Origin of the sequence: Leptospira weilii serovar Ranarum str. ICFT (assembly GCF_000332415.1) — a bacterium.
Lineage (GTDB): Bacteria > Spirochaetota > Leptospiria > Leptospirales > Leptospiraceae > Leptospira > Leptospira weilii_A.
The window spans coordinates 132,501-190,171 of sequence record NZ_AOHC02000012.1; the positions used below are offsets into that span (position 1 = coordinate 132,501).

The window sequence follows — 57,671 nt, forward strand, 5'->3', positions numbered from 1 at the left end:
ACGATCGCGGGAGTTCCCGACAAACCGGGATTAGCCGCGGGACTTTTCGGAGAACTCAGTTCCAAACACATTCTCGTGGACATGATCGTTCAATCTTCTCCGCATAACGGAATCAATACGATCTCCTTTACGATTCCCAAAAAAGACGTCCTCGAAGCGAAACCGATTCTGCAGAGTTTCTCAAAGTCGCATAACGCGCAAGAACCCGAAATCAACGAAAGTATCGCGATCGTTTCCGCGGTCGGAGTCGGGATGAAATCTCATACGGGAGTTGCGGCGGGCATGTTTAAGGTTCTTGCGGACAACGGAATCAACATCGAAATGATCTCCACTTCCGAGATCAAAATTTCCTGCGTGATTCCGGAAGATCAGGCAAAGGTCGCGGTCAACAAAATTCACGACGTTTTCGGCCTTTCGGCTTAAGTCGTTTTTGTTTTTTAAAACTCCGAATTGATTTCGGTTCGGAGTTTTGACTCCTTCCGTTCGTCGTCCCGTCTGCCGGGAAAATTCGGGGACTTTCTCTATCAGAAAATCATACTTTTTGCAAGTAAAAAATCTTACTTTTGTCGGAACGTTCTAGGGATCCGTGGATAGTTATTTTAAAGAATTGGAAAATCAGCCTTTCTTAAAGTGCAATCGCTCTTTTAGGAAAATGTAACTGAACCCTGATTTCTATTCACTGATTCCCGACATCGGATCTCTAAAACGTGGGAACTCCTGCGCTTTTGGGAAACTCGGGCGTCTCGCTTCTATGGGCGCTCGAGGAAACTAAAGCGTCTCGCTTCTATGGGCGCTCGAGGAAACTCAACGTCTCGCTTCTATGGGCGCTCGAGGAAACTCAACGTCTCGCTTCTATGGGCGCTCGACGGGGTATTGGTGCTCGCTCGCCTTTTATCGATAGAAAACGATGATTTTTTTATAAATTGGCAATATTTTTCTCGAGCTTTTCGTCCCACACTCTATTGATCATTTTTTAATTCCTGAATAGCCCATTTACGGGAGGGCGCAATGAGCATTCGATTTCGTATTTCTCTCTACCTTTCAATCGTGTTGTTTATTGGTTTTAGCATTCTTGCCGGCATCAATACCTACACGGCGTATCAAAAACTGGAACAAGAGGTAGTTAACAATTCCGAAGTAACCGCGGAACGTTGGACCTTGGAAGTAAAGGATTACTTAGACACGGGAATGGGCATCATCCGAGGTTTTCGATTCCCGCTTTTATTCGATTCGCCTCCCCGAGGTAAAGTCATCCTAGCCCTGCAGGAAATATTAAAAGTAAATACGAATTATTTCGGCGCCCGAGTCGCCTACGAACCGAACGCTTTCGACGGACAAGACGTTCAGTTTGAAAACACGAACGGACATGATTCTACGGGAAGATTCATTCCTTATCTTCACCGCGGAAAAACGAAAGAAGAAATCGTATTGGAAGCCGCCAAGTATTATGACAACAAAGGTCCGGAAGGGGACTGGTATCAAATCCCTAAAAAAACAAACTCTCACTATGTGACCGATCCGTATTATTACGAAGTGGAAGGAAAGATCAAGATTCTTATGATCTCTCTGATCGTTCCGTTCCGTGTAGACGATCAGTTTTACGGAGTTGCCGGTCTCGACTATGAAATGGAAGAATTACAAAAACTGATCGGAACTAAAAAACCGTTCCAAGATCAGGGTTATTTAGCCCTACTTTCTCCGAGAGGAATTTATGCGGTGAACGGTTTCGACGGCAATCTGGTGGGGAAACAGATTCCCGACGCGAAGGAATTGGAATTCTATCTCAAAAAAAGCCAGGAAGAAGAAGGAAAGAAATTCACTACCGATTCGAACGGATATACCCACTACTACTTTCCGTTCCACATCGGCAAAGACAAACGTTATTGGGCGATGCAGGTTAGTATTCCCAATTCGATTTATCGAGCCGCCATCGTTTCCATTCTTTTTCAGAGTTTCGTTTCCACTCTACTCATCCTTGTCTCCGTTCTTTTTTGTTTAAACTTTATATTCCAAAAATTGATTACGGCCGGACTTCTCAAAGCGGTCGGATTTTCCGAAGAAATCGCAGGTGGAAATTTAATCGCACAAAGTTCTCACGATAAAAAGGACGAGATCGGAACCCTTCTCGGTTCCATGAATCAAATGCGTGAAAATCTTCTCAAAGTTTTGAGAGAGATCGGCGGGTCCGCAACGACTCTCAGAGACACGTCCGAAAAAATGGCGGACTCTTCCAGAGGTTTTTCCGACGTCGCACAAACCCAAGCTTCTGCGGCGGAAGAATCCTCCGCGGCCGTTGAAGAACTCGCCGCCTCCGCTCAAAACGTCGGCAAGTCCATGGAACAAGCGGTTTCCAGTATGAAAGAAATCGACGGGAACGTAGTACGACTCAAGGAACAAATCGTGAATATCAACCGGGAGATGCAGGACTTAGTGGAACTCGCGGCGTTATCCAAAGAACAGGGGGTTACCGGAGAAAACGCGATGATCGCGTCTACAAGCGCGATGGCCGCAATCGGCGACAGCGCTTCTCGAATCACGGAAATCCTATCCATCATCACCGAAATTTCCGAAAGGACAAACTTACTCGCGCTCAACGCAGCCATCGAAGCCGCAAGAGCCGGAGAAGCGGGAAAAGGATTTGCGGTTGTAGCCGAAGAAATCGGAAAACTCGCTTCCCAAACATCCACGAGTGTACAAGAGATCGGGTCGCTTGTGAACTCCACAAACACCGCCGTATTAAACGGAAATACAAAAGTCGCGGAAGCGTTTAACGTCCTTAAAAAACTCAGGGAACAAGTGGAGGAATTCGATCGTTACGCAAAGAACGTTCTTACCTCCGTAAAAACTCAGGAAGAAAATACGAAAGAAATTTCCCAGAGCGCCAACGAACTCATGACCTTCAGTTTACAAATCGAGGAAGCCGTTCTCGAACAAAAACGAGCCACGGACGAAATCACAAAAACGATCGTGAGTATCTCCGACGGAACTCAGGAAATCGCCTCGGGTGCGGACGATCTGACTTCATTCTCCGGAAATATACACGGACAAGCACAGAACCTGGGTCAGTTGATAGGAAAATTTAAAACGAATTGAATCAAGATTTATGTTTATGAAGCCGAAAAGATATATACTTCCAACCCTAATCCAAGCGACGACTCTTTGTAAAACAAAGAAGGACGGATTCTTATAAATTATATCGTGATTTATAATTCTTATCCGGCTCGAATTTTAAGGATGAATATTTGAATTGATGAATTTATTTTTTTCGATAGAATAACTTTTTCTTTAGAGTTTATCCCAAAACTTAGAACCTTCGCGGCGATTCCGATAAAATCGGACGGCTTTGGAATAGGTTCTTATTTTGGAAGCAAAAAGGTTGGAAAAGAATGAGCATTCGATTTCGTATTTCTCTTTATTTATCCGTAGTTCTGTTTATCGGATTCAGCATCCTCGCCGCGATCAATTCGATTATCTCCTACGAAAATCTGAAATCGGAAGTGGAAAACAATTCGGCGATCACTTCCGAACGTTGGTCCTTGGAAGTGAAAGATCTTCTGGATTCCGCCATGTTTTATGCGAGAGGATTTCGTTCTCCCCTAATCTTTACTTCCCCGCCGAGAGACTCGATCATCGTTTCCATCAAAGAAGTCATTGAAAGAAACCCGGGCTTTTTCGCTCTTTGGCTCGTCTACGAGCCGAATCTCTACGACGGCAAAGACGCACAATATCGAAACGCATTCGCGCACGATTCCACCGGGAGATTTGTTCCTTACGTGTTTCAATCCGGCGAAAAAGGAAAAGCGCTGATCAAACCGAGCACGGGTTACGAGAACCGGGACGGAACCGGCGACTTCTATCAAGTTCCTAGAAAAAATAATATTTATTACGTTTCGGAACCGTATCGATACAAATCCGAAAACGTAAATACGATGATGATTTCCATCGTTGCTCCGATCAGTAAGGACGGTTTTTTTAGAGGAGCCTGCGGGATCGATTTAAAAGTAGAGGAACTGCAAAAGAAATTCGGAGAAGTAAAACCGTTTCGCAATCAAGGATATATGACCCTGCTTTCTCCAAGCGGACTTTATACGGTTAACGGAAAAGATCCATCCTTGATCGGAAATAAAATTCCCGATCCGGAAGAACTGGATCTTTTTTTAAAGAAAAGCCAGGAAGGAAAAAACTTCACATATAACTCGGAAAAACACATTCACTATTATTTTCCGTTCCATGTCGGTAAGGACAAACGTTATTGGGTGATGCAGGTAAGTATTCCCGATTCGATCTACAAAGACGAAATGCTGAATACGATTTCCACAAGGGCTTTCACTGCGATTCTCATCCTACTTTCCGTTTTGATTTGTTTAAACGTTATATTCCAAAAATTGATTACAACCGGACTTCTCAAGGCCATCGGATTTTCGGAGGAAATCGCGAAAGGAAATTTAGTCGCACAAAGTTCTCACGATAAAAAGGACGAAATCGGAACCCTTCTCGGTTCCATGAATCAGATGCGAACGGACCTTCTCAAAGTTTTACGAGAGATCAGCGGATCCGCGACCACCCTCAAAGACACGTCTCAGAAAATGGCAGACTCTTCCCGGCATTTTTCGGACGTCGCACAAACCCAAGCCTCTGCGGCGGAAGAATCCTCCGCGGCCGTTGAAGAACTCGCCGCCTCCGCTCAAAACGTCGGCAAGTCCATGGAACAAGCGGTTTCCAGTATGAAGGAAATCGACGGAAACGTAGTGCGACTCAAAGAACAAATCGTGAATATCAACCGGGAGATGCAGGACTTAGTACGTTTGGCCGCCGAGTCCAAAGAACAGGGAGTCACAGGAGAAAGCGCTATGGTTGCTTCCATCAGCGCCATGGCCGCAATCGGCGACAGCGCTTCTCGAATCACACAAATCCTATCCATCATCACCGAAATTTCCGAAAAGACAAACTTACTCGCGCTCAACGCCGCCATCGAAGCTGCAAGAGCCGGGGACGCGGGAAAAGGATTTGCGGTCGTAGCCGAAGAAATCGGAAAGTTGGCGTCACAGACTTCCTCCAGCGTACAAGAAATCGGGTCGCTTGTTAATTCCACAAACACCGCCGTATTCAACGGAAATTCAAAAGTCGCGGAAGCATCCAACATCCTCAAAAAACTCAGGGAACAAGTGGCGGAATTCGATCGTTACGCAAAAAATGTTCTTAGCTCCGTAAAAACTCAGGAGGAAAATACGAAAGAAATTTCTCAGAGCGCCAACGAACTCATGACCTTCAGTTTGCAAATCGAGGAAGCCGTTCTCGAACAAAAACGAGCCACGGACGAAATCACAAAAACGATCCTGAGTATTTCCGAAGGAACCCTGGAAATCGCCTCGGGTGCGGAAGACCTGACTTCATTTTCCGGAAATATGCACGGACAAGCGCAGAACCTGGGTCAGTTGATAGGAAAGTTTAAGACCAACTAAAAGTCCGTTCTAAAACTTTCGCAACTTTCGACCCGCGGGTTTTAGTGATTTGGAAAAACGGTTGAACCGAGGGCTCTTGCCTAGGATCTTACAGTTCAAGGCAGGAGCCGCTTATGAACTCGAACGCAAAAAACTTCCTCTTTGCCGGGATGTTTGTATTTCTGTTTTTACACAAACCGATTCAAACTGCGGAATCTCTCAACCGTGTCATCGCGACCGTCGGAACAATTTCCATCTCGGAACTCGATCTCGACGACGCGGGAGAAAAATACAACAAACTCCAAAAACACCTAAAACACGAAGACTTTCGTAAATCGCTCCGAACGAGAATCATAGACTTTCTCATTGATCGCGCCATCGTGGACGTTGTCGCCGAAGAAGAATCGATCCAGGTCAACGAACAAAGGGTCGATTCCGAAATCGAAAAAAGAATGGAAGTGATGGGAATCACAAACCGTAAACAATTCGAGAAGGCGATGGAAGGTTCTTCCGGAATGCCTTTCGAACTCTGGATTACGGAACTTCCGTATCAAATCAAAAAGGGACAACTTCTTCAGTTAAAAATCGCGGTCCCTCCTCCGAACGAACAGGAAATCAGAAGTTGGTACAATCAGAACAAGGACAAGGTCGGATTTGAAATTCGATATAGAATCATTTCGATCGCACCCGAAAACGATTCCGTTCAGGAAGAAAACAGACTCTACAAGGAAGTCGCCGAAATCAGAAAATCCGTTCTTTCCGATCCTTCCTCTTTCGCATTGATCGCCGGTTCGCCCAGAAACGATCCGACTCTCCGATCCAGAAGAGGAATGGTGGAATGGATTTCCTCTTTTGATCTTTATAAATACAGTAAAATCACGGCTACAATCGCCGCGCCTCTTCCCAACGGAGGACTTTCCGAAGTGTTTCGAGACGAAAGAAAAAGATATTCAATTTTAAAGATAGAAGGTAAAAGACCGACTCCGATGGAAAACCTCCGCGGGGGAATCCAAAACATTCTTTATCGAGACAAGGAAGAAGACACTTTTTACAGATGGCTGAAAGAATCCAGGGCCGAAATCCCGATTCAAATTTTCGACGATACCTATAGGAAAGAAAATAAAATCCCTCTTAAGGAAGAGACGTTTCACCTGGATTGATTTTTAAGTATTACCCGATCCGCGTTTTAGACCGATAGGAACTTCAAACCATGAAATTTCCGATTTCCCATTCCGCAGTTTTTTTGAGTCCGGAAACGAAATCTCTTCTGGAATCCGCAGACGAAAGCGAAAATTTACTGCGGCTTTCCCTCCGAAAACTTTCCAAAGTCCTTCCCGAGTCCTTCGTTTTTTTCAACTGCTGGCCTTTTCCGAACGAAACAAATACATACGATTTTTTGAATATTCAAATTTTGGAAGAGGCTTCCGAGATTTCCTTTATAAAAAAAGTTTCGTCCCGGCTTCCAAAATCCAGAACCGGAGATGCGGACTGGGACGACGCTTCTTTCTTTTATTTCACCGGTCTTTTTCCCTGTTTGGACGAGAACTTAAGTCTGGAAATTTATCAAAGGCACGATCGTTATCTTTCGCAATATTCCTACAGCGAAAATTTGCCTTCGGGAATCGTTCCCGCGATTTTATCCAGGGAGTTTACGAACGGGATTCCCGATACGGTTCAAACGAGCGCTCAAGAATATCTGAATAAGAATATCAATCACTACGACGTTGAAATTTTTTATCACGCACCCGATCTAAGACAGTACCGACTCGACTTCTCCTTAAAAAATAAAAGATCCTTAAACTTAGTCGAAGGATTTTTAAAATCCAAAGAAGAATGGAACTACTCCGAAATCCTGCCGTGGATTCTGGAACATCCGGAAGTTTTTAGAACCGGACCTTCCTATCTGGAACTGGAAGTTTATCGAGGATGCGAACTGAGTTGTAGTTTTTGTCCGAGACAATTTACGCCGAACGATCAAGACGGGACTTTCTTAAGTCCGGAATTTCTGGAGAATCTGCTGAAACAACAGGAAGAATCCTTTTCCAACGAATACAGCGTTTGTTTCGGAGGATTGGGAGAACCTCTTCTGCATCCTAAGTTTACGGAGCTGATCTCCGCGACCCTCGGAACCTCTTCTTTGATGCGGGAATTGATCGTCGAAACGGCCCTTTATTCCGATCTGAATTCTATTTTAGAGTTTTTGAATACAATAGATTTCGCATCCAAAGAAAGAATCACCTGGATCGTAAATCTCACGACTTTCAATCCGGAAAAATACAAGACCCTCTACGGAAAAAAAATACTGGACCGGGTTCTTTCGAACCTCGAACAACTCGGAAAAATTTTTCCAAAAAATAGAATTTATCTCCAGTTTTTAAAAATCCAGGAAGCCGAAGACGAAGTGGAAACCTGGGTGGACGAAACCGAAAAACAAGGTTACGGAGTCGTCCTCCAGAAATACAATCGTTATGCGGGGCTTATGCCTGAAAAAAGAGTCACGGATCTCACTCCGATTCGGAGGGAATTTTGCTGGCATCTCGATCGGGATCTTTATGTGAATTCGGACGGAACCGTATCGGTTTGCAAACAGATCCCTAACAAGGAATCCGGCAATCTTCATAAGGAAACCCTAATACAAATTTGGCGAAAAGGTTTACCTTCGTTTAGCGATTCGTTAAACGGAAAACACGAAACCACGGGCGCTCCCTGTTTGAGTTGTGATGAGTGGTATACGTTCAACGCGTAACATTTACGCGTTCGTTCAGGCCCGAACCGATTCCACAAGACTTCCCGGAAAGGTTTTAAAAGAATTTCCTTCCGGTTCCGGAAAAACGCTCATCGATAGGATCCAAGAAAGGATTTTAACCGTTCTCCCCGAAGAACAAATCGTGTATTTAATCCCCGAAGGGGACAAAACACTCGGTTCATTTTTGGAAAGGAGGAACTATCGTTTTTTTAAGGGGGATCTTCTCGACGTAAGACGCAGATATATAAGCGCTGCGGAATTTTTCGGCGCGGATACGATCCTGCGCCTCACGGGCGACAATCCGTTTTACGACATTCTTCACTTGGATCAACTTTTACAGACGTTTCAATTTTCGGAATCGGATCTTTCCTACGTGACGGGACTTCCTTTGGGAATGGGCGGAGAAATTTTTACGAGGAAGGCTTTGGAATGGACGCCTAACGTTTTAGAGGAAAGACATAAAGAACACGTAAGTCTTGCCATCAAAGAGAATCCGAATCGATTTCGAATTGTCAAACTTTCCTCCTTACTTACGGAAAAAGAAAAGGAGATTTTACCTAAACTCAGACTTACGATCGACGAACTCCGAGATTTCGAAACTACTTCTAAAATCTTTAATATTCTAAACGATCGAAATCGTTTTTTCGGAGCGAAAGAGTGTGTGAAACTTTTTGAAAGAGATCCTGACGTCTTTGCGGGAAATCAAAACGTGGAACAAATCCGTTTTCAGACTTTGTCCGCAAAAGATACGAAAAAAGCCCGAGTCGGAGTTTTAGTAGGAGATCCGAAAGAATTCGGAAGCGGTCATTTCGAACGTTCCAGAATTCTTTTCACATTATTGTCGGCGGCTTCCTATGAAACGATCTGGCTCGAGGAATTTCCTGCCGACGGCGAGTCGGACCTGATCGTAGTAGACTCCAGGGACATTTTAATTCCGGAATATTCAAAAACCAGAATTTTACTTTTGGATCATTTCGGTCCCGACAGAAAAAGATACGAACACTACGACCTCCTTCCTCATCCGGAAAATTCGGATCGTTTTTCCTTGGATCAAATCCTAATTCCTCCCGGACTTTTGAACATCGATCGAAAGTCCGACGATTCGCATTTACTTTGTTATGCGGGGAACGTCGATTCTCGTTCTTCAAAAGAATTGGATTTGTTCCTTGAGTCCTTGTATTTTCGGGAAAAATTTTCCAGAGTCGTTCGTGTAGGAGGCGCTCCTCCCATTTCGGAGCGGATCGAGTTTGTTTCCCGGGTTTCCAAATTTGAATTTCAAAATCTTTTGACACATTCTTCCGGTTTTGTCGGTTACTTCGGTCAGTCCTTATTCGAGGCGATTTTCCTGAATAAAAAAGTCTGTAGTTATTCGATCGGTCCGGTTCATTCTTCCCTTTCCTTACTCTGCGAAAATAAATACGGAATTCCTTTTGCCGGAGAATTGAATTCCAAAACCTTCAACCGCGAAGCGGATCTGAAATTCAGCGCCCGGTCCGTCGGTGGAGAGGGTTATTTTCGATTGCTTCGGGAAATCGAACGGACGCTTCGAGGGGTTAGTCGCTAGGAATTAGGGGGTTAGGATCTGTGTTGCGTCCTAGAACAAGGTAAAATTTTTCTTTTAAGTCCAAATTAAAATCCTAACTTCTAAAATTCTGTCGTTGCCATTGGAAAATACGGATCAAATTTTCTTTATGAACACCAAAAAATCTTGAAATTACTTCAATCCCCCCGAAAAAATTCTGATTGACCGATTGAATCCAAAATAACAAGAATAAACCGACCAATGGTCGGTTTTGGCAATGAAAAAACAAAATCTCAACAAACAAAAAGGAAGGGAACGAAGAGAGGACATCCTAAACTGCGCCAGCCATTTTTTCTTTACCAAGGGTTACGACACAACGTCCATCCACGACATCATAGACAAACTCGGAATCGCTAAAGGAACTTTTTATCACCACTTCAATTCCAAAGAAGAACTTTTAATGGAATTGATCAAATCCATGTCTGACGAAATGACCCGCGAAATGTTCGCGGCGGTGGAAGTAAAAAATCCGAAAAATACATTAGATAAACTTAAAATAGTTCAAGAGCTTCATTTCGACAGGGTAAAAAAAAATCCAGAGACGGTGTTCTTCTTTTTAAAGGCAATCTATCTCCCGGAAAATTACGCTCTCAAAGCGAAACTCGAAAGAGAAATTTCCAAAAGGGATATAACCTTTTTGAGAGAACTCATCCAGGATGGAAAAAACGACGGATCATTTTCGACCAAGTTGCCCTCCGAATTTTTAGCGGAATCGATCGCCGCGATGTGCAACGTTCAAAACGAAAAATTTGCGCTTTATATTCTTGGTATGAACGATATGGATCCGAATTTGATTTATGAGAACAAAAAGAATTCCTATCATCTGTTTTCATCCATACTCGAAATCAAGGATCCGTTCGAATTTTCATTTTCGAAGGAAGAGATAAGGTCTTCCGTCGAAAACCTTCGAAAATTTTCCTTAGAATTTGAAAAACAAAATCCAACCAAAAACGGCCTGAAGCGGAATTCTCTTGAGCCTTCAAACGGAGGAAAGGCGAAATAGAATTCTTTCGAAATTTTATTTTTAACCGAATCGTATATGTATCTCTTTTCCTTTATCCCGGTTCCCACGTTCATTATGTCTTCGGAAATTCATCGCTTTTTCTATTCTCAACCGGAAATTAGAAGGGAAAGAATGCTCGCTCTTCGTTCCTGGATCGTGGAATCCTTTCCCGAAATTCTGGAATCGATGCAATCACAAATACCCTCGTATCATTTAAACGAAAACTGGATAGCAATCGGTTTTCAAAAAAACAATCTTTCGATTTATCTCTGCCAATCCGGATCTCTGAAGACAATCAGAAATAAATTTCCATCCCTCGTAGACGACAAGGCCCGCATGAACTTTGCGGATAAGGAACCTTTCCCCTGGAGGGAAGTTGAAAGTTCCATTCGATTGATTTTGAAATCTAAAACGAAGTCGGACGGCAAAAAGAAATCGTCCAAAAGAAATGTAAGATCCTCTTAAAACAGTTCGAACGAAATTTTCATTCGATTTGAAAAATGATCCTCCAAGGTGTTTTGAGTCCGATTCGATCTTCGGAACGGTGGGAAGTTGAGGAAATCCTAACAAGGATCGTATTCTAAAAGAAACCTTGACCCCGTAAAAAAGCAGGAAAACCTGTTTTTTTACGGCCATGAAAAAACAGATAGGCGATCGCTACGAACCCAAAGAAGTCGAGAATAAATGGATTTCACTCTGGGAAGAGAAGAAGTCCTTCGTCCCGAGTTCCAATTCCAAAGAATCTTTCTCCATCGTCATTCCTCCTCCGAACGTTACGGGATCTCTTCATATCGGCCACGCGCTCAATCATACCATTCAAGACATTCTCATCCGGATCGAACGTAAAAAAGGAAAGTCCACTCTTTGGCTGCCCGGTATGGATCACGCCGGTATCGCAACTCAAATGGTTGTGGAAAGAGAACTCGCGAAAGAAGGAAAAAAAAGAACCGATTTCACAAGAGAGGAATTCGTAAACAAGATCTGGGAATGGAAGGAACATTCGGGCGGAATGATCACTCGCCAACAAAAACTTTTGGGAGAATCCGTGGATTGGTCCAGAGAAAGATTCACTTTCGACGAAGGTCTTTCCAAAGCCGTATTCAAAGTTTTTAAATCTCTTTACGACGAAGGTTTGATCTATCGCGGTGAAAGAATCATCAACTGGTGTCCGGCTTCCCAAACGGCAATCTCCGATCTCGAAGTGGAATTTCGCGAGACAAAGGGAAAACTCTATCATATCAAATATCCGATCCACGGCAAGAAGGATCGATTTTTAGTCGTAGCTACGACAAGACCGGAGACGATGTTCGGAGACGTTGCCGTCTGTGCAAATCCAGACGACACGCGTTATTCGTCTTTGAAGGACGTAATCTTAGAATTACCTCTTACGAACAGACAAATTCCTTTATTGTTCGATTCTTTCGTGGATAAGGAGTTCGGTTCGGGCCTGGTTAAGATCACTCCCGCACACGATGCAAACGACTTCGAAGCGGGACAAAGGCTGGGACTCAAACCGCTTCTCGTGATGAACCCGGACGGAACGATGAACGAAAACGCGGGAGCTTACAAAGGTTTGGATCGTTTTGTCGCCCGCAAGCAAGTAGTCGCGGACTTAGAGGCAAAAGGATGGATCGAAAAGATCGAAGATCACGTTCACGCGGTCGGTCACAACTCGAGAGGCGGGGCCGTGATCGAACCGTATCTTTCGACTCAATGGTTTGTTAAAATCAAACCTCTTGCGGATCTCGCCGTTCAAGCGGTTCAAACCGGTCAGGTTGAATTTGTTCCCAAAATGTGGGAAAAAACTTTTTTCGAATGGATGAACAACATTCGAGATTGGTGTATTTCCAGACAACTCTGGTGGGGTCATAGAATTCCCGCGTATCATTGTAAAACCTGCAAACACGTAGAAGTTTCCGAAACCCCCGTAACTACTTGTCCATCCTGCGGTTCCAAAGAAGTGGAACCCGATCCGGACGTTTTAGACACTTGGTTCTCGTCCCAACTCTGGCCGTTCTCCACGATGGGTTGGCCGGATCAAACGGAAGATTTAAAAAAATACTATCCGACATCGGTGTTAGTTACGGGCTTTGACATCATCTTCTTCTGGGTTTCCCGAATGATTATGATGGGAATGAAGTTCATGCAAGCTCCACCATTTCATAAAGTACTCATACACGGTTTGGTACGGGACAAGGACGGAAAAAAATTCTCCAAGTCGGTCGGAAACGTAATCGATCCGCTCGTAATGATGGAAAAATACGGAACCGATTCTTTCCGATTCTTTCTTGCCGCGACTCTTCCGGAAGGAAAGGATATTCTTTTCGACGAATCCCGATTAGACGGATATCGCTCATTTTGCAATAAGATCTGGAACTCTTCCCGATTCATTCTCATGAACCTGGAAGAATCTTTCGTTCCGACCGGAATCACTCCCGACATTGAAAAAGATCTCGAACCGATGGACCAGTGGATTCTTTCCAGATTCAATCATTGTCTGGAAGAATACAACAAGGCTCATTCTAAATTCCATTTTTATGAAATGGCAGCGGCGATCTACGAATTTATCTGGGGTGATTTCTGCGACTGGTATATAGAACTCGTCAAACCGAGGGCCTATGGAAAAGTTTCCCCTCGTTCGGCGGAAGTCGCAAAGCAGGTCCTTTCGGACGTGCTCGTTCGTGCATTAGGACTTTTGCATCCTTTTATGCCGTTCCTAACCGAAGAAGTTCATTCCGTATTTTCGGATCACTTCATCGCTACAACTCCCTATCCGGAAGCGTATCCGATTTCTTCGGACGCACTCGGAGTTCAAAAACTCAATCTGCTCCAAGAGATCGTAACAAAAATCCGCGTTATGCGCTCCGAAAACGGAGTCGCTCCGGATAAGAAGTGTAAGGCGATCGTTCAATCTTCGGACGACCTCGCTCGTTCCGCGATCGCAGAAAACGAAGTTTCGCTTTTACAACTCGCTCGTTTGGAGTTCATCCGCGTCGACGAGGTTTATGAAATTCAAAAAACGGATTCGGTCTCTCATTTTACAAAAGGAGAAATCATTCTTCCTTTGGAAGGTCTGATCGACGTTGAAAAAGAAAAAGCCCGTTTGGAAAAGGAACTTCAAAAATCGGAGATCGAAAAAGATAAACTCGAAACAAAACTGGCAAACCCGGGTTTTCTTTCCAAAGCCGCTCCCGACGTTGTGGAAAAGGAAAGGGAAAAACTCAAAACCTTGATCGACAAGGTGGAAGTTCTAAAAAAAGGAATTCAAAATCTTGCAAGTTAAGTTGAAGGTCCTTCTCATCGGCTCGGGCGGGAGAGAAAGCGCGATCGCATTCCACCTTCGTAAATCCCCGTTGTTAAGCGAATTGAAAGTGTTTCCGGGTAACGGAGGTTTCCCGGATCACGAAATTCTTCCCTCCGATTCGTTTAACGTTTTATCCAAAGAATCGGTTCAGTCCTTTTTAAAACAAAATCCTTTCGACTTTATCGTAGTCGGTCCCGAAGATCCTCTCGTCGCCGGTTTTGCGGATTGGACTGCGGAGCTAAAAATCCCCACGTTCGGACCCGATTCCTACTGCGCCCAAGTGGAAGGTTCCAAGGATTTCGCAAAATCCCTGATGGTGGAAGCGAACGTTCCCACGGCGGAGTATAAAACGTTTACGGAATATTCATCTTCTTTAAAGTATTTGGAATTACAATCGATCCCGATCGTCATCAAAGCCGACGGACTGGCGGCGGGAAAAGGTGTGACCGTCGCAACCACAAAAGAGACGGCGAGGAACGCGTTAAAGGAAATCTTTGAGGATAAAAAGTTCGGAAAAAGCGGCAATCAAGTCGTGATCGAAGAGTTTATGGAAGGTCAAGAAGCTTCCATCTTTGCGGTTTCGGACGGAGACTCTTATTTTCTTTTACCTGCGGCTCAGGATCACAAAAGAGCGTTTGACGGAGACAAGGGACCGAACACCGGAGGAATGGGAGCGTATTGCCCGGCTCCGGTCGTCACCGAAACTATATTAAAAAAAGTGAAAGAACAAGTCTTTGATCGGATGTTCGAAACGTTCCGCAAAAAAGGACATCCCTACCGAGGACTTTTATACGCCGGTTTGATGATTTCTCCGGAGGGGGAACCCAGAGTCGTGGAGTTCAACTGTAGATTCGGAGATCCGGAAACACAATGTGTGCTCGCGATGTTCGACGGAGATCTATTAGAATTTCTTTATATAGCTTCCACGGGCAAAATCAAGAACGTTCAAGTTTCCGTTAAAAAAGGCTCCGCGGCGGTCGTAGTCCTTGCGGCGCAGGGTTATCCGGATTCTTATGAAAAAAATATTCCTTTGAACCTTCCGGAAACATCCGGTCAAAACGTTTATCTTTTTCACGCGGGAACTCTAAAAAAAGATGGAAAAGTTTTTTCATCCGGAGGAAGAATTCTCGGTGTAGTAGCTCAAGGCGCCGATCTAAAGAGTTCGGTCAACCAAGCTTATTCCTTCCTGGAAAAAATCCAGGTTCCCAAAACGTTTTATAGAAAAGACATCGGACACAGAGCCCTTTAAACCTATGCCATTTTTGATTTCTGGAAATCTGGATTTCGTGGAGAGACGTAGCCTCAAGAAAATGGAAAAATTTCTCGGGATTATTCTTTCCCCGGTTCAATTTCCGGTCGAACAATACAATTTGTTAAGACACGCTTTACATCGCAATTTGGATCCGGATGCGCTGATCCGAAAGATGAATCGTCAAGAACTTCTTTCCTTCATCTACATTCTGACTCAATTCGGAGACGTAGTAAGCGCGGAAACTCCCTCGGAATATCTGGAAGTGGAAAAAATTCCGCTGGTTTTGGAATGGCAGAAGGGTCAGTATATGATTCCTTACGAAGTTTTGGATCATCTTTCCACTTCTAGAATATTCAAAAATCAGAATTATCTCTTCGCTCTAATTCCCTCTCTTCCCGCAAAGGAAAAAAAAGCGTGGATCGAATGGATCGGCTCCGGTTACGGAAAAACGTTTCCGAGAGAAATCAATCACGAACTCTACTTTCAGTGCAGACATCTTCAAAAACCTTTCCAAGGAAAATCCCTTCTTCGAGAAGAAACGATTCAACTGAGCCAACTCTGGCCCGCCGGAAAAAACGAAATCGTAGATTGGTTCCATAAGGGAATCACTTCGTTTTACTCCGCAATGAAAGAACTTTCCAGAACGGAAAAAGATCCGTTTTTGTTGCACATTCTCGACCTGATCCGTTCGGGTAAATTGATCCTAAAAAAGAATCCGGAAGAATTCAGAAAAAAGGAAGAATACATCTTAGTTGCCACGGTGGAAGGTAATACTCCGCAACTCAGAGATACCGTTTTTTCTTGGGAACAGGAAAGAGAGAATAAAGAAGATTTTCTTTTTCAATAAGTCCGTTCGTCTCAAACGTTCTAAAACCATCAAATCAATCGAAAGCAAAGAATATGGAAGTAAAATCAGCAAAAGAACTTAAAAGAGTCTCCAAAGAATTGCAGGAAAATTTTCTGAATCGTTGGAAACTGTTGAACTTGGAACAGGACAAGGATCGCCTCAAAGCGCTCAGCGAAAAGGCCGAAGACCCCGACCTCTGGAACAATCCGGAAGAAGCGAGAATCGTAAGCCAAAAGAAGAACGAGTTGGAAAAAAAACTCACTCCTTGGTTTACGATCCAACAAGACATATTAGATTTTCCTGATTTAGTAGACCTTACTCTCGACGAAAAGGGAGAAAACGGAGTCGGAGAATTGTCGACCGAATACAAAAGACTCCAAGAGAAATTCGAGGAACTGGAATTATTGGGGGCTTTGAAAAATCCGGAGGACATCAAACCCGCGTTCATCAACATCCATCCCGGAGCGGGCGGAACCGAAAGCCAGGACTGGGCCGAAATGTTGCTCCGAATGTATATGAGATTTTTTGAAAAAAAAGGATATCAGTATTCTCTTATAGACATTCAAGCGGGAGACGGGGCCGGAATTAAGAACGCAACCTTACACGTGATAGGCGACTTTGCCTTCGGTTTTTTAAAAGGAGAAAACGGGGTTCATAGGCTCGTTAGAATTTCTCCTTTTGACGCCAACAAAAGAAGACACACTTCTTTCGTTTCCGTTCACGTAAGTCCCGAGATTGACGACGATATCGACATCAAAATAGAGGAGAAGGATATTCGGGTGGATGTGTATCGTTCTTCCGGTGCGGGCGGTCAGCACGTCAATACCACCGACTCCGCCGTTCGGATCACTCACATGCCTTCCGGAATCGTGGTAGCTTGTCAAAATGAAAGGTCTCAGATCAAAAACAGAGACACTGCATTCAAAATGTTGAAAGCAAGACTTTACGAAATGGAACAAGAAAAAGCAAAGGAAGAATTGGAAAAAAAATCCGGCGAGAAAAAAGATATTTCTTGGGGTTCTCAAATTCGAAGTTACGTTTTTCATCCTTACAATCTCGTGAAAGATCACAGGACGGATCACGAAACCGGTAACGTCGCCGCGGTGATGGACGGAGAAATCGAACCTTTCATTCTTGCGTATCTGAAGACACTTTAGGAAAGGTTATCGGAGTATTAATCGAGTGATACAAAATAAAAAGAACGAGAACACGCCCGCTCCTTCAGGTAAAATCAAATACGGTTGTTTATGGGGAATACTGATTCCATTTATTACGTTTTTTGCAAGTATCGGCGCGACGATTCTACTTTTAAAGGACGACTATGGAAACGCGCATTCGATGGGAGATTGGGCCCTTCTCGCGGGGAAACACATTCTTCTTTTTGCGGGAATTATCATCAGCGTCGTAATCGCGTTATTCATCGGCCTATGGTTTTCAATCAAGGATTCAAAGCCGGTCGAAACTCTGCGAATCTTTTGGCCGGTCCTAATCATCCTTCTTTATTGGATCGCACCCAACCTTCTGCCCGGGCCTATCGACGATTCCATCGTTACGTTAAGTGTCGGGATTTATCAGATCTATCGATATTTCAAGGAAAGAAACTCTTCGGAAAACACGGTTCCGGGGACTCCGGAAATTTCAACCCGAAATCCGGAATAGGATTGATCGAACGCGATCCATTCGGAAGGAGCCGTTGAAAATTTTGAAAGGATGTCAAAAGAAAATTAAAAAGACGTTATATTATGAGTTTTGAAAGGATCTTGCTTTTAATCGGTTTTGGCGGCGCGATCGGGAGTATATTCCGTTACTTGTTGCAATACTGGTTTGGAACGTTTCTCGGACTTACTTTGCCCTGGGGAACGTTAAGCGCAAATTTACTCGGTTCCTTTATCATCGGAATTGTATATGCACTTTTCGATCGGTTTCCGATTTTAGACCCGCAATGGAAGTTTCTGCTCGCCTCCGGACTTTGCGGAGGATTTACAACCTTTTCCACTTTTTCATACGAAACGTTTCAAATGTTCAAAACGGGAAACTACATTCTATTTTTTGGATATATCGGGCTGAGCGTTTTCGGTGGGATCGGATTTGCGTTCGTCGGCGTTTGGGCGGTAAAAAATTTTTGAGTAACACGGCGGAGTAAAAGCTCCAAAGGAATTATCCGTCTGCTGCCAGCCCCTCGGTTCCGGTTTCTCCGAGAGTTTTTTCTTTCCGAAATCTTTCAAGCCTCTCTCAGAAAAAGACATCATACTATCTAAACGCTAATCCCCCGGATATGAATTACTAAAGTATGCGTTATCCGCCATCGATCACACCTACGGTTTTTATTCTCAAGAAATTCAGATATTTTCCAATCGTTCGAATCGATACTTAAATAACGTGAGTTCGACGGTTGAAATCTTGGGCGAATAAGAAACTCAATGCGTTCGCTCCCGACGGGTCGCTCCGCAGCTCGCGAATTCCATAGCTAAAATGGGCTCGCGACCGCGCTTGAACTCAATGTTGCTCCTGCGGTCGCAACATAATGTTTCAATTCCTTCGGAATTAAAACTCAATATTTCTCCCTATGGGTCGAAATATATAATCGCTTTCGCATTGGTTATACCGAACTCACGTTAAACACCGAATTCAAAAACAAACGCTCCTGCTATCATTACTTAAGTATTCAATATTTATTATATTCTATAAATAATATTTTGTTTCTTTAGAATTTAAATATTTTTATTTACAAAGTCGCCTCTTTTATCAACTTCAAGTTAACTTCAAAAGAAGCAGAATGTTGGATACGAAAATGGAAACTTCAAAAAAAAATAAATACAGTAAGGCAAGTTCATGAAGGGCATCCTTTCCATTTTAATTTTTCTTTCCCTGTTTTTTCAAAGTTGTACGGCTTGGCCCCTTTTAACCGGGACGTTAGGTTTGGTCGTCGGCAAAAAAGGCGACGGTGTTTCACTCCTTCCTTTTTTCTTACAAAGTTCCGATCCGGTAATCACTCGAATCGAACTCAGTTCCGAAGATACTTCCATCGCTAGAGGTATGAGCGCAGCTCTCCAAGTTACAGCAATCTATGATAACGGAACAAACAACGATATTACAAATTCCGCTTCCGTCGTTTCCGACATTCAATCCGTCGCCGCGATTCAAGAAAATAGAGTAAGAGGAATCGCTCCGGGTTCCTCCTTACTTCAAGTCGAATACAATGGTTTTCATACTCAGCTTAAAATCGAAGTGACACCGGCGATTTTAAATTCGATCCAAGTCGATAGTTTAGATTCCGGATCCTTGCCGAAAGGTTTGAATCGTCAGTTTTCCGCAATCGGTATTTTCTCGGACGGCTCTCATCAGGATCTTTCCAACGACCCGTTGACGATCTGGTCGACCAGCGATGCGTCTTTGGCGCGGGTAAATAACTCCGGCGCGGTTTCCGGAATTAATTTAGGAATTGCTCATATTCAAGCGTCCTTCGGTTCCAAACAAGGCTCTTCTCCTTTAACGGTATCACCCGCAACTCTTTCTTCGATTCAGGTCACACCCGCCGATCTCAATCTTCCTTTAGGAAAAAAGCGACAATTGACGGCAACCGGAATCTATTCCGATAACTCGAATCGGGATATTTCCTCTTCGGTCGTCTGGGACGTTTCGGATCCTACGATCGTTTCGGTCCAACCTCAAGGTTTATTAGAAACTATTAATATAGGTACCGCAGCCGTTTCGGCTTCCTTCGGCTCTAAGGTCGGTTCGACGAAGTTAACCGTAACACCTGCTTCCTTGGTTTCCATTTCCGTCTCTCCCGTAAATTCCTCCGCAGCCAAAGGATTGAGTCAGTCTTTTACCGCGACCGGTATTTTTTCCGATAATTCGAACTCCGATATCACGAACCAAGTTACGTGGACTTCCTCGGACACAAACATTCTCGGCATTTCCAATGCGAACGGAAGTCGCGGTTTAGCTTCCGCTCTCAACCACGGCGCGGTTACGGTCACCGCCTCCGTCGGCGGTATCGAAGGTTTTACGGACTTTGCGGTTACACAGGCGACTCTGGTTTCGATCTCGGTCACACCGGTTCTTCCTTCGAAAGCGAAAGGACTGACCGAACAATTTACGGCAACGGGAACTTTTACGGATCATTCCAAACGGGATATCACCGCCTCGGTTACATGGACTTCCTCTTCCGGAGCGGCAAGCGTGTCTAACGTGCACGGTAACGAAGGTTTGGGGCAAACTCTTTCGATCGGAAATACCACCGTTACGGCGACTATGGGAAAGGTTTCCGGAAACACGACGTTTACCGTAACTCCCGCAGTTCTCACCGCAATTCAAATCGGCCCGATCCATCCTTCTCTTACAAAGGGTTTGAGGAAAAAATTCTCCGCTACGGGAATTTACTCGGACAACTCCAATTCCGACATCACTTCTTCCGTGACCTGGTTTTCATCCGATTCTTCGGTTTCCGTAATCTCCAACGCAGCGGAAAACAAAGGAACCGCTTCCGGAAACACGATCGGAAACACGGATATTAAAGCGACATTGGGAAACATCAGCAGTCCGATATCCACGTTATCCGTAACCGCAGCGGAGTTGGTTTCCATCGGAATCACTCCCGCTTCCTCCTCGAAAGCGAAAGGACTTAAGGAGAATTTTAAGGCTACCGGTGTTTTTACGGACAACTCAACCCAGGATCTTACGGAGCAAGTCACTTGGAATTCCTCCGATACGGCAGTCGCGGAAATTGTCAACGCGGTCGGAAACAAAGGGCTTACAAACTCTCTCGTTGCGGGGTCGAGCTATATCTCCGCCGTCCTCGGTTCGGTTACAAGCCCGAACGTCTCTTTTACCGTAACTCCGGCACAACTTGTTTCGATCGCAGTGACTCCAAACGGCGCCTCCGTCGCGAAAGGTCTTACAAAACGATTTCACGCAACGGGAACCTACACCGATAATTCCGTCCAAGACGTTACGGATTTGGTTTCTTGGTCTTCTTCCAATCCCGGAAAAGCGTCGGTTAGCAGCGCGGCCAACTCGGAAGGTTTGACGACCGCAATCTCCGCCGGAAACACGAACATTACGGCCACGTTAGGTGTCATCTCCGGTTCTTCCGCTTTGGATGTGACTTCGGCGATTCTTACCTCTATCGAAGTGACTCCGAGCCTTCCTTCCATAGCCAAAGGTCTTACAAAACGATTTTCGGCGACCGGAATTTATTCGGACAATTCCACCCAGGATTTGACTTCGGCTGTGACCTGGGTTTCTTCCGATTCCTCGAAGGTTGCGATCGAAAACAGCGTCGGCAAAAAGGGTTCGGCCGTAGCCTCTACTTTAGGAAGTTCGAATATTACGGCAATCTACAATTCCATCCGGAGCGCTCCGACTCCGATGACGGTTACCGCCGCCGAATTGGAAAGTATCTCCATCAGTCCTGACTTCGCCTGGAAAGCGAAAGGTCTTACTCAACAATTTATCGCCGAGGGAATTTTTACGGACAATTCCAGACAAGATATTACCGATCTTGCGACCTGGTATTCCTCGGATTCCAAAATCGCTCCTATCAGCAACGCCGACGGCAAAAAGGGTTTAGTAAACGCACTTTCCGAAGGAGGCTCCGCTATTTCCGCAGTTTATAATTCACTCAACAGCAATTCCATCAACTTTAACGTAAACCCGGCCACGTTAGTCTCCATTGAAATCAAACCCGACGGCGGCAACATTATCAAAGGACTTACCCGACAATACGCCGCATTGGGCGTTTATTCGGACGCTTCCACTCAAGACATCACCGATTTTGTTTCTTGGGGAAGTTCCGATCCGTTATCCGTTTTTGTTGACAACGGAACATCCAAGGGATTGGCGAAAGCTTGGGAAATCGGAACCTACACGATCTCGGCCAGTTTAGCATCCATTACCGGAAGCGCCGACTTAAACGTCGGCGCGGCGCCCCTGTCTTCGATCGCCGTATCCCCCACCGATTCGACCGTCAACACGACCTCGACAAAACAATTCTTCGCAGTGGGAACGTATATGGACGGAACCAAGGCGGATCTTACTTCTTCGGTGACTTGGTCCAGTTCCAATTCGTCTCAGGCAACGGTGAGTAACGCATCGGGAACACAAGGATTGGTTACGGGAATTTTAGCCGGAACTTCAAAGGTCGTCGCCACTTACGGCTCCGTATCCGGAAATACAAACCTTACGGTAAACAAAATCGACACGATCCCTCCGACCGTAACGTCCGTCACATCCTTATCACCCACAACGATCCGAGTCGTATATTCAAAATTTGTAAACAGTAAGGAAGCGTCGACTTTATCCAATTACAAAGTAGTGGACGGTTCCGTTTTTAGCGGGAACTGTTCGGATAACACGGACTTCAACGGCAATTCTCAAACCGGAGATTTTTCACTGAGTAGTATCAGCGGAAGCAAAAATATATTTACGATCAAACTTTCGCATTCGCAAATCTTCGGCAAATCGTACACTCTCGTAGCGAACAAAACGGGGATCCACGACCGTTCCCTTGCGCCGAATCTCTTAAGTTGTCCGAATAACGCCGATTTTACGGGAAAGGAACAACTCAAACTTACGGGAGCGGTTTGTAATTCCGTAAACAGAGTGATCGTTTCTTTTTCAAAACCATTGTATGACGGAAAGGATATCTCCAAGTCCGTGGAATGTTCGAACCCGTCGCAGTGTGCATCAAGATATAAATTCGCCGGAGTTTCCTCTTTGGGAAAGATCACGAGTGCGAAAGTTTTAGACGGAACCGTCTGCGGAGGAGAGCCCGCGGATTCTTCCAAAGTGTGTCTAACGCACACTCTTTTTCAGTCGGGCGGTCAATACACCGTGATCGCAGCGAACCATCTGGACGGGGACGGTTTTGACAACGGCACTTGGGGAGCGATCCGCGACTCATCCGATCGGGAAAATTTACAATCCTCTCCGAAAGATAGAACGAACTTTATAGGATGCGGAGATTCTCCCGTAAACTTTACGGACGGTCCCGTTGCGACAAATCCTTTCGGAGACGATTCCACCTTCGGTTCGCTTACGGATTATAACAATCAAATCTACCTCGGTCCGAACACAAACGGAAACCAGGCGATTCGTTTCCATTACAACGGCGCGTCGCCGGAATCGATCTATTTCACTTTTACCAAAGACAGAACGGATATAGGCAAAATTATGAATGTATCCTTTGCGGATAATCCCAAAAATCCTCAAGTTGCTTTAAACTCCGCTTCGTCGAGAGACGGAGGAATCGCCGTTCCCAATTACGTTACGATCGGTCATACCGGATGTGTTCCCGGCAGCGCGGACATAACGACGGGATGCGGTCCCGATAACGAAAACGGAAGAGGAGTATTTGCAACCGGAACGTTAGGCGAAACACCTCATATGTTCATAGCGGGTTCCAAATCCTCCGGAGGTTTCGACTATCTCTACTATTCTTCGGACACGGACATAGGTCTCGATTTTAAATACATCGATATGGGAACGATCACCGGAGGGGCGACGGCGGGAACGTCCTCCATCGCCGTTTTCGATAATCGAGTTTATATAGGTTTTGCCAAGAAAAACGATCATTCCAACGCGCCCGATTTCGGTAAGATCACGTTCAATTCCTCCGACTCCGCCCGATGTAAAATCGGAAACAACTGCGACGCATACGACGGTTATCGTGGAAGCCGTTTTAGAATCGATAGAATGCCTTATTTCGGCGGAGGAAGTCTGGACTTAACTCCTAGTCATGCGAATATAAAACCTCGCCCTCGAATGAGGCTGGACATAGCTCCCGTCGGCAAGACTCAAGTTGAGAAAAAAGTTACGGTTAATCGATTGAATAAACTTAACAACTCATCCATCAATTGGAGTTTTTACGTGGGCGTGGACTCTCTTTTTGTTTTTAACGGAAAACTTTACGCCGCAAACGGAGGGTTTCCCAATTCTTTACATAATGGAAGTATAATACGTTCCACAAGCGATAATCCGGTTCCTTGCGAAGGAACCGATCGTTGTTCCGGTTGGGAAGACATCGCGCCCAGATCCGATCCGAAATGGCATAACTCTCCCGATAACAACTGGTTCTCTCTTGAACTCGTAAATTATCGCGATTTGATTCCCGCGAATAAAGCGTTCTCGCAAGGAGCGGAGTTTAACGGAAGAATGTATATTACAAGAACGATCTGTGTGACTCCGGAGGACAACTCGGGGCTCAGAAAAAAATTACAAACCGTCAAGGGTTGTACGGACGGAAGTTATACAAATCGAAGACCTCAACTTTGGAAATGTGATCCGGCTCTGAGCGGAGACAAAACCGCTTGCGACGCGAACGATTGGTCCGTAGTCGGAGACGACGGAAACGGATTTACGAATTTCGGAGACGTATCCAACCACAGCATGACGATGTTGGTAGCGAGCGGATCCTATCTCTACGTAGGTTTTGACAACGAAAACGGAATCCAAATCTGGAGAACCAATCTTCAAAATCCGGGCGGCTCTTCCGGCGGTTGGGAACGGGTGGGAGGCGATGGTTTAGGAGACACAACCAATCAAGAAATCTATTCGGGTATTTCCGTATCGAGTTTGGGCGTGAATTACGTTTATGTCAGCACGGGGAAGAGCGATAGACCCGTAAAAGTTTACAGGCAACAGAATCAGTAATATGCAAAATTCATTAATAACCGTCGTTGGGATAACAACTTGTATGATCGCCGGATTTGTTTCTTGTCGGGAAAACGGAAATTCCGAAAAACTCGTCTTCATTCAAAACGAACAAAACGGAATCGTTCGTTTTCAGTCGGTCGTTTACGGAAGAATCGATCCGCAAAAGAACATTCAAAATTATGAATTTAGTCTCAAACAATCCGAAAATGTTCTGGGAGTCGTCCAAGTCGACTCCACGGATCCGGATCTGAGAGTTCGTTTAATCAAAAAAGGATTCCTTTTCGACTCGAAAAGGGGATGTACGAATACGAATTTAGGAAACACGTATTCCTGTAAGATCGAAATTCAATTGTTAGAAAAGGGCCGATATCAACTGGTCGTGTATAAAAACACAAATACGAACGAATCCGATTTCAATCTTTTTGTTGGAATATTCGGAAAGGGTTATGTAAATGTCGAAACGCCGTTCCATCGTTAGGATCTTAATCACATTCTTGATTTTGGGTTTATCCGCAGTTTGTCAAAACGTACGGGTAAGTTTTCCTCAAGATCCTCCCGCGTCCTGTTTACCGCCTATTCTTCGGAGACAATGCCAAAACGATAGGGAAGAAAGAACCAGACTCAACGCGCAACCTCCTCGGGTTCACGTGGTTTCTCAGTCTTTTTATTTCTGGGGAATGATTCCGGAAGATCATCAAGTCGATACAACCGGTTATTGTCCGAACGGAATCAAGGAAGCTCTTCAATATTCCACGTTTTTGGATTCTTTCTACGAACAACTGACTCTTGGAGTGTATTCTCCTAGAACCTTAAATCTAATTTGTTATAATTGAGTTTTAACCGTGAAAATTTTTAACATAGTATTTCTCGTTTTTGTAACCTCGACCACGACGGCCTGTTACAATACAACATTAAAAATCCATAATACAGCGCATTCTCTTCCGGTGGAATCGGAACCCGATCAAACTTTCAAACAAGGCGGTTATCTGTTCGGTTTAATCGACGCATTTGAAACTCCCAAAATCCGATGTGCGGAGGGGAAACCCGAAATTTTAATCCGAAGGAATTTTTCGGACAACGTCATCCACTGGACGATCGGCGGAATTTATACACAAAGAACGGTCCAAGTATTCTGCAAAAAAGAAAGCGCCAATGTCGAAAGTGTTAATGTCGATCAAGAATCTTTGGGACCCGGGTAAAAAGCCGGATTCCAAGCGACTTCCCAATAAAATCCTTCCGGATCTTCAAAGTAACCGGAGTAACCTCCCCAAAAAACGTCCCGAGGTCGTTTGACGATTTTCGCGCCCGCCAGTTCCGCTTTGGCGATCACTTGATCCACCTCTTCTTTGGATTGTCCGTTGTAAGAAAAAGTAAATCCTCTGAAACCGTCTCCTTTTTCGGGAACACCCACATCCGCCGCCAGTTCTTCCAAAGGATACAAAGCGAACCAGGTTCCGTTTAACGTAAAGAAGGCGATGTTTCCTTCGAATTTCATTTTGGGAAATCCGAGACCTTCCTCGTAAAAACGAACCGTCTTTTCTAAGTTCTTCACGCCGAGAGTGATCATATTGATTCTTGGTTGCATGGAACTCAGATTCCGACAATCGAACGTTTCGAAAAGTAAAATTCGATTAAAAATCTTATCGTTTCAGGCCGTATCTTGCTTTTACAAGATGGATCTTCTTTTCCATTTCCGCCCAAAGCGATTCTTTGTTCGGATGAAAGGATGCGAAAACTCCCTGACGAATCAGATCCACGATCTCATCCAGGGAGAAATCCAAGAATCTCCATAGTTTATAATATTCGTATGTAAGATTTACGTTGAATATCTCGGGATCGTCCGTGTTGATACTGAGCGGAAGTCCCTGATCGTAATAATAACGAACCGGATGGTTCTGTTCTTTGCGTACGTATTTTCCGGTAAACACGTTAGACGTCACACAAATCTCGATCGGGATACGATTTTCCCTTAGATATTTTACAAGTTCGGGATCTTGGATTGCGGAGGTTCCGTGTCCGATTCTTTCGGCTTTGAGAAGTTCCACCGCTTCCCAGATCGCCCAAGGTCCGTCGTCCTCTCCGGAATGCGCCACCACTCTGAGACCGGCTTCTCTGGCCTTTTGGAAAACGGCTTGGTAATCCCTCGCCGGTCCCATCAGCTCCGCGCCCCCGAGTCCGATCCCGATCACTTCCGGATGTCTCAGTTTTAAAACCCGGTCCAGATTTTTCATCGCGTTTTCGGGTCCGAACGATCGGGACACATCGACTAACAAGCGTATGGTGATTCCGTCGTTTTCCTTTTCTTCCCGGATTCGATTTACCAGAAAGTTGACCATCTCTTCGAAATCGAGTCCGTTCTGAATGAACTTCGACGGAGCAAAAAACACCTCGCTGTAAACGATGTTGTTGGCTCTCATGTATTCCGCGAGGCTTCCCACAAAAAATGAAAAGTCGGCGGGTTCTTTTACGAGAGATTGAATAAAAAAGAATACCTGGATGAATCCGTTGAGGTCTTTGAAGTTGAACTTCGCTTCGAACTCTTCGTCCGATACGCTGATTCCGTTCTTTACCATCAACTGTTTCATCGTGTCTTTGTTGACACAAGCTTCGAGGTGGAGATGAATTTCGGTCTTTGGGAGTTCCCGCAGGAAGTTGATTACGTCCTGATCGTCGGGTTTTTCCTTGGAAAGATCCCCGGATGGAAAAAGCCCTTTGATCGGAACCGGCGTTTCCTGTACAACTCCGGTTGTGGGAACTCCTAGAATCCAGGTCGGCGGGTCCAGAACCTCGAGTTCCATGAGGCCCACTCTTTCGTTCAAGAGTTCGTTGATCTGTTTATCGAAAGAAATTTGTAAGGAAGACGAATAGGGCCGATCGGCGGGAAGTCTAGACTTCAGGCGGTTCAGTTCGGTTACATCCCGATCGATGATCCGAATTCTGTCTAGAATCTCTCCAAAAGTTAAAGCCACCAAGACAAGATATATTTTCTAGGAAAAGATTTCAATTCTGATTCGGAAACGGGGAGTTCCCGCACCGCAAGCGACACGCAAGGCTTGGTCCGGTAACTCGGGACCGTTTCGTTTCACGAATCACTTAGGACCGAGCGGGACTCCGCGAGCCTGGAGTGGCGCGGTCCGCGCAAGCGGATGCGGCCGTAAAAAATTTTGCGGACCATTTCAGCTTCGTTGAAAGCCAACATTATGTTTCGACCTATAGGGAGAAACATTGAGTTTCTCGCTTCGCGGCTTTTGGCTGCCTCACTTCCTACGGGTCGTTCGGCACCCGCACTTTTCACCGATTTATCGCTCAGGAAAAACGGCAATCTGCCGAAGTTAAGAAAAGCACCGGGGGTTATGTCCGATATGATCACAGCACGCAAAACGTTTCTACCTTTCGCTCTGCCTTGTATATCCGAAAGGGCCATCGAAGAAGTTTCCTCCGTCCTTCGTTCCGGTTGGATCACTTCGGGACCGAAAGTAAAAGAGTTCGAAGAAGAATTTGCGCGTTACACCGGAGCCGAAAACGCACTCGCGCTCAACTCCGCAACCGCGGGACTTCACTTGGCCTTGGAAGCCATCGGAATGAGCCGCGCGGACGCGGCGATCTGTCCCGCAGTTACGTTCACCGCCACCGCGGAAGTGATCTGCTACTTCGACGCGGAGCCGATTCTCACGGACGTGGATCCGATCTTCAACTTGATGACTCCCGAAACACTTCGAACAACCATCGAAAGAGAATGTATTTATCGGAACGGAACTCTATTCCACAAAAAAACCGGAAAAACCGTAAGAGCGATTTTGCCCGTTCATCTCGCGGGAGTGATCTGCGACATGGAAGGTATATTAGAAATCGCTAAAGAATATCATCTTTACGTAATTGAAGACGCGGCTCACGCGTTCCCCGCCGTTCACAAAGAAAAAAAAATCGGAACCTTCGGCGATTTTACCGTTTTCAGTTTTTACGCCACCAAGGGAATCACAACCGGAGAAGGTGGAATGGTAACGACCAACCATTCTCACTTTGCAGAAAGAATCAAACTCATGCGTCTGCACGGGATCAATCGGGAAACCTACGATCGTCCCGGCTGGTATTACGAAGTGGTTTCTCCCGGTTTCAAATACAATATGACTGACATCGCCGCGGCTCTCGGGATCGTTCAACTTTCCGAAGCGGACGATCTCTGGAAACGAAGAATTTCAATAGCCGAGTTGTACAAAAAAGAATTTTCCGATCTTCCGTTTTTACACCTTCCTCTGAACGCTCCGGACGGAGAACATTCCTGGCATCTTTTCAGAGTGGAAGTGGATCGCGCCTCTTCCAAAATGGATCGGGACATCTTCGCATCCGAATTAAAAAAACGGAATATAGGTTCCAGCCTTCACTTCATTCCTCTTTACGAACATCCGTTTTACGGTTCTCGTTTCGGATTTAAAAAAGAACTTTTCCCCAATTCGAACGCGATGTATTCCAGATCGCTTTCGATCCCTCTTTTTCCGGGTATGAAAGACGAAGACGTTCAGGACGTGATCAAAGCCGTCAAAGAAATTTTCAACGGACTTTAATCCAGATAACGATTGATTTCCAAAGAAAGTTCTTCCGGTTTTTCCATGTGAATCGCGTGTTTGGCGCCGGGAATCAGAACGAGTTTGCTCTTTTTCAAATAAGAATGGAGTTTTTTCGTCATCGCCGCGTCCGTGATCGGATCTTCCTTACCGGAAACGATCAATGCAGGAATTTTAATATCTCCCAGTTTTTTTCCGAGAAAAATCTCCTCCTCTCTTTCCAACGTATTGACCGTCAAAAATTGATTCGGGAGCTCGTTCCAAGATCGAATCAGAGCCTTTCTTGCGATTTTTCCGGGCGGCTCCGGAGTTTCGTAATACAACGCTTCGATGAGTTTCAAAAGATCGTCTTCGTTTTTGGGAAACAGAAGTTCTTTCATTTCGTCTCGTTTGGGATGTGGAATTCCCCCCGGAGCGATGAGAACCAACTTGGAAATTCTTTTTTCTCGATCTCGCAGAGAAATGTGCATCGCGATCAAGGCTCCCATCGAATGACCGCCTAATACGAGTTTGGTGAGATTCAATTTTCGGATCGCCTCGTAGATCAAATCCCCGAATACGTCCACTTGATACAGATATTTCAGAGGCGGCAGTTTGCTCTTTCCAAATCCGGGGATATCCGGAATCAAAATCCGATAGTCTTGTCGAATTTTAGGAGCCACTTTTCTAAGCCCCGTCGCGGAATCCAAAAGACCGTGGATCAAAAGAATCGTTTTATTTTTTTCGGGATTTTTTTCCAAAAAATAAATCGAATTCCCGCCGGTTTCCACTTCGAGATCCCGAAACCCGAGAATCTCTTTCATATATTTTTTCTTTTTCCATTGATAATAACTCAGGAATAATCCGTACATCGACTTCATAAGTGCAGATTCTCTATTACGTTTTGTTCTAACTTTTTGTAAAACCGGATTTATCCGTCTTAAAACTTAACGAACCGAGATTCGAAAGAGCATTTCGGATGATCGACGATTTGCCGAATCCTAGTAAGACCGAAATCGCACGTGCCGTTTTAAGAAATTTTTAACCGAAAACGTTTTTCCGGAACCGGTAAAAACAAGATCCGGAATTAGTTCTTGCAAAGAATGGAAAGTAAGTCGAAACTCACTTAAGGTTTTACCCGGAATCAGGATGTCAGACTCTTTACTTTCCGCTCTCTATTCTTTCTTCCATCCGATTCAGGAAGGAGTTCTCGCCTTAGACATGGCAACGGAAACCATCCTTTATCTGAATCCGGCTCTTGAAAATATCTTAGGTTACCCCGCCGAAGAACTCGAAGGGAAATCGATCGACGTCATTCTTTCCAGTTCCACATTTCCGAGGGAAGCGATAACGGTCAAACGCAACGAACCCTTAAAAGTCTATTGGCAACTCCGGTATAAAAGCGGAGAAAGAAAACTCGTCAATTTTACGATCAATACCATTAACTTTGCCGGACGGGACTTACTGTTATTCTATTTCACCGATCAGTCCGAAATCCAACAAACGGAACTCAGACTTTACTATATGCAAAGTATCTTAAGAACCTTAAGACTTTTGAGACAAAATCTGAGATACTTGACTTCGGAAAGTTCCGTCTTTCAAAAACTATGCGATACTCTCAAGGAAAATCCGCATTACTTTTTAGTCTGGGCCTTTTTTTTCAAAGACGGAGAACTTCAGGTTCTGGGACAAAAAGATATGAATCCGGATTTAAAACTCAAAATTCATTCATTCATTTCTTCGAATATTCCGTTTCCAATGAGAACCCTGATCGACACGAAGGATAATTTCGTCATTTACGAGTTCGGAAACGGAAAGTATCCGGAATGGGAGTCGGCTTTTGCGGAGCATAAATTCCGCAGAAGCCTTGCGATCGGAATCCGGGAAAAGGAAAAACTCCTGGGAGGAATCGAAATTCTGTCCTTGGAAGGAATGGCCTTCGATTCCGGGGAAAATTTTCTCTACGAAGAAATCATCGCAGACGTCCATAGTTCCCTTCAAAACGCAAAAACCGAAAGAACAAGAATCGAAAACTCCAAAAAATTGCAGTTCCAAGGAGCGCTTCTCAATTCCATAGAGGTTCCTCTCATTTCCACGGACGACGAAGGTTATATCACCTACGGAAATCAAAGTCTCGAAAGAATATTAGGAGTTTATAAAGAAGACTTTATAGATCTTCCGATCGGAAAAGTCCTAAATCTAAACCCCTCGACTTTAGACAAACTTTCCAAGGAAGAATTCAGAACCGAAATCAAAATGAAAATTTTTCCGGACGTAGAAGTCCCGATGCTCCTCGCCTCTTCGATGATCAGAGACGAATACGGAAACTCGATCGGAACGATTCTTCTGCTGCTCGACATCACCGAACAGAAAAAAAACGAGGAGCTGATCCGTTCCTCCGAAATCAAACTCAGAAACCTATTCTCCGCTATGAACAACGGAATCGTAATCCTCACGCCGGAAGGAATCGTTCTGGAAGTGGCTCCGATTCTCAAATTTCTTTTATTCCAAATTTTGAATGTAAATCCCGGAGAAAATTTATTTCCTCTCTTCGCGCCGAAAGTTTCCGAAGAAATCGAAACCGGAATCAAAAACTGTCTCGAATCCCACAGAGCCGTATTTCTGGATCTTCCGATTCAGTTCATCGAAGAGGAGGAAAACTTCTTTTCGATCAAAATCCTTCCTCTTAAAAAATATAGGGAGAACGGCGAGGCCGTGATGTTGATCTTTTCGGACATCACTCAAACCAAACTTTTGGACAAACAACTCTACGAAACCGCCAGATTCGCATCCATAGGCGAACTCGCCGCCGGAATCGCACACGAAGTGAACAATCCGCTTCAAGCCAGCCTACTTTACCTCGAAGAACTTATCGAAACCGAAGAATCCGATCCGGCGGAAAGATTAAAAATTTATAAAAGAATCGAAGCGGCGAGCGTTCGAATCCGGGATCTCATCAAATCCCTTCTGGATTTAGGGAGAACCGTGGCGAGAGAAAAAGAACTCGTGTCTCCTTATTACATTCTTCTCAGAGCCTGCGAGTTGATCGAAGTTTCCTGCAAAAAAAACGGGATCGAGCTGAAACGGATCGCAAATCCGGACCTTCCTAAAATTCGAGTGGCCTGGCAGGAAATCGAACAAGTTCTGATCAATTGTTTGGTGAACGCGATCAATGCGATCTCCGAAATGGAAATCAAACCTACGTTTCCGAAAATTTCGATTACGGTTCGGAAAGAATTTCATTTGAACCGAGACTCGATTCTTTTTACAATTTTAGATAACGGTCCCGGAATGGCAAAAGACGTTTTGGATAAGGCCTTTCTTCCTCTTTTTACAACCCGAAGAGGAAAACAAGGAACCGGTTTGGGTCTTGCCATTTCACAAAGGATCATTTCCGAACACGACGGAACGATCTTTCTGGAATCTTCACCCGGAAACGGAACTAGGGTTTTGATTCGCCTTCCTATCTAGGACGATTTTTGTGGTAAAATAATGTTTGGCGTAAGTTTATGGAATCAAAGTCTACTTCAGTACTCGTTATCGACGACGAATCCGAAATTCGTACGGTTCTGGAAAGAGTCATTTCCAGAGAAGGATATCGCGTGTTATCCGCCAAGGATTCCGATTCCGCTCTTGAAATCATCCGAAACCAAAAGATAGACGTAGTCATTTCGGATATCGTTATGAACGGTAAAAACGGCATCGAAGTCACGAAAGAAATCCGTAAAATCAACGAGAACATTCCCGTCATCCTAATGACCGGAAACCCGGACCTGACCACCGCCGAAGAAGCGGTTCGTAATCGCGTGTTCGATTATATCTCCAAACCGATACGCCGCAGAAGTATTCTGGAAGTTTTAGAAAAGGCTAAAATAGAAAAGGAAACACGCGACAAACACGCGGAAAACCTGATCAAATCGGAAACGGAAAACACCAAATTGGCGCAAAGAGCCAAAGATCTTTATTTACAAAATTATAATATACTAAATGCAACGAGCGATTGTGTGATCACTCTGGATCGGGATCTCAAATTTTCCGGTTTAAACCGGGCCGCTTTGGACGCGTTCGGATATACCGAAGAGGAAATCGTCGGAAAATATTTCAACGTTCTGAGTCCTCCCGGAAAAGAAACGTTTTACATGGAAAGGGTGGTTCGGCTTTTAAAAAGAAAAAACAAAAGACAAATTGCGAGAATGAATCGCGCGGATCTGAAAAGTAAAAACGGGGATATAAGAACCTACGAAATCTCCGTTTGTTATTACGACATCGAAGGCCAGACGTATTACACCGGAATCGCAAGGGACATCACGAACAAACTTTTAATTTCGGAAAAACTCATAGACGCGGAAAGGCGAGCGTTTCTTTCCATTCTCGCTTCGAGTATCGGACACGAGATCAACAATTCTTTGACCGCGATTCAGGGTCATATCGAAATCGCAAAACTTCCGGACGCAACGGAACAAATCCGCCAAAAGACGATTCAGATCACCTGGAGCCAATTGATTAAGTTAAAAACTCTCACAAACAATCTTTTACAATTGGGAAAACCCGGCGAAAGTTTGAGGAAGTCCTCGGAATCGATCAATCTAAACGAATGTGTGGAAAGTGTGATCGACGTTTTTCAAAAAACCTCCAGACTCAAAAATTGCCGGATCCATTTTAAACCGGAGCCGACTCCCGTATTGGTGGAATCGGACCAGGACCAACTCGCCCTTTTACTTTCCAACATCATTTTAAATTCCGCCGACGCAACCGGCAATCAAGGAAACATTCAAATTTCCGTATATACTAGAAACCATCATCCGGTCGTTTCCATTTTGGACAACGGAATCGGAATGAACGAAGAAGTGATTCGAAAAATTTATCAGCCTTATTTTACGACAAAGGGAATCGGAAAAGGAACGGGACTCGGAATGTTCGTCGCCAAGGAAATCGCGGACCAACGCGGAATCAAAATCGAAATCGAATCGGAACTTAATTCAGGGACGGAATTCCGTTTGGTTTTTCCGGACAAGGTATGAACGACGTGAACTCTTCCGTCTCGTTAACGGATCAGGAATTGAAATTTCTGGAGTTTTCCGGAAAACTTCCTCAGAAAATCTCCCCCATCACCGTGGAAGCCTCGGATCGAAAATACTTCCGTGTCGTTTATCCGGACCGAACTCTTGTTCTTTGTAAGGACGTTCGTTTTCAACACGACTTCGTCGAAATCGCGGATTTCCTAAGTCACGAACAATTCGTAGTTCCCGAAATTCTCAAAAAAGATCTGATTCATTTTTTGATCCTAATGTCCGACGGCGGGGAAAGGGATCTGACCTCGATTACGGACGATTTGGAATATAGGGAATGGCTCGTAAAATCGATCGAAATCCTGGTAAAATTACAAAGGACAAATCCGATCCCTCCCGTAAGTTCGAGGGAATTCGACTTGGAAAAGTTCGATTTCGAAAGTACATTCACATATTCTAATTATTTAAAGCTCCAGAAAGAACTCCGCCTCAAAACCCAACTAAGAAGCGAAGTGAAAATTTTCATCGAGGAATGTTCCGCCTTTCTGGCCGAATATCCCGTAAAGGTTTTTTGTCACAGGGATTTTCACGGAAGGAATCTTTTGATCAATTCTGAAAATCAAATTTGTATGATCGATTTTCAGGACGCGAGAATGGGAACTCCCTTTTACGATCTTGCGAGTATTCTTTACGACGCTTATAGGCCGATTCCGTTCGGAATGAGACAGGGACTATATCAGCTTTTTCTAAAACTCAGCGAACAGAATTTTCCCAGATCCAAGGAATGCCATTACATCCAGTGTCTCCAACGTTCTTATAAGGCGCTCGGTTCTTATTTTTATTTGGTAGCCGACAAAAAAATGGATAAATATAGGGAAAGCCTTCTAAACGCACTCGATAATCTTTTGGAAATCGTTCAAGCGGGTTTGTTTCCGGATCAACTCTACGTATTCTTTTATCTGTTAAAAGAAGAACTCCTATCCAATTCCTCCTTTATGAAGGGAATCAAACGATGAAAAGACCGAAGGTTTCGTTTTGAAATTTTTTATTCCCGCGGCGGGTTTCGGAACCAGAATGAAGGAACTCACCAAAGACGTTCCTAAACCTTTGCTTCCGTTAAACGGAATTCCTCTCGTCTATTATTCCTTGTTTCAGGCTTGGAAACAAAACGCGGAAGCCGCCGTCGTGAACACGCATTATCTGGGGGAAAAGATCCGTAAAGAACTCGAAACGTTTTCCCTCTTCCCTTTGATCGTCTCCGAGGAAAAAAAAGAAATTTTAGGAACCGCGGGTGGAATCAGAACGGGATTGGAAAAAGCGGGTTGGATGGGAGAAACGATCGGGATCATAAATCCGGACTTTCTTTATTTTCCGGAAAGTTCTTTCCAAATGCGGAACTCGCTTTCGGAAAACGATTGTCTTTTGTATCTTTTGCCTCAACCGGAATCGGCGGGTTATACCGGACTGGGTCTTATCGACAAAAAAGTTTTCTTCGGGAAGGGAAACCTGTTCTACGTCGGAATTTCGGTGTTGAACAGCGGCGTTCTGGCGGGAATTCAACCGGAAACCTATTTCGATCTTTCTCATATCTTCCAGGAACTTTCCGCCAAACAACGGTTAACCGGAGAATTGTTTCCGGGAGAAGCGGTCGACCTGGGAGAAAAAGAATATTATCTTTCTCTAAAGGAAAAAAATTTTTCGGAACGTTTAGGTTTCCGTTGGAAGGAATTTTTGGAACTTTGCCGACTTCCTACTCAGAGGTAAGAGGAAAGACACCAAGCACAGATCCCGTTTCCCGCTCGAACCGGTTCCGGAATCCCTTTGATCGGTACATCGTCCGGGATTTTGGAAAAAAAAATCCGATCGTCCACGGTTCTTCCGCAATAACTGCAACGATTCGTTTTCCAAGGAAGTTCGATTTCCTGTTCGTGACTTTCTTTCGGAACTCCCTCGTCGTTCCGATTTTTTTTACGAATACTTCTGTATTCCTCTCCGAAAGGCACCTCCAGTCTGGAAGTATGGATTTTTTCTCCGACGCCGATTCGAAACAACTCCGGTTTTAATCCGATTTTCCGAAGGATAAGGATCGAAAACGCAAGCCCTATGTCCCTGCCATCCTCGTCTTCGGGATAAGAATCATAATAATCCATTAAATCCTTATATTCCATCGCGGTCGCGAGATATTTTCTCAGGCGTTCTTCCATAAAAGGAATCACTTTAGAATTATTTAATACTTCGGCGGCGATCCCCGTATGATTGTGACGAATGATCACTTTCAAAAACAAACCTTTTGTCTTGAATACGTTTCTTGCGGCGTTTAAGTCGAAGGTATTTAAGAACTTTCTAAATTCTTCCTCGCTGCAATCGAACGCGTTTTGATCCAAAAAATCGATCCCCTCTTCCTCATAAAAGTATTCCCTCAGATTGGAAGTAGCGGCGTGTAAAAGCATTTCCTGAATTACAGAATAAACGACCGGAGCCAGATCGCCTTTGTTGTAGTTTTCGAGACAGAGTTTTACGAACTTTTCCAAATTCAGTCGAAAAGAATCGTTGAGTACATATCCCGTGAGTTCGATCCGCGTTCCGGCTTCGATCGCCCTAAGAAGGCGGGTCCATCTTTTAAATTCTTGGTCCATTTTTTCTTGAGAAAAAATTCTCAAGAAAAACTATCCGAGTTTTTCGAGAAAGAAAACCCATTTTTAGCTCGTTTTGGAAAAAGAAAGGTATATGCAAACTTTAGAATTTAAGAAATCGATGTTTTAACTCGATGAAAAAAATATGCCAATCCCGACCTAGGAGTCAATTCTCAAAGATCGGGATTGGCAAAATTTGGAGATCCGTAAGTTGCAAACAGTGTAAGAACATAACCGATATTCAACGGCGACAAAGGCACGGATTAAAAGTCCCAACGACGCCATTGAATATCACTAAAAACGTTTTGTAAGACATATTTCCCCGCAAGGACAAAGACTAGAAACTAAGACTAGTTATACGAGAGTAGGAGGAGGTAAATTCAGCAGATTTAGAGTTTGGAAGTTACAGAAGTGGAATTGGAACCTATCCTGGAGGGAAGTTACTTTGTTTTTGAATACGAATAGTATGTTTTTATGGGTTAAAGAGTGGAAACTCAGTAGGAATTCAAACTCTTCCTCCAACTGAACCGGCTCTTTGTATTCGGATCCAACCCCGTCTATTGTTTGTTTGTGGGGATGCAACTTCCCAGGAAGATTGCCGGAAGGAACGACTGAAATGGATAGAAACAAAAACGCCAGGATAACGGACGTTAGTTGAAAACCGATTTTGTTTTTGTGTCCCTTCACGCCATCATCCGGCTTTTTATTTTAAAAGATGTCAAGCAGGAAAATGAAATTTCGATTTTGTCCTTAGACAAAATGAACGTTTAATCACCCAGAATTCTTTTTCGAAGAGACTCCCCTTCTTTTTCAAAACCGGCCTTATTCAATAGGGCAAACATATTCTTTTTATACGCTTCCACTCCGGGTTGATCAAAAGGATTTACACCTAAAGTGTAACCGGAAATCGCACAGGAATATTCAAAAAAATACATCAATTCTCCCAGGGATTCGGGAGATATATCCGGAAAGATGAGTTCCAAACAAGGAACTCCTCCGTCGGCGTGTGCGAGTAACGTTCCAAGTCTGGCTTGTTCGTTCACGTATCCGAGCGTATTTCCGGATAGAAAATTGAGAGAGTCCAAATTATCCGGTGTCGGCTTCAAAGTCAGATTCGAACAAACCTCGGAAGGACTTAGGACCGTTTCGAATAAGATTCGTTTTCCTTCCTGAACGTATTGTCCGAGAGAATGAAGATCGGTCGTAAAATCCATTGAGGCGGGAAAAATTCCCTTATTCTCCTTTCCTTCGCTTTCCCCGAACAGTTGTTTCCACCACTCGGATATATATCGGAGTGAAGGATTAAAGTTCGCTAATACTTCCACACATCGTCCCTCGGATAGGAAATAGTTTCTAAACGCGGAATAATATACGGCGGGGTTCCGCTCCGGATCGGCTTCGGCGTGTAGATCGTTTAAAATATTTTGAAATCCTAATATGAATTTTCGAATCGAAACCCCGGCCGCCGCCAACGGAAACAATCCTACGGGAGTCAAAACGGAATACCTTCCACCCACGTTATCCGGAATTGTAAACGTATCGAATCCTTCCGCATCGGCAAACGTTTTCAACGCCCCTTTCGAAACATCGGTAGTCGCGACAACCCTGGAAGCCGCGGAGGTCCCGTATTTTTTACGAAGAAGTTCCCAAAATAGACGAAACGCGATCGCGGGCTCGGTGGTTGTTCCCGACTTTGAAATGACGTTCACCGAAAAATCCCGATCTTCGAGATATTCCATCAGTTCGGACAAATATCTGGATTCGAGGTGATGTCCCGCAAAAACGACTTCCGGATTTCCTTTGGAGGATTTTCTGAAAAACGGTAAGGTCGCCTCCAATACGGCGCGGGATCCGAGATAGGATCCTCCGATTCCGATCACGACGATTACTTCGGAAGAGGCTCGCAATCGTTGGGCGACTTGGATAATTCTTTCGATTTCCGATTCTTCCATTTCTTTGGGTAGATTCAACCATCCCAAATATTCGTTTCCTTTTCCTTGGAAAGAATGAAGTGTACGTCGTGCGGCTTCCGCCTCCGTCAAAAAGGTTTCGAATTTTCGGGAATGTACGAAGGAACTGGCGAATCTGGTTTCTAATCGAATCATTATTTATTACGAAATTCCCTTTTCACATTTCTTTCGCGAAAGTAGTTCCCAATTCTCCCCAAAAGAGAACGCTTGAACAGTTTGAAAAAACGAAATCGACGGGCAAGAAAAATCCGACGCTGGCTCAGTTTTGACTCAGCGCTCGACGTGACTCGGAGCTTGTTATTTTCAGCGCTGAGTTGCTCCTTACGGTTGATCTTTGCGCCAGAGATCGAAGCGACGCGGAACGCGGTCCCAAATTCAGCGTATTGTTGTCTGCCGTTGTAACACGGGACCGAAGCCGTTAGGCGGAGTCGCGAAAGAGCTCGGTCCTTTCGATCGCAGATCGAAAGGAGGCGCCCGTCTTTTAAAAATAGGAGTTCCCGCATTTTGAATGACGAGGGTTCAGGACTTTACACCCGCCAATCCTACTTATCGACGGACCCTGAAGTATGATTCCTAAAATATGGAGAAGGATTGACGAGAATCGATGCTTTCGACAGGATTTCCGGGATTTTCCTAACAATCATCCAATGAATCAAGATGAATTATCAAAAATCCTAAAAACCGTGTTCCCTGCAAACGAGGAAACCATTCGCTTTTTTTCCGCTCCGGGCCGGATCAACATCATCGGAGAACACGTTGACTACGCGGGTGGAATCGTTCTTCCCGCTGCGATCGACTTTTCGATCCGAATCGCAATTCGTAAAAATAAGGAACGAAAATTCGGAATTTATTCCGTTTCTTCCGTTGAAAAAATCGAAACGGAATCGATCGCCTATGATTCCGATCATCCTTGGGTAAACTATGTCTACGGAGTGATCGAAGAATTTAGAAAACTCGGTTTTATTTCGGATTTTTTCGACTTAGTCGTCTGGGGAAACATTCCACAAGGCGCGGGACTTTCTTCTTCCGCCGCATTCGAAGTCGCGGTCGCGTTTGCTCTTTCTGAAATTCACGATTGGAAACTTTCCAGAGAAGAGATTGCGTTGTTAAGTCAAAACGCCGAAAATCACTTCGTCGGCGTCCATTGCGGAATTATGGATCAGTTCGTTATCGCTACGGCAAAGGAAGGATTTTGTATCGCCCTTGATACGGAAAACCTGCGGTATGATTTTCACGAGATGGTTTTGGATGGTCACGAATTTTATCTGATCGATTCCAAGGTAAAACATTCTCTTAAGGACAGCGCTTACAATCTTCGCAGAAAAGAGGTGGAATCCGCGTTTCAGAAAATCAAAAATCGCAAATCCTCCCTCCCAACCCTTTACCAAGCAGAATTAGCGGATTTGGAAAACATTGTGTTTGGCCTTAGCGAAATCGAACAAAAAAGAGCAAGGCACATTATCGGAGAAAGACTTAGAACTTCCAAAGTGATCGAGAATTTAAAAAGCGGTAATGCTAAAGCGGTGGGCGAAATCCTTTTCGAATGCCATCTTTCCCTTTCCAAAGATTACGAAGTTTCCTGCGTAGAAACGGATTTTATAGTCGAAGAACTCAGACGAGAAGGAACTCTGGGCGCCAGAATGATCGGGGGAGGTTTTGGAGGTTGTGTCTTGGTACTGGACAAAGTAGGCAGAAAGAATACCTTGTTTGATAAAATAAAAATTCGCTACTTTAAACAATTTGAAAACGAACCGGAATTATATTCGTTTCGAATCTCCGACGGAGTTAAAGAATTTTAAAATCCTTGATCGACGACGATGGCCGTTTTACTGATCTCTATAGAATTGAGTACCGTTAATTTTTATCGCAAAATACCGTTTTAATTCAAAATATCAGGTATTTTATTATATAGTTATGAGTAACTTACAAGACCCATAACTCGTTCAATTCAATTTTGCGTCGAATGAAAAGTAGAAAATTAGAATATTCAAATCATATTGATCGTCTTTTGAGCTGCAGGAAATGCCCGAAAATGGTAGGCAAACCGGTTCACGGCTGCGTTCCGTCCTCAAGGATCATCAGTTTAGGTCAGGCCCCCGGCGTCCACGAAGAAAGATTCGGCAAACCCTTTGCCTACACGGCGGGTAAAACCCTTTTCGGCTGGTTCCATAAGATCGGTATCGAGGAGGAAATCTTTCGTAGTAAGGTGAACATGTCCGCTGTCTGTAGATGTTTTCCCGGTAAAGCGAAAAGCGGAGATCGTAAACCGGATGCGGAAGAAGTAAAAAATTGTTCCGAGTTTCTCGAATTCGAAGTTCGTTTTCATAAGCCGGATCTTTTGATTCCGATCGGCAAACTCGCGATCGATCAGTTGTTTGATTGCGGGAAGTACAAACTCGAGGACGTGATCGGCAGATGTTTTTCGCGGGAACTCTACGGAATCCGGTTCGATTGGATCCCGTTGCCGCACCCGTCGGGTCTGAACGTATGGAATCATACGGAGATTGGCAAAAAATTGATACAAAGGGCATTGGGCATCCTCAAAAATCATCCCGTTATTCGAGAAGAATTCTTTCTTTGATCGAAGTTTTGCGGGAACTCCCCGATAAAATACATTATAAACTTAGGTAGGATCATCCCATTGAAATTTGAGTGGAGATTTTACCAAATGAATTGTTATTTTGGATTTAGAATTCGTCCTTAAACCTTAAAAGTATATTAGATATCGGCTATTAAATAACGTGAGTTCGGCGTAACCAATGCGAAAGCGATTATATATTTCGACCGATCTCACGATCCACAGGGAGTGAGATTGAGTTTAGGAAAGCTCTGCGTTGAGTTACTCGAACGACTTGGGTAACTAAAGTGGCACTGCTCCCTAAGGGTCGCAGCACCAGGGAGAAATATTGAGTTTTAATTCCGAAGGAATTCGAGCATTATGTTGCGAACGCACCTGAGTTTCTTATTCGCCCAAGATTCCAACCGTCGAGCTCACGTTCATTATAAATTATATTAACGCGTGTTTGCTGTAACAAGCGCGAAGTCGACCGCAGTAGAATGAACAAATTAGAACGACGGAGTTATTGAATTCACGCCTGTTTTGTTACTTATAACTTTTCTTATATTCTAAAAATATATTATTCTATTTTTTCGGGAAATCGTTTTAAGATATGAACCAACCTTTGAGAAAAACCAAAATTCAAATCCAGACACCAAACTAATGTAATTTTCGGATTCTTGAATTTATTTAATTCATTTAAAAATGGGTTTTTAGCATTGATAAAATATTCCCAATTCAACAAAAGAGTATATAAATAACAGTTTGATACCCCATGGGAACGAGAAAGCAGGGTCAATTCTTCCCAATTGAAATCGTTGATTCTTACGTTCAGTTTTATCAAATCGCCTCTTTTCCTTTGATATAAAGAAGTCGATGTTTTATTATGAAACCGTCGACTCTTTAGTATTTTTGTTCTATATTTCTTTAAAAGGAATTCTAAATTTTTTCCGATTTGTTTCTGATTTTTCAACCCAAGTCTTTTATAAAAGTTCTTAGGAACCAAAAAGGAACAGGTAATTTTACGCGTCCTTTGCGATGATAATGTTTCGTTTTTAAGTTTATTGTTTACCACACCTTCATCGGTTCTTCAATCGTTCGACGTGGAACGATGTAAGGGTAAAATTTAATGTTTTTTTGTAAATTTTGTAAAAAAACGCAAACAACGACATTCAAATTCTATAAATTAACGTGAGTTCGGTATAACAAATGCGAAAGGGATTGAAGCGGAAATTCCGAAGGAATTGGAGCGAAAAGCGCGGTCCAGCCCTTGCGTACAAGGGCTGGATTCGCCCAGATTTTCTTATATCGAACTCACGTTAAATTACGAACTTGATTTTAGGAGATCCCGCAGCGCTTCATCAAGCCTTGGGTATAAAAAAGAGAATCCTGACTTTTGCAATTTCTCCGGTATGACTCTCTGACCCTTTACGATTACATTTGCACCGTCTCCGAATAGGGACTTTAGCAATGTTGCAGGAACTCTAAAGAAGGCTGGACGTTTTAATGTTTGAGCAAGAGTTTTTGAAAATATTTCATTGTTTAACGGATTCGGCGCAACAAGATTAAACGGACCGGAAAGTTTATGATTTTCAAGTAATTGAACAATAGAACCAATCAAATCATCGATATGAATCCAACTTAAAATTTGCTTTCCAGAACCGATCGGACCGCCAAAACCGAACCGAAAAGAAGGAAGCATACTTTTTAACGCTCCCCCAAAAAGGCTTAAAACAATCCCAGTCCTGGCTTGAATCAATCTTATACCAAATTTTGCAACCGGCTCGGCGGCAGTTTCCCAATCAACACATAAAGATGCGAGATAATCGTGACCAGGAGAAGAATCTTCCGTGAAATTTGCCGTATCATTTTCAAAAGAACCGTAATACCCAATAGCGGATCCTTGAATCCAAACTTTTGGGGGAGTTCCCGCAATTTTAGAAATAGAAGAAACCAAATTTTTGGTATAACTTACCCTGGAAGAACGAATCTCTTCTTTTACTTTCTGAGTCCATCTAACTCCAGCGATGGGTGATCCCGCAAAATTCACAATGCCATCTAACCCTTCTAAATGCTCAGATTTTGGAAAATCTCCTCTGACAATCTCCAAATTTTTCTTACCTTGAAGAAGTACGGGAATGTTGGAAGAGCGACTCAAAATTCTTACCGAAAAACCCATTTCAAGCAAACGAAGCGCAAGAGTTCTTCCTATCAATCCGGTTCCACCGGCAATTCCTATATTCATCACTGATTACCTTTTACTTCTTTTTTCGGAGACAGCAATCCTGATTGCCCAAAGGTGGGAGTTCCCACATTTTTGCTTTTATGATTCCCCAAAGACAACTCTCAAAGATTTTAGCTTGGATTTTCCCAGCCGCAATCATAATCGGAAATCTGTATCTTTTCAATACTACGAAGAACAAAATCGATGCATTTACGATCCAACCTCCATTTTTATCCTTTGATTTTACGAATTCTTACCTTTCAAATCACAATTCCAGGATCAGCCATCTATTGGATCGAAATCCGAATACAACATGGACTAAACTTCGTAATTCAAATGGTAAAGAGGATTTTTTATTAGAATTGAGGCAAACGCATCATTTCAAAAAGAAGGCCCCTAAAATTTCAGAATGGAAAACTCTTCATGTTGTAGGTTGCAAACAAACTCTAGAAAAATTAAAGCTGGGTTTAATCCTGAGAGAATCGATTGATATGGATAAAGAACTTAGGTTGCCTAAAGATAGAATTTTAGGTGAAAGAATTTTGAGTTTTTCAGAATCAAAACATTTTAAAATTCCCTTAAACTCCTACTATCAACCGGAAAAAAGTTTGGAGTTCCCGCAGAAAATGTTCATCTGGACGGTCAATGGGGCCTGGATTACAGAAAATCAGAGCCATCCCAATGTAAAAAAAGGACTTTGTTTGGAAGATATATGGCTGAGCGAAGAGTGAACCCACGGTTTCACAAAAAAAGCCCGGGGAGTTCCCGCAAAAACTGGGGAGAACGACGGGGATCGAACCCGCGACAGCCAGTACCACAAACTGGAGCTCTACCAACTGAGCTACGTTCTCCATCTCTGTTTGTCCTTTGGTGACCCGAGAGGGATTCGAACCCCCGACCCACTGCTTAGAAGGCAGTTGCTCTATCCAACTGAGCTACCGAGTCTTTGGAGGATTGAAAATCGGGATGATAGGATTTGAACCTACGACCCTCTGCTCCCAAGGCAGATGCGCTACCCCTGCGCTACATCCCGTTTCCGACTCCATGCTTTTAAAAACAGCTACACTGTCAAGTAGAGTCTATAACTTTTTCAATATGCTCTAATATCTCAGGATGAGTAGGAACTTTCGAGAGAGCTTTTCTGAAAGCTAAAATCGCTTCCTCTTTCTTGCCACTCTTGTAAAGAAGGACGCCGAACGAATCCAAGTAAGCGGGATTTTCAGGATCGTCTTTGAGAACGGATTTTAAACAATCCGCAGCCAGCTTCCATTCGTCCGGACTTGGAACCCTTTGATTGAGAAGCAAATAACCGAGAGAATTCAAGCTGTTCTTATGATCGGGACGCAATCTAAGAATTCTTTTATGAATATCGATCGCTTCTTCAATACGACCCGACTTTTCCAGAGCAAACGCCTTCATGGAAAGAATTTTCAGATCGTCCACTTGAATTTTGAGACGCTCTTCACATTTTACCAAGGCTTTAGAATATTCTTTATTTTGAATTAAGGAGTATACAATCATAAGAATGGAATTTTCCCGTTCTCCGAATCGCGGAAATTTTTCAAGAAGATTTTCCAGAATAGAAACGCACTTTTTATAGTTATCGGTTCTCGCACAACAAATTGCAAAATTGTAATATAGTTCGGGATCTTCGTTACCCGAAGAAATTTCACGATCGATCAGGGTAAGAGCGAAAAGAAAATTTTCCTTATTGATTTCCTGGAGAATCCTCTTCTTAGAGGAATAGGATTTCTTATTTTTATCCTTCTCGGACATTGAAATTACCCCAAAACCCACCTAACGTGAGTTCGGCGATTGAAAGTTTGGGCGAATAAGAAACTAAAGTGCAACAACTCCCCGCCGAATGATCCGTAGAGAATGAGGCGCCTATTTCAATGGATCGCTCTCCGAACTCAGTGAAACGCTCTCTATCAATCGCAACATATAATCGCTTTCGCATTGGTTATACCGAACTCACGTTACCTATAAAATAAATTACCGATAAATTTGTCAAAGACGAAGAAAGATTGCGCTAAAGAACGCCTCGAGCGCCTGTAAATCAGTTTGAGTCTGTCCCAAAACCTCAGAAATGCGGGAACTCCCCGCACATTTGCATATTACTTCAAATATTTAAGACGAACTCTTACTCAAAGAGGCCGAAAGTTCGTATAAAAGCGAGGAATCGGTTTGATCGAGAGACAAAGGAGTTAGGGAAATATTACCGGAAAAAAAAGCGGTAAAATCCGTTCCTTCTTCCTTCCAATGGCCTAATTCCGAGCCGCCGAGATAAAAATCCGCGATTCCTCCTATGATATTTTTTTTAGAGTAAGTGTCCTCGTAAGTACGTTTGCCGAGTTTTGTAATTTTTAAATTTTCCAAAGAAGAAACGAAATCGGACGGAATATTCATGTTGTAAACAACCCCTACTTTTAAAAGGGAAGAATATTCATTAATAAAACTTCGAACAAATTCAGCTTCTCGAATATAATCATAATCTTTAGTAACGTTACCGGAACTTACGGCCAAAGAAAGTCGGCTGTGAATCGCTCCGTGCCTCGCGGCGCCGACCGTTCCCGAGTAATGAACGTCGTGACCCATATTCACACCGCGATTGATACCGGATAAAACGAAATCGATCTTCGGAAAAATTTCCCCATGTAAGCCGATGTTCACGCAATCCGCAGGATAACCGTCGACGATATAATGATTGTCGTTGATTCTTTCTACTCTCATAGAATCGTAAATCGATAAAGCCATGGAGGTCGCGGATCTTTCGCGCAAAGGAGCGATTAAGAATGTGTTGTGTTCTTTCTGAAGGATCTCTTCCAGGGCTTTGATGCCGAAAGAAGCGATCCCGTCGTCGTTTGTAATTAGAATATTCATAAAACCAGATGAAGGATGGAACCGGAAATATAAAAATAGAATACGAAAGGAAACGAGCCGGAGATCAAAGCGGCCGTTACGGAAAAACGAACCGCGTCCGAAGTTTTTAAATCATAAATGAACTGAATCCCTTTGGAAACAATCGCGATGTAGTAGCCGATCAAAAAAAGAAGAATCAAAAAATAACCGATTCCTCCGGTCAAACCGATCTCGCGAAACAAAATGGAAAGAGGAGTAAAAAAAACAAAAATCGCCATACCGAAACGACATAGATTGTAGGAATAATGAACGTTACCCGTTCTTTGTTTCTTTTGCGCGTAAAAATCGATCACCGCTCCTAAGATCGTGGGAAGAATCGAAATCATAGACAAATTCGCAAGAAACGCGAGTCCGATCATTCCCATGGAACCTACCGTATATGGAGGAGAAAGATACGTAGCTCCGACGGAGATACTCAGAGCGCTCGGAATTAAAACGATCCAAGAATACAAATTCAGATTTTTCTCGGAAAGATTTGCAAGCGCCGTTTCCAATCGAATCGGCTCGTAAAGAGCGGCTTCCAATAACTCGAGAATGGAATTGAATAAATCTTTCAATGAAATTCCTACCTGATTGCCTGTGGAAGAATTACGAGCACGGGAGAGTTCTTAAATTCTTTGAAAAAAATTCTTTCACTCGAAAAAGAATCCATCTTGGAACCCAACATCATAAACAATCTGTCGAAAGGGGATTCGTCCTCCTCGTAAAGAGGAATTTCTCCGTCGTACTGACAGAGCCTGGATAATTCCTCCAAGGCTTCCTTTCTTCCGCCGATTTCGTCCACGAGTTTATTTCTAAACGCGTCTTGTCCGGAATAAATTCTTCCTTCCGCAAGATTCTGAACCGACTTCACGGTTTGGTTTCTTCCTTTTGCGACGTCCTGAATGAATTCGTTATAAGTATCGGAGAGCATCTTCTGAATCATCTCGTCTTCTTCGGGAGTGGAGTCTCGAAATAAAGATAAGGAATCCTTATACTTTCCTTCCTTGTACGTCCTCATCTTCACACCGTAACGATCCAAAAGTCCTTTGATATTCGGAGCCATCGCAATCACCCCTATCGATCCCGTGATCGTTCCGGATAACGCGAAAATTTTATCCGCCGCCGAAGCGATATAATAACCTCCCGACGCGGCCATATCCTTCATCGACACTACGATCTTTCTCGTTTTTCGGAGTCGCATCAATTCGTTATAAACTTCCTGAGAAGCCCCGACCGTACCGCCGGGGGAATTGATTTCGATTAAGATTCCTTTAATATTCGGATTTTGTTCTATATCTCTCAGCTTTTGCAAAATACTTTCGGAGCCTGTCGATTCAAAGGTCGAATGTCCCGAATGAATTTCTCCTTCGATCTTGATCAAAGCCGCGCCGACCGGGGCCGTCGTGAAAAAGGTTCCCCCCCGTGGCCCGAGAATATTTCGAGGTTGTAGTCGCTAAAGAGATGTTCACAAGTCCGATCAATACGGACAAAGTGGTTAATACGAATGTGATTGCTAATGCTAGGCGGTTTCTTTCCACTCTTGAGATCAGATTCTTCCCTTTCGCGGTGTCAAATGAAATAAGGGCGGAATTTTGAGACTGTTCCCTATGTAAAAATCGGAAGTTTTGCGGGGAGTTCCCGCACTTCAAGTTTGACGATAAGTTCACTTTTTAAAAACTGACTATCCGTCGGAAATACAATGAAATCACTTATAGAATCCTTTATTCGAAACCGCCTTTTCCTATATTTGGGAATGATCTTCATCCTCTTATCGGGACTTGTTTCACTCTTAGGACTGCGGAGAGACGCCTTCCCCAACGTGGATCTGAAACAAATGGTCATCTCCACAAAATTTCCGGGCGCCTCTCCCGCCGACGTGGAACTTCGGGTCACCTATCCCCTCGAAGAAAAACTCAAAGAAATCGACGGGATCGACGAGATTCGTTCCTTTTCACGAAACTCGGTTTCGGATATAGACGTCCGAGTCAGTTTGGAAGAAAAAGATCCGGAAAAAGTTTTAAACGAAATCCGAAGAGCCGTGGACAATGCCATATCCGAGTTCCCGGTTCAAGTTACGGAAAAACCGAAGATGACCGAACGAAAATCGGGATCGTTTCCGATTCTCGAATTTTCCGTCTTCGGAGGAAAAGACGAAATAGAACTCCATACAACCGCCGAGTTCATAGAACGCGAGCTTGAAAAAATACAAGGCGTCGCAAGAGTGGACGTATTCGGGAAAAGGGATAGAGAATGGCATATTTTAGTAAATGCTAATAAACTAAAACAATACTCCCTGGACCTAAACGACATCATCCATACGATCCGCAACAGAAATATCAACCTTCCCGCGGGTTCCGTGGACTCCGAAACCGCGTTCGATCTAAGAATCGACGGAGAATTCAAAGAACCGTCCGAAATCGCTAAAATCCCGACACGAACCAACGAAATTTTCTCCGCCGTAAAACTCGGAGATATCGCGAGAGTGGAAGACACATTTGAATATCCCAGATTTCTTGCGATCGCAAACGGAAAACAAGGATTGATCCTTTCGGTAATCAAAAAGGAAAGGGCGGATGCGATCGAGGTTGCGGATAACGTTCATTCCAGATTGAACGAACTGTCCAAAACTTATCCGTCCGGAATGAAAACCTTTATCTTAAACGACGAAGCCAAAAGAACCAAAAACCGACTCAACGTAGTTTCTTTCAACGCCTTGATCGGATTTGCGATCGTTTTCGGAATTCTGTTTTTGTTTTTGGATTTTAGAACGGCCACTCTTACTTCTCTTTCTTTACCTTTTTCCATGTTGATGACGTTTTCGGTCCTTCCGTTTTTCGACGTATCGTTTAACATGATATCTATGATGGGTTTGATCATATCGTTGGGAATGCTCGTGGATAACTCGATCGTAATCTCGGAAAATATTTATACGTATCTCGCCGAAAAGAACGACTCGTTTACGGCATCGTTACGCGGAACCGTGGAGATGATCGTTCCGATTTTCGGATCTTATCTCACGACGGTAACCGCTTTCTTACCGATGTTGTTTATGACGGGAATCATGGGAAAATTCATCTGGGAAATTCCTTTGGTCGTAATCGTCGCTCTTACGGCAAGTTTGATAGAGTCCTTCTTATTCTTACCCGCAAGGATCGCGGCGTTCGCAAAAACTCCCGATCAAATGAAAATCAAAGGTAGATTCCGACTCAAGATGGATTCGATCTTTCACTCCATCGAAACGAATTTTTCAAAATTCGTTTCGTTTAACATTCAACACAAGAAGTCTTCGTTCGCGATCATACTGCTGTTGGTATTCGGATCCTGCGGAGCCATATCTCAAATGGATTTTATTCTTTTTCCGAAAGAGGACATAGAGATCATCATGATCAAGGCGGAGTTCTCCCCCACTTCCAGAATTTTCCAAACCAAGGAAAAGATGAAATACATGGAACGTATCGTTCAAAAAATTCCCAAGGAAGAATTGGTCAGTTATTCGACTAAGATCGGAGTACAACAAACCGATCCGGACGATCCGTTATCTCGTTTCGGCGAGAATCTCGCGGTGATTCTAATCTATCTCACTCCGGAAGTGAAACGAGAAAGAAAAGCGTCCGAAATTCTTCGTTCCATCGAAGCGGATCTGAGAAAAACGCCGGGGATAAACGAAATCTTTTTGGAGGAATTCGGAAACGCTCCGCCGATCGGCGCGCCGATCACGATATCCATCCAGGGAAAAGATTACGAAACTCTAAAGAAGATTTCCAACGAACTTCAGACCTTTTTAAAATCCATTCCCGGAGTTTTTTCCGTTCGAGACGACTATCGTTACGGCCGTAAACAGATGTATATTCAGCTCGACGAAGGACTGGAAAGTTTTACGGGAGTGTCCACGTTATCCGCCGCAAACGGTTTGAGAGCGGCTTACGACGGAGAAAGAGCGGGAACCGTTCGTAAGGGAAGAACGAAAATATATTTAAGAGTCCTCTACGACAAGGACTTTCGCAAAAACCCGAACGAAATCAAAACCGTTCCTCTTAGAAACAAGGCCGGGAATATTACGAATCTTGCAAATATTTCCAAGATGAATTTGATCGAATCTCCGGAACTGCTCGCGCACAAGGACTTTGAGCGCGCGATCACCGTAAACGGAGACGTAAAGTTGGACGAAATCACGGCGCACGAAGCCAATCAAAAAGTCGCGACCGAATTCAAACCTTTGATCGAAAGACAATATCCCGGAATATCGCTTACCTTCGGAGGAGAAGAAAAAGACACACAAAGATCGATGGCTTCCCTCGCAAAAGCCGGTCTCATAGCGATCTTCGGTATTTTCGGAATTCTCGCGCTTACGATTGGAAGTTTTTGGAAACCCGTGTTGATCCTCAGCACGATTCCTTTGGGAATCATAGGAATCGTAATCGGTTTTCCTCTATCGGGAAAATCCATCAGCTTTTTGGCGATGATAGGAATCATAGGACTCGCTGGAGTTCTCGTAAACGCATCGATCGTTCTTGTGGATTGTATCGATTCCATTCGAAAGGATTCCAAGGCAAGTATGGACGAGATCCTGATCGAAGCGAGCCAAAGAAGATTCAGGCCGATTCTTTTGACGACCCTAACAACGGTCGCCGGTTTGTTACCGACCGCGTACAGTCTCGGAGGTTCCGATCCGGTTCTAATCCCGATGACCCTCGCCTTAGGTTGGGGATTGGGTTTCGGAACGTTAGGAAGTCTTTTGTATGTTCCGGTCACCTTATCGGTGTTCAACGATCTGACGATGAAATTCAACGGAAAAAAAGCCAAGAAGAAATAAAACTTTGACTGAAAACGTTAAAGTGACGCGAGTTCCATATTAGAAAGTACGAAAGTGATTGAGTGGAAAACTAAAACAAAACAATCCCTAGACGCCGATCCGTGGAGAGGCGTTTAGGGAGTTCAACGCGACGTTTTGCCAAACGTCGGATTCGCCCAATCTTTTCTTAAGATCAATAATCCTGTCTGTAGATCGCTCCGCCGGAAATATTTTCCGGAGAAGAAGTTCCCGTCCAAAAATTCGCTTGGAACTGAAGATAAACCGTTCTCGCGTCCCGATTGTCGGTCGTATTCCAAAAGTAATTCTTTCCGGTATTCGTATGAATGATCTGATAAAAAAGTTGAACCTTATAAAGATGATAATCGCCTAAGAAGTTTACTCCGGCCCAGTAAATGTAATACGCTTCACCGGGATCGAACGTTTGATTCTGATTCCAATCTCCTTTCATAAATTCGGCCTTGAGAACGGGCATGATATACTTCGAACCGTCAAGATGAATGTTATAACCGATCGTTCCGTGATAACCCATCACTTGGTTGGCTCCGGAACCCGAAAACTTACTCCAAGCCCCGTTTAAGTAAAAACCCTTCCAAGTAAAAGTCATATCGTAAGTATGACCGACAACGCCGAAGTTAGGACGACCCGGAGTTGTGATCGTTCTATCCGCGAGATAATCCGATTTCAACCCGGTCGGATCGATTCCTCCCGTAGGAGTGGTCTGTTGAATTGCAAGTCTCGTAGGAGTTTGATCCTTGAGAAGAAACTCGACCGGAACCGGCTGAGACGTTTTGAGTTGAGTCGTCTGAGCGACCGCACCGCCTAACGACAATTTGGCGTCGTTCTGGAATATTTCGTCGCCTTCCACCCATCCGATGTCATTGTCCTTCTTATTCAAACCGCCGAAAACGTTGTACTGAATTCTTCCGTAATACATCGGAGCGAGCAACTGCGGAAGATTTTGACGCGCCGCGGTATTGTCTTGTCTTCTACCGTAACCGTAATCGCCGCCGCCGCCGTGACCGTTCCCGATAAAACCGTGAAGGGATAAATATCTTGTGTATTTTTTATCGATCGCACTGAGAGGATGGACCGCGATCATTGCCCCCGTATCGAACTGAGGAAGCATGTTCGTAATGATCGATCTTTCCAGAGAAATGAAATTTGCAGAACTTTGAATATACTCTCTGTTAAACGGAACGTTGATTTGACCTACCGTAAAACGAGAATGAAGAAAGGGAATGTTCATCCAAACCACCGCTTCGTGAATCAAACCTCTCGAATCGTTGAGAGTAACGTCCTGAACGTCTCCCGTCGTTTTATTTTTTGTGACTCTTAAAAACTGGCTATTGATTGCGTTTTCCAAACGAAGTTGAGTCGCAAACCCCCACCACTTCGCTCCTTGATAAAAGAAACCGAGACGAAGTCTTCGAAAGTTTGCATCGGCGGTATGAAAGTCTTCGTTGCCCGAAAAAACGGAATTACGATCCCCGCTGACTCCGCGGAACTGGGTTCTGGCCGCGATCACGAGTTTCTCTTCGTTCAAATTCTCGGGTCTATGTCGGAAGTGATTCGGAAGTTGCATCTCCTTACGTTCCGGAAAACTTTCCTTATCAAGAGAATCGATCTTGGTACGATTCGGACCCGGCTTCGTATAAATCAAACCGGTGTCATTGTCCTCATAAAATTCCTTTTTCGGTTTTTCAGTAGGTTTGGAATCTACCGGAACGGGTTTCTCCTGCGCGAACAATCCGGTTCCCGCGAATATAATTAAACTAAAAATCTGAAAACCGATTTGTAACTTTCTACCGATTTGATTACGTTTCTCTTTCTTTTCCATTTCAAAATGCAGGTTTACAACCTTTCCCCTTTCTCTGCTTTAGCTTTTTGTAATTCCATCGAAATCTATATTTCATTTGCGTTACAATCAGATGAGAGAATTATTCCAATTTGATTACAAATCCCGGATTTGCGAAAGGGACGGTCCGAGCGCCGACTTCTAAAATCCCGATCCCTAAATCCGACCCGACTCTAAACTCTGACCTGTAAAAGGCGGTAGTTCCCACGGATAGTACGTAGCAAAATCGACGTCTAAAGGACATGGCAAGTCGACTCAAAAAACGTTCGGAAAATCGGGAAGGCAACTTTTACGTGGATTCGACCTGCATCGATTGTGAAACGTGTAGGATCCTCGCTCCTTCCACGTTCTCCGAAAAAAACGGCGCTTCCTACGTTTGGAAACAACCGGAAACGGAATCGGAAAAGATAGAAGCCCTTCGAGCGTTACTTTCCTGTCCGACCACTTCCATCGGGACGGAGGAAAGAACGGATTTAAAGGAAGCCAAGGAAACGTTTCCATCCAAGATCGAGGCGAACGTATATTACTGCGGATATCATTCGAAAGATTCCTTCGGCGCCTTTTCGTATCTGATTCTTAGAGAGAATGGAAACGTACTGGTGGATTCTCCCCGATTCGTTCCTTCTCTTGCGGATAAGATGGAATCTCTGGGAGGAATCCGTTATCATTTTTTAACTCATAGAGACGACGTCGCCGATCATCAAAAATTTAAGGAACGATTCGGATGCGATCGAATCATCCACGAATACGATCGAGGATCGGTTCCTTCCGCCGAAATCGTCTTAAAGGCCGACGACGTATTTAAACTCGGAAACGATATCAAAATCATTCCCACTCCGGGACATACAAAAGGTCACACCGTTTTGTTGTTGGAAGATCGATTTCTTTTTACGGGAGATCATCTCGCCTACGATCCGCAAAAAGATCGTCTCATCGCGTTTAGGAACGTCTGTTGGTATTCGTGGCCGGAGCAAATCAACTCCATGAAAAAGCTGAACGATTATTCTTTCGAATGGATTTTGCCGGGACACGGATATCCGGTAAACAAGGAATACAATACTATACAAAATCTTTTAAGGGATTGTATTTCCCGAATGGAGAAACGTTAGGCGTCTTTAAAAGAGGATATAAATTTCGTTTTCTTCCTTTCGGATCCGATCCCTTAAATTGAAAATCAGTTTTTCCGTTTCTTCCCGGAACCGGCTTTCGTTTTTTAAAATGGAGGAAGGAAGCAACCAGTTGCAATGATATTTTTTAAAGGAGTTTTTAAGATCGATCGTACGACCTTTAAAATCTTCGGCAAGGAAGGAAGTCTTTTCCGTTTGCAAACTTTTGATCTTGGAATAGATCAAAGTCTCCTCTAGGTTCAGATGAAGTCTCAATCTCGCCGAAAAACATGCAAGCTCGTGGAGAAGTTCGTCCACGTCTTCGGAAATTTCTCCGAGTAATCTTTTTTCGATATCGTTCAGTAGTTTCTGAATTTCGGAGTACTGAACCTTATAGAACTCTATGTTCAAAACCTTGTCCTTGTATTTAGAAAATCTTTTTCGACAACTCGTCCGAAATAAACCGAAAGATAAAAAGGTTTAATTCCAAAAAGAAGAAAACCGTCCTGTAGCCAAGTGATTAATTTGTTTTAGATTCGAAATTCGTATTCGAAAATAGGAAGCCGAAAACAAACCGCAAAGGCGTTTCATTTTAGGAAAAACGATTCGGCGTACATTTCGATATAATTCGAGAAAGAATTTTAGTCGTCGTTTCTCCGTTTCCTTTTCGTGTTCAAACTAAAATCTTTTAACGATTCGTCATTAGAAAACGTAGATATATATGAATTAACATCCGGATAGAGAGTTTTTTTTCATTCGGATCAAAATTCTTATCCATTTCATAAATTCATTTTATAAGGAAAACGAATGGAAATAATTTTTCCATAGAACCGATTTCAAAGGAGGATTCGTTTTTCTATGCAAATTTATAATAAAAAACGTTTTGAATTATAGTACAGATTTCATTATAACGATTTGACGTTAAAATTCTATGTATGGGATCACAACTCCAGAACCTATCTCCGTCCTTGCAGAAATCGTTATTGTATTTTTCGGATCAGTCGACTGAGGGTATCGTTGTTGTAGATCGAGATTGGAAAACCGTATATGCAAATCATAAGTTCCAAAATTTTTGGTCCTTCCCCAACTTCCAAGTGCTTTATGAAAAGATAATACCTCTTCTTAAATCCAAAAACAAGCGGGATTTCGGATGTGAAACGAACATATCCCATCTTCTTCAGGAAATCGAGGACCCCGAAGATTCATTTTTAGGCGAAACGAATTTCCAACTGCATCTCAGCATCCACGATTTCGAAGATTCTTATATGATTCGGTTTAAACCCCAACCTACCTCTCTTCCTAAAAAGGAATACGAAACGGGTCATTGGGATCGGAGCACCAATCTTCCCAATCAAAAATATTTCTTAAATCATTTCGGAAATCAAATATCCGAAGACGAATCCGTTCTTGACGGACATTTTTCGTTTTTGATTTCCGTATCCAACCCGGATTCGGTCCTATCCAAAGAAAACAATTCTTACTTCGAATCGATCTTCGTCAAAGTGGCGGATCGATTGAAAAAATATCTGGATCGAAACGATCATCTGTTCAGAATCGAAAACGACAAATTTTTAATTTCATCCGTACAAGTGAATTCCGAAGCCAAAGCGGAATGGTTTGCGGAATGTATCCGAATGCTTTTCGATTTTCCTTTTACGTACGAAGAAAGGGAATTTCATCTCAACTTGAACGTCGGCTACGCGAAATTCGATTCGGAATCGGGTTCGGATATGAACGCGTTGGGAATTTTAAAAGAAGCTCTCCATCAATCCTGTTTGATCGGTCCTAATTCATTGTTTTACTACGATCAAAACGCAATCGCTTTAACTTTAGAAAAATCCAAAATCGAAATCGATCTGAGAAAGGTGTTAAACCGAAACGAACTGGAAATCCATTTTCAACCGATTATCGATCTAAAGGAAAATCGTTTTTTTTCCATGGAAACCTTGGTACGTTGGAATCATCCGGAAAGAGGGAAACTTCTTCCCGGAAGTTTTATTTCCATCGCGGAAAGTTCCAGTTTTATCAAAACCATCGGAGAATGGATGATCTGGGAAACGTTTCGATATTACGAAAATTCAATATTAAAATCCGAGAATATTTCCCTTTCCTTAAACATATCTCCGAAACAACTCGGAGACAAAAACATTTTCCCTCTTCTCAAAGAGGCGAGCGATTATTATAAAATCCAACCGAGTCATATCATTTTGGAGATCGTGGAGGATTCTTTCGATTCGAGAGAATCCCAAATCAGCAAGGTCATCACTTCGCTTAAGGATTACGGATTTAAGTTTGCAATCGACGATTTCGGAAAAGGTTATTCTTCTTTGGGAAGACTCATTCAACTTCCGATCGATTACATCAAACTGGACAAGATATTTCTTTTTAATTACTTTCAGACCTCCACACGCGCGGTGATTACTTCCATGGTAAATTTGGTACAAGCGATGGGTAAGGCGATCATCGTGGAAGGTGTGGAAAATGAAACACAACACAATCTTCTTAAGGAACTCAATTGCGATTTCGGACAAGGTTATTACTATTCCCATCCCGTGGAAATAGAACTCGCCGAAAAACTGGTTCAAAACAAAACGATTCTTTCTCCGTAATCATCGGCGTTCCTGCGATAGCGATTGTAGCGGAAATTCCCGCAGAATTAAAACGTTCGTTTGTTTGTTCCGGGTAAGATTTGTTTTAATCGGAAACGCCGCGGGAATTGGAGCAGAAAGCGCGGTCGCTCGCCTTGAATACGATCGTATTTTGCGAGCGAATCGCCCCCGCCTTTGTACGTTTTAGAACCTGTGTTTGAGAATAAGGCGACAAGAATGAAATCTAATAGGTTTTAGGACAAGTTCAGTTCTTAAACGCAAACTCTCAGAGTAGTGCGTCCATCCAATCGAGTATTTTTTTCAGTTTGATTTTTTCCAAATTCGAATCGGAAGTCCGTTCGATTTTTTCGACCCGAATTGCGGTAGGTCGGATTCCGGTTCTGAACTCAAAAACCAATCGTCTGCCGTTTTCGGATCCGTAACCCAAATCCGGTATAGAATAATTCAAAATTTCGAATATTTCTTTTTCTGAATATAATTCCCGACAAAAGTCCTTGATCCCGGCGGAAAGATCCTGAAAAAGATTTTCCCGTTTTACGTCCCTGATTCCGATCACCGGCGGAACGATCGCCCTTGGGGGAAGATTTTTCAATTGGTCCACGGTCTCTTTTACGTTC

The 57,671-nt window shown here is 43.7% G+C and carries 43 protein-coding genes, 3 tRNA genes and 1 pseudogene (2 of these 47 cut by a window edge); 29 read left to right on the forward strand and 18 right to left on the reverse strand.

The features are described from left to right. From LEP1GSC060_RS01815 to LEP1GSC060_RS01900, 18 genes are all read left to right on the forward strand, one after another. Positions 1 to 423: the end of an aspartate kinase gene (locus tag LEP1GSC060_RS01815; RefSeq protein WP_002994853.1), read on the forward strand. The gene continues 795 nt to the left of window position 1, outside the view; only the last 423 of its 1,218 coding nucleotides appear in the window; its start codon lies off the left edge, out of view; it ends in the stop codon at positions 421 to 423. 585 nt (positions 424 to 1,008) lie between these two features. Continuing rightward, a complete protein-coding gene (locus LEP1GSC060_RS01820; protein WP_002995148.1) occupies positions 1,009 to 3,093 on the forward strand; it encodes a methyl-accepting chemotaxis protein in 2,085 nt (694 codons plus the stop codon). 293 nt (positions 3,094 to 3,386) lie between these two features. Next, on the forward strand, positions 3,387 to 5,462 hold the full coding sequence (locus LEP1GSC060_RS01825; protein WP_002994939.1) for a methyl-accepting chemotaxis protein: 2,076 nt from the start codon (positions 3,387 to 3,389) through the stop codon (positions 5,460 to 5,462). 113 nt (positions 5,463 to 5,575) lie between these two features. After that, positions 5,576 to 6,601 carry a putative peptidyl-prolyl cis-trans isomerase gene (locus LEP1GSC060_RS01830; RefSeq protein WP_002995517.1) on the forward strand — a complete coding sequence of 342 codons (1,026 nt, stop codon included), beginning with the start codon at positions 5,576 to 5,578 and terminating at the stop codon, positions 6,599 to 6,601. A gap of 50 nt (positions 6,602 to 6,651) precedes the next feature. Then, a complete protein-coding gene (locus LEP1GSC060_RS01835) occupies positions 6,652 to 8,187 on the forward strand; it encodes a spiro-SPASM protein (protein WP_002995297.1) in 1,536 nt (511 codons plus the stop codon). Further along, on the forward strand, positions 8,162 to 9,751 hold the full coding sequence (locus LEP1GSC060_RS01840; RefSeq protein WP_036095123.1) for a cytidylyltransferase domain-containing protein: 1,590 nt from the start codon (positions 8,162 to 8,164) through the stop codon (positions 9,749 to 9,751). The genes LEP1GSC060_RS01835 and LEP1GSC060_RS01840 overlap by 26 nt, the downstream gene beginning before the upstream one ends. Before the next feature lie 235 nt (positions 9,752 to 9,986). Then, a complete protein-coding gene (locus tag LEP1GSC060_RS18885; RefSeq protein ID WP_002995408.1) occupies positions 9,987 to 10,772 on the forward strand; it encodes a TetR/AcrR family transcriptional regulator in 786 nt (261 codons plus the stop codon). A 36-nt stretch (positions 10,773 to 10,808) separates the two neighbouring features. Continuing rightward, positions 10,809 to 11,237, forward strand: coding sequence for a DUF1801 domain-containing protein (locus LEP1GSC060_RS01850; protein WP_002995383.1), 429 nt, complete (start codon positions 10,809 to 10,811; stop codon positions 11,235 to 11,237). A gap of 169 nt (positions 11,238 to 11,406) precedes the next feature. Then, the gene (locus tag LEP1GSC060_RS01855; RefSeq protein WP_002995125.1) at positions 11,407 to 14,055 is read left to right on the forward strand and encodes a valine--tRNA ligase; all 2,649 of its coding nucleotides are present in this window, start codon (positions 11,407 to 11,409) and stop codon (positions 14,053 to 14,055) included. Beyond that, complete coding sequence (gene purD / locus LEP1GSC060_RS01860) at positions 14,045 to 15,325, forward strand: phosphoribosylamine--glycine ligase (protein WP_002994914.1); 1,281 nt, start codon at positions 14,045 to 14,047, stop codon at positions 15,323 to 15,325. Before LEP1GSC060_RS01855 ends, purD begins: the two co-directional genes overlap by 11 nt. Before the next feature lie 4 nt (positions 15,326 to 15,329). Next, positions 15,330 to 16,175, forward strand: a complete 846-nt coding sequence (locus tag LEP1GSC060_RS01865) for a hypothetical protein (protein WP_002995436.1) — start codon at positions 15,330 to 15,332, stop codon at positions 16,173 to 16,175. Positions 16,176 to 16,228: 53 nt separating this feature from the next. Further along, positions 16,229 to 17,332, forward strand: coding sequence for a peptide chain release factor 2 (gene prfB / locus LEP1GSC060_RS01870; protein ID WP_002995275.1), 1,104 nt, complete (start codon positions 16,229 to 16,231; stop codon positions 17,330 to 17,332). A 313-nt stretch (positions 17,333 to 17,645) separates the two neighbouring features. Beyond that, positions 17,646 to 17,834, forward strand: a complete 189-nt coding sequence (locus LEP1GSC060_RS19170) for a hypothetical protein (RefSeq protein WP_080634494.1) — start codon at positions 17,646 to 17,648, stop codon at positions 17,832 to 17,834. 83 nt (positions 17,835 to 17,917) lie between these two features. After that, positions 17,918 to 18,301, forward strand: coding sequence for a fluoride efflux transporter CrcB (crcB, locus tag LEP1GSC060_RS01880; RefSeq protein ID WP_002994829.1), 384 nt, complete (start codon positions 17,918 to 17,920; stop codon positions 18,299 to 18,301). A gap of 706 nt (positions 18,302 to 19,007) precedes the next feature. Continuing rightward, a complete protein-coding gene (locus LEP1GSC060_RS01885) occupies positions 19,008 to 24,830 on the forward strand; it encodes a beta strand repeat-containing protein (protein ID WP_002995444.1) in 5,823 nt (1,940 codons plus the stop codon). Position 24,831: 1 nt separating this feature from the next. Continuing rightward, complete coding sequence (locus tag LEP1GSC060_RS01890; RefSeq protein WP_080634488.1) at positions 24,832 to 25,311, forward strand: LIC_10463 family lipoprotein; 480 nt, start codon at positions 24,832 to 24,834, stop codon at positions 25,309 to 25,311. Then, positions 25,286 to 25,666, forward strand: a complete 381-nt coding sequence (locus tag LEP1GSC060_RS01895; protein WP_002995051.1) for a Bor/Iss family lipoprotein — start codon at positions 25,286 to 25,288, stop codon at positions 25,664 to 25,666. Before LEP1GSC060_RS01890 ends, LEP1GSC060_RS01895 begins: the two co-directional genes overlap by 26 nt. A gap of 9 nt (positions 25,667 to 25,675) precedes the next feature. Beyond that, the gene (locus tag LEP1GSC060_RS01900; RefSeq protein ID WP_036095126.1) at positions 25,676 to 26,032 is read left to right on the forward strand and encodes an LA_3781 family PerA/PerB upregulated protein; all 357 of its coding nucleotides are present in this window, start codon (positions 25,676 to 25,678) and stop codon (positions 26,030 to 26,032) included. On the opposite strand, the gene LEP1GSC060_RS01905 is transcribed toward LEP1GSC060_RS01900, so the two are convergent. Both LEP1GSC060_RS01905 and add read right to left on the reverse strand, forming a co-directional pair. Beyond that, the gene (locus tag LEP1GSC060_RS01905) at positions 26,008 to 26,418 is read right to left on the reverse strand and encodes a VOC family protein (protein ID WP_002994951.1); all 411 of its coding nucleotides are present in this window, start codon (positions 26,416 to 26,418) and stop codon (positions 26,008 to 26,010) included. The genes LEP1GSC060_RS01900 and LEP1GSC060_RS01905 overlap by 25 nt on opposite strands. Positions 26,419 to 26,473: 55 nt before the next feature. Further along, positions 26,474 to 27,802: an adenosine deaminase gene (add, locus tag LEP1GSC060_RS01910; protein WP_036095200.1), complete on the reverse strand. Its 1,329-nt coding sequence runs from the start codon at positions 27,800 to 27,802 to the stop codon at positions 26,474 to 26,476. A gap of 393 nt (positions 27,803 to 28,195) precedes the next feature. Between add and LEP1GSC060_RS01915 the strand changes: the two genes are divergently transcribed. Further along, a complete protein-coding gene (locus tag LEP1GSC060_RS01915) occupies positions 28,196 to 29,395 on the forward strand; it encodes a DegT/DnrJ/EryC1/StrS family aminotransferase (RefSeq protein WP_036095202.1) in 1,200 nt (399 codons plus the stop codon). Here the strand turns inward: LEP1GSC060_RS01915 and LEP1GSC060_RS01920 are convergent. Further along, entirely contained in the window at positions 29,392 to 30,255 is an 864-nt protein-coding gene (locus LEP1GSC060_RS01920) for an alpha/beta fold hydrolase (RefSeq protein ID WP_002995042.1), read from the reverse strand. The two genes, LEP1GSC060_RS01915 and LEP1GSC060_RS01920, sit on opposite strands and share 4 nt — an antisense overlap. A 268-nt stretch (positions 30,256 to 30,523) precedes the next feature. Between LEP1GSC060_RS01920 and LEP1GSC060_RS01925 the strand changes: the two genes are divergently transcribed. Genes LEP1GSC060_RS01925 through LEP1GSC060_RS01940 form a run of 4 tightly spaced genes read left to right on the forward strand, consistent with a single transcriptional unit; the run spans position 30,524 to position 36,147 of the window. Further along, positions 30,524 to 32,845: an ATP-binding protein gene (locus LEP1GSC060_RS01925; RefSeq protein WP_002995438.1), complete on the forward strand. Its 2,322-nt coding sequence runs from the start codon at positions 30,524 to 30,526 to the stop codon at positions 32,843 to 32,845. Positions 32,846 to 32,883: 38 nt separating this feature from the next. After that, positions 32,884 to 34,395 (forward strand): hybrid sensor histidine kinase/response regulator, encoded by a 1,512-nt coding sequence (locus LEP1GSC060_RS01930; protein WP_002995287.1) that lies wholly within the window; start codon positions 32,884 to 32,886, stop codon positions 34,393 to 34,395. Positions 34,396 to 34,400: 5 nt separating this feature from the next. Further along, a complete protein-coding gene (locus LEP1GSC060_RS01935) occupies positions 34,401 to 35,399 on the forward strand; it encodes an aminoglycoside phosphotransferase family protein (protein ID WP_036095204.1) in 999 nt (332 codons plus the stop codon). A 19-nt stretch (positions 35,400 to 35,418) separates the two neighbouring features. After that, positions 35,419 to 36,147: a sugar phosphate nucleotidyltransferase gene (locus LEP1GSC060_RS01940; RefSeq protein ID WP_002995065.1), complete on the forward strand. Its 729-nt coding sequence runs from the start codon at positions 35,419 to 35,421 to the stop codon at positions 36,145 to 36,147. On the opposite strand, the gene LEP1GSC060_RS01945 is transcribed toward LEP1GSC060_RS01940, so the two are convergent. From LEP1GSC060_RS01945 to LEP1GSC060_RS01950, 3 genes are all read right to left on the reverse strand, one after another. Beyond that, positions 36,138 to 37,019 (reverse strand): hypothetical protein, encoded by an 882-nt coding sequence (locus LEP1GSC060_RS01945; protein WP_036095207.1) that lies wholly within the window; start codon positions 37,017 to 37,019, stop codon positions 36,138 to 36,140. The two genes, LEP1GSC060_RS01940 and LEP1GSC060_RS01945, sit on opposite strands and share 10 nt — an antisense overlap. 351 nt (positions 37,020 to 37,370) lie before the next feature. Next, on the reverse strand, positions 37,371 to 37,703 hold the full coding sequence (locus LEP1GSC060_RS19175; RefSeq protein ID WP_002995364.1) for a hypothetical protein: 333 nt from the start codon (positions 37,701 to 37,703) through the stop codon (positions 37,371 to 37,373). A gap of 80 nt (positions 37,704 to 37,783) precedes the next feature. Then, complete coding sequence (locus LEP1GSC060_RS01950; RefSeq protein ID WP_002995421.1) at positions 37,784 to 39,121, reverse strand: glucose-6-phosphate isomerase; 1,338 nt, start codon at positions 39,119 to 39,121, stop codon at positions 37,784 to 37,786. Positions 39,122 to 39,633: 512 nt separating this feature from the next. On the opposite strand from LEP1GSC060_RS01950, the gene galK reads away from it, so the two are divergent. Further along, positions 39,634 to 40,785 carry a galactokinase gene (gene galK, locus LEP1GSC060_RS01955; protein ID WP_036095128.1) on the forward strand — a complete coding sequence of 384 codons (1,152 nt, stop codon included), beginning with the start codon at positions 39,634 to 39,636 and terminating at the stop codon, positions 40,783 to 40,785. Between the two features lie 164 nt (positions 40,786 to 40,949). After that, positions 40,950 to 41,567 (forward strand): uracil-DNA glycosylase family protein, encoded by a 618-nt coding sequence (locus tag LEP1GSC060_RS01960; RefSeq protein ID WP_080634489.1) that lies wholly within the window; start codon positions 40,950 to 40,952, stop codon positions 41,565 to 41,567. A 556-nt stretch (positions 41,568 to 42,123) separates the two neighbouring features. Here the strand turns inward: LEP1GSC060_RS01960 and LEP1GSC060_RS20920 are convergent. Further along, a complete protein-coding gene (locus tag LEP1GSC060_RS20920; protein WP_002995353.1) occupies positions 42,124 to 42,618 on the reverse strand; it encodes a DUF1564 family protein in 495 nt (164 codons plus the stop codon). A 249-nt stretch (positions 42,619 to 42,867) separates the two neighbouring features. Beyond that, complete coding sequence (locus tag LEP1GSC060_RS01970; protein WP_002995252.1) at positions 42,868 to 43,788, reverse strand: TIGR01777 family oxidoreductase; 921 nt, start codon at positions 43,786 to 43,788, stop codon at positions 42,868 to 42,870. An 80-nt stretch (positions 43,789 to 43,868) separates the two neighbouring features. On the opposite strand from LEP1GSC060_RS01970, the gene LEP1GSC060_RS01975 reads away from it, so the two are divergent. After that, on the forward strand, positions 43,869 to 44,498 hold the full coding sequence (locus LEP1GSC060_RS01975) for a hypothetical protein (protein ID WP_036095132.1): 630 nt from the start codon (positions 43,869 to 43,871) through the stop codon (positions 44,496 to 44,498). 44 nt (positions 44,499 to 44,542) lie between these two features. On the opposite strand, the gene LEP1GSC060_RS01980 is transcribed toward LEP1GSC060_RS01975, so the two are convergent. The 7 genes and pseudogenes from LEP1GSC060_RS01980 to sppA form a co-directional block, all read right to left on the reverse strand. Then, positions 44,543 to 44,618, reverse strand: a tRNA-His gene (locus LEP1GSC060_RS01980). Between the two features lie 17 nt (positions 44,619 to 44,635). Beyond that, positions 44,636 to 44,712, reverse strand: a tRNA-Arg gene (locus LEP1GSC060_RS01985). Between the two features lie 16 nt (positions 44,713 to 44,728). After that, positions 44,729 to 44,800, reverse strand: a tRNA-Pro gene (locus tag LEP1GSC060_RS01990). A gap of 35 nt (positions 44,801 to 44,835) precedes the next feature. Next, the gene (locus tag LEP1GSC060_RS01995; protein WP_002995555.1) at positions 44,836 to 45,543 is read right to left on the reverse strand and encodes a tetratricopeptide repeat protein; all 708 of its coding nucleotides are present in this window, start codon (positions 45,541 to 45,543) and stop codon (positions 44,836 to 44,838) included. A gap of 354 nt (positions 45,544 to 45,897) precedes the next feature. Beyond that, on the reverse strand, positions 45,898 to 46,650 hold the full coding sequence (gene surE / locus LEP1GSC060_RS02000; RefSeq protein ID WP_002994855.1) for a 5'/3'-nucleotidase SurE: 753 nt from the start codon (positions 46,648 to 46,650) through the stop codon (positions 45,898 to 45,900). Continuing rightward, on the reverse strand, positions 46,647 to 47,246 hold the full coding sequence (locus LEP1GSC060_RS02005) for a hypothetical protein (RefSeq protein ID WP_002995547.1): 600 nt from the start codon (positions 47,244 to 47,246) through the stop codon (positions 46,647 to 46,649). The genes surE and LEP1GSC060_RS02005 overlap by 4 nt, the downstream gene beginning before the upstream one ends. Positions 47,247 to 47,254: 8 nt before the next feature. Further along, positions 47,255 to 48,209 (reverse strand): annotated as a pseudogene (gene sppA, locus LEP1GSC060_RS02010) (signal peptide peptidase SppA). A 161-nt stretch (positions 48,210 to 48,370) separates the two neighbouring features. Between sppA and LEP1GSC060_RS02015 the strand changes: the two are divergent. After that, positions 48,371 to 51,484: an efflux RND transporter permease subunit gene (locus LEP1GSC060_RS02015; protein WP_036095136.1), complete on the forward strand. Its 3,114-nt coding sequence runs from the start codon at positions 48,371 to 48,373 to the stop codon at positions 51,482 to 51,484. A gap of 172 nt (positions 51,485 to 51,656) precedes the next feature. On the opposite strand, the gene LEP1GSC060_RS02020 is transcribed toward LEP1GSC060_RS02015, so the two are convergent. After that, a complete protein-coding gene (locus LEP1GSC060_RS02020; RefSeq protein WP_002995099.1) occupies positions 51,657 to 53,321 on the reverse strand; it encodes a porin in 1,665 nt (554 codons plus the stop codon). 260 nt (positions 53,322 to 53,581) lie between these two features. On the opposite strand from LEP1GSC060_RS02020, the gene LEP1GSC060_RS02025 reads away from it, so the two are divergent. Then, the gene (locus LEP1GSC060_RS02025) at positions 53,582 to 54,448 is read left to right on the forward strand and encodes an MBL fold metallo-hydrolase (protein WP_002995410.1); all 867 of its coding nucleotides are present in this window, start codon (positions 53,582 to 53,584) and stop codon (positions 54,446 to 54,448) included. 6 nt (positions 54,449 to 54,454) lie between these two features. Here the strand turns inward: LEP1GSC060_RS02025 and LEP1GSC060_RS02030 are convergent, their stop codons facing one another. Beyond that, a complete protein-coding gene (locus tag LEP1GSC060_RS02030) occupies positions 54,455 to 54,856 on the reverse strand; it encodes a hypothetical protein (RefSeq protein WP_002994976.1) in 402 nt (133 codons plus the stop codon). 524 nt (positions 54,857 to 55,380) lie between these two features. Between LEP1GSC060_RS02030 and LEP1GSC060_RS02035 the strand changes: the two genes are divergently transcribed. Then, positions 55,381 to 57,054 (forward strand): GGDEF domain-containing phosphodiesterase, encoded by a 1,674-nt coding sequence (locus LEP1GSC060_RS02035; protein WP_036095139.1) that lies wholly within the window; start codon positions 55,381 to 55,383, stop codon positions 57,052 to 57,054. Between the two features lie 265 nt (positions 57,055 to 57,319). Here the strand turns inward: LEP1GSC060_RS02035 and LEP1GSC060_RS02040 are convergent, their stop codons facing one another. After that, positions 57,320 to 57,671: the 3' portion of a hypothetical protein gene (locus LEP1GSC060_RS02040; RefSeq protein ID WP_036095209.1), read on the reverse strand. Its footprint extends 506 nt past the window's final position; only the last 352 of its 858 coding nucleotides appear in the window; the start codon falls outside the window, past its right edge; the stop codon is at positions 57,320 to 57,322.

Bases quoted from the DNA above. Each gene is read 5' to 3' on its own strand.
- LEP1GSC060_RS01820 (WP_002995148.1), top strand. From the start codon at position 1,009: ATGAGCATTCGATTTCGTATTTCTCTCTACCTTTCAATCGTGTTGTTT.
- LEP1GSC060_RS01825 (WP_002994939.1), top strand. From the start codon at position 3,387: ATGAGCATTCGATTTCGTATTTCTCTTTATTTATCCGTAGTTCTGTTT.
- LEP1GSC060_RS01830 (WP_002995517.1), top strand. From the start codon at position 5,576: ATGAACTCGAACGCAAAAAACTTCCTCTTTGCCGGGATGTTTGTATTT.
- LEP1GSC060_RS01835 (WP_002995297.1), top strand. From the start codon at position 6,652: ATGAAATTTCCGATTTCCCATTCCGCAGTTTTTTTGAGTCCGGAAACG.
- LEP1GSC060_RS01840 (WP_036095123.1), top strand. From the start codon at position 8,162: ATGAGTGGTATACGTTCAACGCGTAACATTTACGCGTTCGTTCAGGCC.
- LEP1GSC060_RS18885 (WP_002995408.1), top strand. From the start codon at position 9,987: ATGAAAAAACAAAATCTCAACAAACAAAAAGGAAGGGAACGAAGAGAG.
- LEP1GSC060_RS01850 (WP_002995383.1), top strand. From the start codon at position 10,809: ATGTATCTCTTTTCCTTTATCCCGGTTCCCACGTTCATTATGTCTTCG.
- LEP1GSC060_RS01855 (WP_002995125.1), top strand. From the start codon at position 11,407: ATGAAAAAACAGATAGGCGATCGCTACGAACCCAAAGAAGTCGAGAAT.
- LEP1GSC060_RS01865 (WP_002995436.1), top strand. From the start codon at position 15,330: ATGCCATTTTTGATTTCTGGAAATCTGGATTTCGTGGAGAGACGTAGC.
- prfB (WP_002995275.1), top strand. From the start codon at position 16,229: ATGGAAGTAAAATCAGCAAAAGAACTTAAAAGAGTCTCCAAAGAATTG.
- crcB (WP_002994829.1), top strand. From the start codon at position 17,918: ATGAGTTTTGAAAGGATCTTGCTTTTAATCGGTTTTGGCGGCGCGATC.
- LEP1GSC060_RS01885 (WP_002995444.1), top strand. From the start codon at position 19,008: ATGAAGGGCATCCTTTCCATTTTAATTTTTCTTTCCCTGTTTTTTCAA.
- LEP1GSC060_RS01890 (WP_080634488.1), top strand. From the start codon at position 24,832: ATGCAAAATTCATTAATAACCGTCGTTGGGATAACAACTTGTATGATC.
- LEP1GSC060_RS01895 (WP_002995051.1), top strand. From the start codon at position 25,286: ATGTCGAAACGCCGTTCCATCGTTAGGATCTTAATCACATTCTTGATT.
- LEP1GSC060_RS01905 (WP_002994951.1), bottom strand. From the start codon at position 26,418: ATGCAACCAAGAATCAATATGATCACTCTCGGCGTGAAGAACTTAGAA.
- LEP1GSC060_RS01915 (WP_036095202.1), top strand. From the start codon at position 28,196: ATGATCACAGCACGCAAAACGTTTCTACCTTTCGCTCTGCCTTGTATA.
- LEP1GSC060_RS01920 (WP_002995042.1), bottom strand. From the start codon at position 30,255: ATGAAGTCGATGTACGGATTATTCCTGAGTTATTATCAATGGAAAAAG.
- LEP1GSC060_RS01925 (WP_002995438.1), top strand. From the start codon at position 30,524: ATGTCAGACTCTTTACTTTCCGCTCTCTATTCTTTCTTCCATCCGATT.
- LEP1GSC060_RS01930 (WP_002995287.1), top strand. From the start codon at position 32,884: ATGGAATCAAAGTCTACTTCAGTACTCGTTATCGACGACGAATCCGAA.
- LEP1GSC060_RS01945 (WP_036095207.1), bottom strand. From the start codon at position 37,019: ATGGACCAAGAATTTAAAAGATGGACCCGCCTTCTTAGGGCGATCGAA.
- LEP1GSC060_RS01950 (WP_002995421.1), bottom strand. From the start codon at position 39,121: ATGATTCGATTAGAAACCAGATTCGCCAGTTCCTTCGTACATTCCCGA.
- galK (WP_036095128.1), top strand. From the start codon at position 39,634: ATGAATCAAGATGAATTATCAAAAATCCTAAAAACCGTGTTCCCTGCA.
- LEP1GSC060_RS01960 (WP_080634489.1), top strand. From the start codon at position 40,950: ATGAAAAGTAGAAAATTAGAATATTCAAATCATATTGATCGTCTTTTG.
- LEP1GSC060_RS01970 (WP_002995252.1), bottom strand. From the start codon at position 43,788: ATGAATATAGGAATTGCCGGTGGAACCGGATTGATAGGAAGAACTCTT.
- LEP1GSC060_RS01975 (WP_036095132.1), top strand. From the start codon at position 43,869: ATGATTCCCCAAAGACAACTCTCAAAGATTTTAGCTTGGATTTTCCCA.
- LEP1GSC060_RS01995 (WP_002995555.1), bottom strand. From the start codon at position 45,543: ATGTCCGAGAAGGATAAAAATAAGAAATCCTATTCCTCTAAGAAGAGG.
- surE (WP_002994855.1), bottom strand. From the start codon at position 46,650: ATGAATATTCTAATTACAAACGACGACGGGATCGCTTCTTTCGGCATC.
- LEP1GSC060_RS02015 (WP_036095136.1), top strand. From the start codon at position 48,371: ATGAAATCACTTATAGAATCCTTTATTCGAAACCGCCTTTTCCTATAT.
- LEP1GSC060_RS02020 (WP_002995099.1), bottom strand. From the start codon at position 53,321: ATGGAAAAGAAAGAGAAACGTAATCAAATCGGTAGAAAGTTACAAATC.
- LEP1GSC060_RS02025 (WP_002995410.1), top strand. From the start codon at position 53,582: ATGGCAAGTCGACTCAAAAAACGTTCGGAAAATCGGGAAGGCAACTTT.
- LEP1GSC060_RS02035 (WP_036095139.1), top strand. From the start codon at position 55,381: ATGGGATCACAACTCCAGAACCTATCTCCGTCCTTGCAGAAATCGTTA.